The sequence below is a fragment of the Acinetobacter sp. ANC 5600 genome, assembly GCF_002018395.1.
GTDB classification, from domain to species: domain Bacteria; phylum Pseudomonadota; class Gammaproteobacteria; order Pseudomonadales; family Moraxellaceae; genus Acinetobacter; species Acinetobacter amyesii.
In genome coordinates this window covers 228870-286540 of the sequence record NZ_MVKW01000004.1, presented here as the reverse complement: position 1 = coordinate 286540, position 57671 = coordinate 228870, and the positions used below count along the sequence as shown (strand labels likewise).

53 protein-coding genes, 1 other RNA gene and 1 pseudogene (1 of these 55 only partly in view) are annotated in these 57671 nt (G+C 39.8%); 26 read left to right on the top strand and 29 right to left on the bottom strand.

All coding sequences use genetic code 11. The features are described from left to right. From B1201_RS10975 to B1201_RS10940, 8 genes are all read right to left on the bottom strand, one after another. Window positions 1-642: the 5' portion of an ABUW_2363 family tetratricopeptide repeat lipoprotein gene (locus B1201_RS10975; protein ID WP_078193555.1), read on the bottom strand. It extends 273 nt beyond the left edge of the window; the window shows 642 of its 915 coding nt (coding positions 1-642); the start codon lies at window positions 640-642; the stop codon falls past the left edge of the window. 106 nt (window positions 643-748) lie between these two features. Next, entirely contained in the window at window positions 749-1558 is an 810-nt protein-coding gene (gene cysE / locus B1201_RS10970; RefSeq protein ID WP_078193554.1) for a serine O-acetyltransferase, read from the bottom strand. Then, window positions 1551-2393 (bottom strand): RNA methyltransferase, encoded by an 843-nt coding sequence (locus B1201_RS10965; RefSeq protein WP_078193553.1) that lies wholly within the window; start codon window positions 2391-2393, stop codon window positions 1551-1553. Before B1201_RS10965 ends, cysE begins: the two co-directional genes overlap by 8 nt. A 51-nt stretch (window positions 2394-2444) precedes the next feature. Beyond that, the gene (gene dnaE / locus B1201_RS10960; RefSeq protein ID WP_078193552.1) at window positions 2445-6017 is read right to left on the bottom strand and encodes a DNA polymerase III subunit alpha; all 3573 of its coding nucleotides are present in this window, start codon (window positions 6015-6017) and stop codon (window positions 2445-2447) included. 129 nt (window positions 6018-6146) lie between these two features. After that, the gene (locus B1201_RS10955; protein WP_218956207.1) at window positions 6147-6740 is read right to left on the bottom strand and encodes a hypothetical protein; all 594 of its coding nucleotides are present in this window, start codon (window positions 6738-6740) and stop codon (window positions 6147-6149) included. 280 nt (window positions 6741-7020) lie between these two features. Next, on the bottom strand, window positions 7021-7716 hold the full coding sequence (locus B1201_RS10950) for a methionine ABC transporter permease (protein ID WP_078193550.1): 696 nt from the start codon (window positions 7714-7716) through the stop codon (window positions 7021-7023). Continuing rightward, window positions 7713-8738 carry a methionine ABC transporter ATP-binding protein gene (locus B1201_RS10945; RefSeq protein WP_078193549.1) on the bottom strand — a complete coding sequence of 342 codons (1026 nt, stop codon included), beginning with the start codon at window positions 8736-8738 and terminating at the stop codon, window positions 7713-7715. Before B1201_RS10945 ends, B1201_RS10950 begins: the two co-directional genes overlap by 4 nt. A 74-nt stretch (window positions 8739-8812) precedes the next feature. Further along, the gene (locus B1201_RS10940) at window positions 8813-9685 is read right to left on the bottom strand and encodes a MetQ/NlpA family ABC transporter substrate-binding protein (RefSeq protein ID WP_078193548.1); all 873 of its coding nucleotides are present in this window, start codon (window positions 9683-9685) and stop codon (window positions 8813-8815) included. Window positions 9686-10341: 656 nt separating this feature from the next. On the opposite strand from B1201_RS10940, the gene B1201_RS10935 reads away from it, so the two are divergent. Further along, on the top strand, window positions 10342-10662 hold the full coding sequence (locus tag B1201_RS10935) for a pyrimidine/purine nucleoside phosphorylase (RefSeq protein WP_078193547.1): 321 nt from the start codon (window positions 10342-10344) through the stop codon (window positions 10660-10662). Between the two features lie 245 nt (window positions 10663-10907). On the opposite strand, the gene B1201_RS10930 is transcribed toward B1201_RS10935, so the two are convergent. The 10 genes from B1201_RS10930 to B1201_RS10885 all read right to left on the bottom strand — a co-directional run bounded on the left by B1201_RS10930 (window position 10908) and on the right by B1201_RS10885 (window position 20417). Beyond that, complete coding sequence (locus tag B1201_RS10930) at window positions 10908-11465, bottom strand: GNAT family N-acetyltransferase (protein ID WP_078193546.1); 558 nt, start codon at window positions 11463-11465, stop codon at window positions 10908-10910. Between the two features lie 19 nt (window positions 11466-11484). Next, window positions 11485-12312: a hypothetical protein gene (locus B1201_RS10925; protein ID WP_078193545.1), complete on the bottom strand. Its 828-nt coding sequence runs from the start codon at window positions 12310-12312 to the stop codon at window positions 11485-11487. 88 nt (window positions 12313-12400) lie between these two features. Continuing rightward, window positions 12401-13684 (bottom strand): phosphoribosylamine--glycine ligase, encoded by a 1284-nt coding sequence (gene purD / locus B1201_RS10920; RefSeq protein ID WP_078193712.1) that lies wholly within the window; start codon window positions 13682-13684, stop codon window positions 12401-12403. A 130-nt stretch (window positions 13685-13814) separates the two neighbouring features. Further along, window positions 13815-15389 carry a bifunctional phosphoribosylaminoimidazolecarboxamide formyltransferase/IMP cyclohydrolase gene (purH, locus tag B1201_RS10915; protein ID WP_078193711.1) on the bottom strand — a complete coding sequence of 525 codons (1575 nt, stop codon included), beginning with the start codon at window positions 15387-15389 and terminating at the stop codon, window positions 13815-13817. A 95-nt stretch (window positions 15390-15484) separates the two neighbouring features. Continuing rightward, window positions 15485-15754: a DNA-binding transcriptional regulator Fis gene (fis, locus tag B1201_RS10910; RefSeq protein ID WP_001086304.1), complete on the bottom strand. Its 270-nt coding sequence runs from the start codon at window positions 15752-15754 to the stop codon at window positions 15485-15487. A 392-nt stretch (window positions 15755-16146) separates the two neighbouring features. Then, on the bottom strand, window positions 16147-17031 hold the full coding sequence (locus B1201_RS10905; RefSeq protein ID WP_078193544.1) for a DUF3426 domain-containing protein: 885 nt from the start codon (window positions 17029-17031) through the stop codon (window positions 16147-16149). 18 nt (window positions 17032-17049) lie between these two features. Beyond that, window positions 17050-17952: a 50S ribosomal protein L11 methyltransferase gene (prmA, locus tag B1201_RS10900; RefSeq protein WP_078188734.1), complete on the bottom strand. Its 903-nt coding sequence runs from the start codon at window positions 17950-17952 to the stop codon at window positions 17050-17052. A gap of 126 nt (window positions 17953-18078) precedes the next feature. Further along, window positions 18079-18966, bottom strand: coding sequence for a bile acid:sodium symporter family protein (locus B1201_RS10895; RefSeq protein WP_078193543.1), 888 nt, complete (start codon window positions 18964-18966; stop codon window positions 18079-18081). 75 nt (window positions 18967-19041) lie between these two features. After that, window positions 19042-19920, bottom strand: coding sequence for a bile acid:sodium symporter family protein (locus tag B1201_RS10890; protein WP_078193542.1), 879 nt, complete (start codon window positions 19918-19920; stop codon window positions 19042-19044). Between the two features lie 146 nt (window positions 19921-20066). Then, on the bottom strand, window positions 20067-20417 hold the full coding sequence (locus B1201_RS10885) for a hypothetical protein (RefSeq protein WP_078193541.1): 351 nt from the start codon (window positions 20415-20417) through the stop codon (window positions 20067-20069). A 253-nt stretch (window positions 20418-20670) separates the two neighbouring features. Between B1201_RS10885 and mnmG the strand changes: the two genes are divergently transcribed. The 3 genes from mnmG (at window position 20671) to B1201_RS10870 (ending at window position 24541) form a co-directional block, all read left to right on the top strand. Next, entirely contained in the window at window positions 20671-22551 is a 1881-nt protein-coding gene (mnmG, locus tag B1201_RS10880; protein ID WP_078193540.1) for a tRNA uridine-5-carboxymethylaminomethyl(34) synthesis enzyme MnmG, read from the top strand. Window positions 22552-22894: 343 nt separating this feature from the next. Continuing rightward, a complete protein-coding gene (mhpT, locus tag B1201_RS10875; RefSeq protein WP_078193539.1) occupies window positions 22895-24100 on the top strand; it encodes a 3-(3-hydroxy-phenyl)propionate transporter MhpT in 1206 nt (401 codons plus the stop codon). A 114-nt stretch (window positions 24101-24214) separates the two neighbouring features. Further along, complete coding sequence (locus B1201_RS10870; RefSeq protein WP_078193710.1) at window positions 24215-24541, top strand: hypothetical protein; 327 nt, start codon at window positions 24215-24217, stop codon at window positions 24539-24541. Between the two features lie 71 nt (window positions 24542-24612). On the opposite strand, the gene glnG is transcribed toward B1201_RS10870, so the two are convergent. After that, entirely contained in the window at window positions 24613-26088 is a 1476-nt protein-coding gene (gene glnG, locus B1201_RS10865) for a nitrogen regulation protein NR(I) (protein ID WP_078193538.1), read from the bottom strand. Next, window positions 26078-27184 (bottom strand): nitrogen regulation protein NR(II), encoded by a 1107-nt coding sequence (gene glnL / locus B1201_RS10860; protein ID WP_078193537.1) that lies wholly within the window; start codon window positions 27182-27184, stop codon window positions 26078-26080. Before glnL ends, glnG begins: the two co-directional genes overlap by 11 nt. A gap of 352 nt (window positions 27185-27536) precedes the next feature. Between glnL and rimO the strand changes: the two genes are divergently transcribed. The 12 genes from rimO (at window position 27537) to lpxA (ending at window position 39871) form a co-directional block, all read left to right on the top strand. Beyond that, window positions 27537-28880 (top strand): 30S ribosomal protein S12 methylthiotransferase RimO, encoded by a 1344-nt coding sequence (rimO, locus tag B1201_RS10855; RefSeq protein WP_078193536.1) that lies wholly within the window; start codon window positions 27537-27539, stop codon window positions 28878-28880. A gap of 45 nt (window positions 28881-28925) precedes the next feature. Next, on the top strand, window positions 28926-29654 hold the full coding sequence (pyrH, locus tag B1201_RS10850) for a UMP kinase (RefSeq protein ID WP_078193535.1): 729 nt from the start codon (window positions 28926-28928) through the stop codon (window positions 29652-29654). Window positions 29655-29733: 79 nt separating this feature from the next. Beyond that, entirely contained in the window at window positions 29734-30288 is a 555-nt protein-coding gene (frr, locus tag B1201_RS10845; RefSeq protein WP_078188724.1) for a ribosome recycling factor, read from the top strand. A 6-nt stretch (window positions 30289-30294) separates the two neighbouring features. Then, a complete protein-coding gene (gene uppS, locus B1201_RS10840; protein WP_078193534.1) occupies window positions 30295-31050 on the top strand; it encodes a polyprenyl diphosphate synthase in 756 nt (251 codons plus the stop codon). Further along, window positions 31051-31875 (top strand): phosphatidate cytidylyltransferase, encoded by an 825-nt coding sequence (locus B1201_RS10835; RefSeq protein WP_078193533.1) that lies wholly within the window; start codon window positions 31051-31053, stop codon window positions 31873-31875. It begins immediately after the preceding gene. Continuing rightward, window positions 31876-33072 (top strand): 1-deoxy-D-xylulose-5-phosphate reductoisomerase, encoded by a 1197-nt coding sequence (gene ispC, locus B1201_RS10830; protein WP_078193532.1) that lies wholly within the window; start codon window positions 31876-31878, stop codon window positions 33070-33072. 3 nt (window positions 33073-33075) lie between these two features. Beyond that, on the top strand, window positions 33076-34431 hold the full coding sequence (gene rseP, locus B1201_RS10825; RefSeq protein WP_078193531.1) for an RIP metalloprotease RseP: 1356 nt from the start codon (window positions 33076-33078) through the stop codon (window positions 34429-34431). Next, entirely contained in the window at window positions 34412-36979 is a 2568-nt protein-coding gene (bamA, locus tag B1201_RS10820) for an outer membrane protein assembly factor BamA (RefSeq protein WP_416202468.1), read from the top strand. Before rseP ends, bamA begins: the two co-directional genes overlap by 20 nt. 41 nt (window positions 36980-37020) lie before the next feature. After that, window positions 37021-37521, top strand: a complete 501-nt coding sequence (locus tag B1201_RS10815) for an OmpH family outer membrane protein (RefSeq protein WP_078193529.1) — start codon at window positions 37021-37023, stop codon at window positions 37519-37521. Window positions 37522-37524: 3 nt separating this feature from the next. Continuing rightward, window positions 37525-38595: a UDP-3-O-(3-hydroxymyristoyl)glucosamine N-acyltransferase gene (gene lpxD / locus B1201_RS10810; RefSeq protein ID WP_078193528.1), complete on the top strand. Its 1071-nt coding sequence runs from the start codon at window positions 37525-37527 to the stop codon at window positions 38593-38595. Between the two features lie 5 nt (window positions 38596-38600). After that, the gene (gene fabZ, locus B1201_RS10805; RefSeq protein WP_171263789.1) at window positions 38601-39086 is read left to right on the top strand and encodes a 3-hydroxyacyl-ACP dehydratase FabZ; all 486 of its coding nucleotides are present in this window, start codon (window positions 38601-38603) and stop codon (window positions 39084-39086) included. Further along, window positions 39083-39871, top strand: coding sequence for an acyl-ACP--UDP-N-acetylglucosamine O-acyltransferase (gene lpxA / locus B1201_RS10800; RefSeq protein ID WP_078193526.1), 789 nt, complete (start codon window positions 39083-39085; stop codon window positions 39869-39871). Before fabZ ends, lpxA begins: the two co-directional genes overlap by 4 nt. Before the next feature lie 59 nt (window positions 39872-39930). On the opposite strand, the pseudogene B1201_RS10795 reads toward lpxA, so the two are convergent. Next, window positions 39931-40792, bottom strand: a pseudogene (locus B1201_RS10795) (YbgF trimerization domain-containing protein). A 291-nt stretch (window positions 40793-41083) separates the two neighbouring features. On the opposite strand from B1201_RS10795, the gene ffs reads away from it, so the two are divergent. After that, window positions 41084-41180: signal recognition particle sRNA small type (gene ffs / locus B1201_RS10790), an RNA gene on the top strand. Window positions 41181-41287: 107 nt separating this feature from the next. Here the strand turns inward: ffs and B1201_RS10785 are convergent. From B1201_RS10785 to B1201_RS10770, 4 genes are all read right to left on the bottom strand, one after another. Continuing rightward, window positions 41288-41932: a regulatory protein RecX gene (locus tag B1201_RS10785; protein WP_078193525.1), complete on the bottom strand. Its 645-nt coding sequence runs from the start codon at window positions 41930-41932 to the stop codon at window positions 41288-41290. 80 nt (window positions 41933-42012) lie between these two features. Next, complete coding sequence (recA, locus tag B1201_RS10780; RefSeq protein WP_078193524.1) at window positions 42013-43056, bottom strand: recombinase RecA; 1044 nt, start codon at window positions 43054-43056, stop codon at window positions 42013-42015. 145 nt (window positions 43057-43201) lie between these two features. Further along, a complete protein-coding gene (locus B1201_RS10775; RefSeq protein ID WP_078193523.1) occupies window positions 43202-43642 on the bottom strand; it encodes an RNA-binding S4 domain-containing protein in 441 nt (146 codons plus the stop codon). Further along, entirely contained in the window at window positions 43635-44336 is a 702-nt protein-coding gene (locus tag B1201_RS10770) for an HAD-IA family hydrolase (RefSeq protein ID WP_078193522.1), read from the bottom strand. The genes B1201_RS10775 and B1201_RS10770 overlap by 8 nt, the downstream gene beginning before the upstream one ends. 13 nt (window positions 44337-44349) lie before the next feature. Here B1201_RS10770 and B1201_RS10765 point away from each other — a divergent pair, with 13 nt between their 5' ends. Next, a complete protein-coding gene (locus tag B1201_RS10765) occupies window positions 44350-45201 on the top strand; it encodes a 3'(2'),5'-bisphosphate nucleotidase CysQ family protein (protein WP_078193521.1) in 852 nt (283 codons plus the stop codon). Window positions 45202-45270: 69 nt separating this feature from the next. Further along, entirely contained in the window at window positions 45271-46014 is a 744-nt protein-coding gene (locus B1201_RS10760) for a histidine phosphatase family protein (RefSeq protein ID WP_078188709.1), read from the top strand. A gap of 90 nt (window positions 46015-46104) precedes the next feature. Here the strand turns inward: B1201_RS10760 and B1201_RS10755 are convergent, their stop codons facing one another. After that, window positions 46105-46548, bottom strand: a complete 444-nt coding sequence (locus B1201_RS10755; RefSeq protein ID WP_078193520.1) for a hypothetical protein — start codon at window positions 46546-46548, stop codon at window positions 46105-46107. A gap of 443 nt (window positions 46549-46991) precedes the next feature. Here B1201_RS10755 and B1201_RS10750 point away from each other — a divergent pair, with 443 nt between their 5' ends. Next, entirely contained in the window at window positions 46992-49586 is a 2595-nt protein-coding gene (locus tag B1201_RS10750) for a M66 family metalloprotease (RefSeq protein ID WP_171263788.1), read from the top strand. Between the two features lie 105 nt (window positions 49587-49691). Here the strand turns inward: B1201_RS10750 and rpsT are convergent, their stop codons facing one another. Next, window positions 49692-49958 carry a 30S ribosomal protein S20 gene (rpsT, locus tag B1201_RS10745; protein ID WP_078188707.1) on the bottom strand — a complete coding sequence of 89 codons (267 nt, stop codon included), beginning with the start codon at window positions 49956-49958 and terminating at the stop codon, window positions 49692-49694. Between the two features lie 215 nt (window positions 49959-50173). Between rpsT and B1201_RS10740 the strand changes: the two genes are divergently transcribed. The 6 genes from B1201_RS10740 to B1201_RS10715 all read left to right on the top strand — a co-directional run bounded on the left by B1201_RS10740 (window position 50174) and on the right by B1201_RS10715 (window position 55807). Next, the gene (locus B1201_RS10740) at window positions 50174-50839 is read left to right on the top strand and encodes an NAD(P)H-binding protein (RefSeq protein WP_078193518.1); all 666 of its coding nucleotides are present in this window, start codon (window positions 50174-50176) and stop codon (window positions 50837-50839) included. A gap of 10 nt (window positions 50840-50849) precedes the next feature. Further along, complete coding sequence (rraA, locus tag B1201_RS10735; RefSeq protein WP_078193517.1) at window positions 50850-51362, top strand: ribonuclease E activity regulator RraA; 513 nt, start codon at window positions 50850-50852, stop codon at window positions 51360-51362. Between the two features lie 145 nt (window positions 51363-51507). Next, window positions 51508-52287, top strand: coding sequence for a glutathione S-transferase N-terminal domain-containing protein (locus tag B1201_RS10730; RefSeq protein ID WP_078193516.1), 780 nt, complete (start codon window positions 51508-51510; stop codon window positions 52285-52287). Between the two features lie 225 nt (window positions 52288-52512). Continuing rightward, complete coding sequence (locus B1201_RS10725; RefSeq protein WP_078188703.1) at window positions 52513-53196, top strand: response regulator transcription factor; 684 nt, start codon at window positions 52513-52515, stop codon at window positions 53194-53196. A 53-nt stretch (window positions 53197-53249) separates the two neighbouring features. After that, window positions 53250-55088 (top strand): ATP-binding protein, encoded by a 1839-nt coding sequence (locus B1201_RS10720; RefSeq protein WP_306670022.1) that lies wholly within the window; start codon window positions 53250-53252, stop codon window positions 55086-55088. 23 nt (window positions 55089-55111) lie between these two features. Then, window positions 55112-55807, top strand: coding sequence for a hypothetical protein (locus B1201_RS10715; RefSeq protein WP_078193514.1), 696 nt, complete (start codon window positions 55112-55114; stop codon window positions 55805-55807). A 51-nt stretch (window positions 55808-55858) separates the two neighbouring features. On the opposite strand, the gene B1201_RS10710 is transcribed toward B1201_RS10715, so the two are convergent. After that, entirely contained in the window at window positions 55859-57025 is a 1167-nt protein-coding gene (locus tag B1201_RS10710) for a cupin domain-containing protein (protein WP_078193709.1), read from the bottom strand. A gap of 96 nt (window positions 57026-57121) precedes the next feature. Next, on the bottom strand, window positions 57122-57667 hold the full coding sequence (locus B1201_RS10705; protein WP_143221692.1) for a hypothetical protein: 546 nt from the start codon (window positions 57665-57667) through the stop codon (window positions 57122-57124). Window positions 57668-57671: the final 4 nt, after the last annotated feature.

The following is a 57671-nucleotide window of genomic DNA, read 5'->3' as shown; positions in this document are numbered from 1 at the left end:
CCAGAAGTTTGCTTCTGCATCATCTTGGTTGATTTTTAAAATACGTTGTGCGTAAGTTAATGATTTAGTTGTGTACACAGAACCCAAATCAAGGTTACGTGCCATCACACTGGCTTTAAATGCACGAACTAAAATATCAAAAGAAGCGTTGTCTTTAGACGCAAGCGTATCTAATTTTTGCGTAACTTCCTTGAGTTTAAGCTCAAACCCTTTGCGTTCTTGGCGTTGAACAAAACGTGGTGGATAGTGACGTGCTTTACCTTCAACAAGCTGTAAGAAATCATCAATTTCAGTAATGTCGATTTCATTGTCACCTGCTAAAGCAGCAAATTTCATCGAACGTTCTTTGCTGTCAACAGTGGGGATAATCAGGCGGTTTTCTTCAAGAGTTAATTGCTTAGATGGGTCGGTTGGGCTAGTTACCACCATCTTAGTCACAGGCTGTGCTGCAGCTTTTTGTAAATTTAATTCAAAAGGAGGTGGTGCATCGTAGTTAAATGGGTTGAGTGCGTAGAAAGGTGGAGTCAGTTCAGGCTCTACAAAAATCATGGCATCTTTAGGTGCATTATTCTTAGTTGGGGCGCTTCCACAAGCGGCAAGGGTTAAAGCAATACAAGCAACTGCCAAGGGCTTAAGCGTCATATGATTCATCCATTAAATTTATTTTATAAAAAAAAGCATGTTGGTCAGTCTAAAAAAACTCTGAACAACATGCAAGTTAAAGGCAATTTATTCTGATTGCTTTTGGTTAAGCTTTAGATTGAGTACTTTGAGCTTCGCATTCGCGGCGCACATCTTCAATGATTTTAAGTTCTTCCTGACTAAAAGGTTGTTCATTAAGCTGTTGCTTTTTGAACGTTGGGTCAAGGAGAGACAAACGCTGACACAAATTATTCATACGTTTTTCATTGTGCTGAATACGATCTAACAATACACGCATACCTTCTAACATCGGGTCAGTTTGGTCTTGGGTTGCAGCATAAGGCTGGAAACCAATACTTTCTGCATAGTCGCGACGACGTGTTTCCGCTTCATCTTTTGGTTTATCTTTGGTGATAAAGCGTGCTGGATTGCCCACAGCAGTAGTATTTGCAGGAACTTCTTTAGTCACGACGGCATTTGAACCGACTTTGGCATTTTTACCCACCGTAAATGGGCCCAAGATCTTTGCACCAGCGCCAACCACTACACCATCTTCCAAAGTTGGGTGACGTTTGCCTTTGTTCCAAGTCGTGCCACCTAAGGTCACACCATGGTAGAGGGTGACATCATCACCAATTTCAGCTGTTTCACCAATCACCACACCCATACCGTGGTCAATAAAGAAACGACGACCGATTTTCGCACCCGGATGAATCTCAATGCCTGTGGCAAAGCGGCTAAAAGAAGACAATAGACGAGCTGAGCCTTTACACTCTTTTTTCCAAAGTTCATGTGCCATACGATGCATGATTAAGGCATGAATTCCTGGATAAGTCGTTAAGACTTCGAGTGTATTTCGTGCAGCAGGATCGCGCGCGAATACAGCCTGTATATCTTCTTTGAGCTGCTTAAGCATTAGATTGATCCTCATTGTCTGTAGATTTTTTCCATGTTCCGTTATTTAATGCCTGTACTCGGCTAAAGATGCCACGTAATAAGTGGTATTCCATACGATCTAATTGTATACGTCCAAATAGGCGACGCAAGCGTAAAGGTAATAATCTTGGATTTTTTGGATCCATAAATTCAATCTCTGCCAGCATTTTTTCAATATGCGGGTAGAACTGTTCCATCATTTCATGGGTCACCAAAGGTTCATCCCATTCCATATCGATGTCATCGGTAACATGCATGTTGGCATCAGGATTTGCAGTTAACTCAGTATGTGCAAGGGCGGCCATGCGCATTTCATAGCAAATGACTTGAATCGCTTGAGCAACGTTTAAGACGCCATATTCAGTATTTACTGGAATAGTGACGTGGTAGTTAGCCATTGCCAATTCTTCATTGGTCAAACCACGGTCTTCACGGCCAAACACCACGGCAATTTCTTGCTGTTGTTCACAGACCGCTTTGAGAGACATTTCGGCAGCAGGGCGAGCATCAAGTAATGGCCATGGGATGGTACGACTACGCGCACTAGTACCAAAGACAATATGACAATCTTTAATGGCATCTTCTAATGATTCAACGATTTCAATTTGATCAATTAAATCGACAGCACCGGCAGCTAAGGCATTAATGTCCGGATGCGGGTAAGTCTTCGGTGCAACTAAGACTAACTTTGAAAGTCCCATGGTTTTCATGGCACGTAATGCACTACCAATATTTGCGGGTAATGTTGTGTTCACCATGACAATACGCACATGGGAGAGATGTGCTGAAACCGCAGCATTGTCAGTTTGATTCATGATATTTCCAATATGTTTATTTAAAAAAGCAGTTCAAACAGCGTTTAAACTTTAAGAAAATTGATTGGCTTCTGCTTGGTATAAATCCATGGCATCATCCATGCTCATCCCATCTGGCGGTGGCGGAACCTGCGCAGGAATAGAGGCTTGTTCATAACTTACCGCTTTGGCAGCTTTGGATTTGACATGATATTCGATATGCAAAGATTCTTTGCCGAAGTAGTCACGCAGCTTAGACAGTAATTCATCTAGTGGGGCAACTTTCCAGTTTAAGCCCAAATGAATGTCGGCCGTCGCATATGGATAGTCAATATATAACTGCACAGGGATATGCGTACACATATCGACATTGCAAAAAGGCAGTAAAATATCTTGGATGTCGCGTGATAGCGTTTTACTAAAATGTTCAGGTGTTAATTTAATTTGAATGGCATTGGCACGTTTTTGACGGATTTCATTCAAACTGAAGGCTTTAGTTAAGCGACCCATTGGCCGATCAAAACCTTCACGTTCGTAAATTTCACCTTCAATGACCACCACTTTTTCGTTTTGAATCACATCTTTGAAGCGGTTAAAACGTTCGTGATTCGCAGACACTTCTATACGCGCAGTACCATCATCGAGCGTCACCATCATGCGGTTCGGGAAGTTGGCAACATCGACGACTAGGCCTGCAAATACTGTAGTGACACCACGTCGTGTAGGCGTAAGCTCATTAATGCGCTGTGAAATAAAGGCTTTTAGCTCCGATCGATACACATCGATCGGATGACCTGTTAGATAAAGCCCAAGAGTATCTTTTTCGCCTTTAAGACGAACTTCATCAGACCACGGTTTAACAGGTTTAGAAGGTTTACGCTGAACTTCTTCAACTTCACCAAATAAATCCATCATCCCTGTTTCGCGGTTTGAACGGGCTTGCTCAGCCGCTTGTACAGCTTCTGGCAATTGTGCCATCAAGTCAGCGCGTTCTAATCCTAAACAATCTAATGCACCACCACGAATCAATGCTTCAAGCGTGCGCTTATTGATTTTTTTTAGGTCAATACGATGACAGAAGTCAAACAGATCTTTATATGGGCCATCTTGGATACGTGAGTCAATCACAGACTGCATGGCAGCTTCACCGACACCCTTGATCGCACCTAAACCATAGACGATGGTTTTTGGGTCACTGGCATGGAAATTATATAAAGACATATTGACCGAAGGTGGTAAGACTTCAAGACCATTAATACGACAGTCATCGATCAAGAACACCACGTTGTCCGTGTTCTGCATTTCCGAGGTCATCACTGCTGACATAAATTCAGCTGGGAAATGTGCTTTTAACCAAGCGGTTTGATATGCAACAAGGGCATAGGCTGCGGCATGGGATTTGTTAAAACCATAGCCTGCGAATTTTTCCATATAATCGAAGATATGGTTGGCCGTATCTGCATCAATACCTTTGGTTGCAGCACCTTCAGTAAAGATCTGACGGTGCTTAATCATTTCTTCGACTTTCTTTTTACCCATGGCACGACGAAGTAAATCCGCGCCACCCAAGCTATAGCCAGCACAGAACTGCGCTGCCTGCATTACCTGTTCCTGATAAACCATAATGCCGTATGTCGGTTCAAGGACACTTTCTAGTAATGGATGTAAGTATTCAAACTCGCCACCATGCATACGGTAAATAAAGTCAGGAATTAGATCCATCGGGCCTGGACGGTATAAAGACACGAAAGCAATAATTTCTTCGAACTTACTTGGACGTGCCTCTTTCAGCATTTTTTTCATGCCGACGGATTCAAACTGGAAGACCGCTGTGGTGTTTGCATCTGCGAACACAGCATAGGCAGGTTTGTCATCCAAAGGAATTAAGGAAATATCGACAGGTGTAGTGATATCTGGACGGGCATTAATGTGCTTAATGGCATCTTCGATTACCGTTAAGTTACGTAAGCCCAAGAAGTCGAATTTAACTAGACCTGCAGCTTCCACATCGTCTTTATCGAATTGGGCTACACGGTTAGTTCCATCTGCATCACATAGGACAGCCGAATAGTCAGTTAACTTAGTTGGTGCAATAACCACACCACCGGCATGTTTACCTGTATTACGGGTAATACCTTCAAGTTTGAGTGCCATTTCCCAAATTTCGGCTGCATCGTCGTTATCTGGGTTAGATGGATTGGTGACAATGTCTTTGAGTTGTGGTTCGGCCTCAATGGATTCTTCCAAACTTAAACCTAAAGGCTTGGTCGGAATCATTTTAGAAATACGGTCAGCCAAACCATAAGATTTACCCAAGACACGGGCTACGTCACGAATTGCACCTTTTGCCGCCATGGTACCGAAAGTTGCAATCTGAGAGACCGCATCTCGACCATAAGTGCGTGCAACATAGTCAATAACACGGTCACGACCTGCAATACAGAAATCGACGTCAAAGTCGGGCATTGATACACGTTCAGGGTTTAAGAAACGTTCGAACAGTAGGTCATAACGTAGTGGGTCTAGGTCGGTAATTTTTAAACTATAGGCAACCAAGGAACCTGCACCCGAACCACGGCCTGGACCAACAGGGACGCCATTACCTTTAGACCATTGAATAAAGTCCATGACAATTAGGAAATAACCTGGGAATTGCATGGTCAGGATGATCCCGACTTCATAAGCTAAACGTTCATCATAAGGCTTACGAATTTCTGGCCAGTCGTCACCACGTTGTTCGACAGGGTACAAATGCGCTAAACGTTCTTCTAAACCTTCTTTTGATAAATGTTCAAAATAGGTGTCAATTGTATGACCTTCAGGAATTGGATAATCGGGAAGGTCATGGAAGCCTAAACGTAATGACACATTACAGCGTCGCGCAATGTGATAGGTATTTTCTATAGCCGTTGGAATGTCTGCAAACAGCTCCGTCATTTCCTCGGCAGTTTTAAAATACTGTTCAGGACTGTAATTTTTAGGGCGACGATTGTCACCGAGGACATAGCCATCGGCAATACAAACGCGTGCTTCATGTGCCTCGAAATCTTCTTTACGTATAAAATGCACATCGTTATGAGCAACCACGCCAATGTTAAATTTCTTCGCAAGTTTTACTGCTTCGTGAATAAAGTCTTCTTCACCCGAGCGCTCAGTTCGTGTAATCGCTAAATAAACACGATTGCCAAATTTTTCGACCCATTCAGCTAACAGGGGTTCAGCTTTTTGCGGGTTGGAAGAGCAAAGCATTTTGCCGACATCACTTTGTATACCCAGTAAAACAATCAAGTCTTGGTGTTGATTTAAAATCCAATCTTTTTTTACGCAAGGAATATCAAGCTGTTGACCTGAAATATAACCTTCAGAAACCAACTCTGTTAGACTGCGCCAACCTTTATTGGTCATCGCTAGAAGAGTAGCTTTGTGTTCAGCATCATTCAAACGAATGGTTGAACCAAATATGGGTTTAATGCCTTTATCTAAGCACTTTTTATAGAATTTTACAGCAGCATGTAGATTTGAAAGGTCAGTAATGGCCAGAGCGGGCATTTCATCTGCAGCTGCAGCTTTTACAAGATCAGGTATACGTACAATAGATTCAGTAATGGAAAATTCTGTAAAAATACCAAGATGTACAAAGTGCATAGATGAGTCCCTGCGAAAACAGCTGCTGATTTTAGCATGCTCTGAGATCAAACTTGCGTTTATTGCATGGCTTTATGCAGATTTATAAATTCACTGTTTAAGCAATAAACGCTGTATGACAATCACGGTTTAGCAAGCAATACCTTGATTAACTGAAAAAGCTATTAATTTGCTATTTTTAAAGTTGAAGGCTAGATTGCCAATATAGGGTAAATCATAGTTTTGCGGCTCTTTCAGCACGGATTTGGCATGAGCAGGTGAGAGTAAAATCACATAAGCAATTTCATTGGGATTGGCAGATTTTGCACTTTTGGGAAAGTCTTTTTTAAATTGTAGAAAGTTATATTGGCTTATCAGATGTTTTGACCCAATTTGAATTTTAACGCGTATTTGAGTGGATTTATCCCATTCCATCCAAACATCCCCTTTGGTTTGTCCAAGTTGGGCGAAGCTGCTTTTATTTTTATAGAATGAATCATTTTTAAATTGAGGATTGTCCTCAGCATAAATTTCAAATTTTAGAAATTTACCTTTTGATGTGACATGAAATTCAGTATTGCCGGTACATTCTGAATATTCATATTTAAGCTTTACTGGATTTTTGCTGATTAATGCATTTGCTTTTGATGCAGGCAAGGGTAAGGCTAAGTCAATATCATTTACTTTAATACTAGTCACATAGTCATAATCAGCAATGGATGCAGATGCTGCTGAAGTGATCAATATTGCTGTTGTGAAAAAAGTTAAGCGGAAAATTTTGCTGTCAGTTTAGTTTCCATAGGGAATATAAAATCCTGTTCTTTTGATATTTTGTACTCATTCAAGTTTTTGTAAACGTAATATTGAAGGTTATATTTTAAATTTTATGGTGTTGCTAATTTGCCGTCAAAATAATTTAAAACTAAAAAAATTTGGTTTAATTGCGGCATTAAAAACTAAATTTTAGAATCTAAGAAACTAAAAAGCCCTCCGAGGAGAGCTTAAATATATGAATTATGCAGGCTTAGCGCAGTTTCGATAACCAGTCCCCCAGACTTTGAACAATTTGTACCAAAATCAACAATACAATGACGGTCATGATGACCACGCTACTATCAAAACGTTGATAACCATAAGAAATGGCAAGATCACCGATACCGCCTGCACCTACTGCACCTGCCATGGCTGTTGCACCAATTAAACTAATTGTTGCTGTTGTTAAATTTAAAATGAGAGAACTGCGTGACTCAGGTAGTACAAATTTAGTGATGATCTGCATAGGAGATGCACCCATGGCCTGGGCAGACTCAATAATACCGTCATTTACTTCAAGCAGTGAAGTTTCAATTAAGCGGCCAATGTAAGGGCCAACATAGATTGTGAGAGGAACAATTGCAGCCCAAGTACCAATTGAAGTACCCACAATGACTTTGGTCAAAGGGATGACCGCAATCAGGAGGATAATAAATGGCAATGAACGCAGCGCATTCACAATCGGGTTCAAACCATGGTAGATGACACGGTTAGGCAAAATGCCTTGTGGACGTGAGACATATAAAATCACGGCCTGGATAAAACCCCAAATACAGCCAAAGAGCATGGCAAAGAACACCATGTGAAAAGTTTCTTGTAGGGCAGTGACGAACTGATCCATAGACAAAGAACTTTTCCAAAAGGGTGCTGTAATTTGAGTCAGCCATTGAACAATTAAATCTCTCATTGCTGAACTCCTGCTTGAGTGACTTCAACGCCATGTTGTTCTAAGAACGCCACTGCTTGTAGAATCAATGCTGCATCACCTAATAGCTGAACGAACATTTGTCCAATCACCGCACCATTAATTTCAGTCATATTGGCAAACAAAATATTCAGGCTAATATCAAACTGTTTAATTACCGCTTGAATGACGGTTTCCTGTGCCGAACTGCCCAGAAATTTTAAACAATAAATACTGTTATGGTTTTGATTTTCTAGATTATTTAAAATATTAACAGGGAGCTGTTGCTGCAATACAGTTTGAATAAAATTTTTGGTTGTATTGTGTTTTGGCTGACTAAAAATCTCTAAGGTTGAGCCATGTTCGATGATTTTCCCTTGTTCCATCACCGCAACATAATCACAAACAGATTCAATCACATCCATTTCATGGGTGACCATGACAATAGTAATGCCTTGTTCTTGATTGATTTTCTTTAATAACGCCAATACCGACTTGGTGGTTTGCGGATCGAGAGCAGATGTTGCTTCATCACACAGTAAAATTTTAGGATGATTGGCAAGCGCACGGGCAATCCCGACACGTTGTTTTTGGCCACCAGAGAGCTCATCTGGATAGGCATTTTTCTTATGTTTTAGGTCAATAAATTCGAGCAACTCTTCTAAACGTTTTTGGCGTTCAGCTTTAGACACACCTAAAAGTTTAAGCGGCATTTCAATATTTTCTGCAACTGTTTTGGTTTGCAGTAAATTGAAGTGCTGGAAGATCATGCCAATATTGGTTCTTTCTTGACGTAGCTCTGCCGAATTTAAAGCAGTAAAGTCTTTATCATGAATAATAATTTGCCCTTCACTAGGGCGTTCTAGCAAATTAATTAAACGGATTAAGGTACTTTTGCCTGCACCACTGTAGCCAATTAGACCGAAAATACAGCCATCTGGAATGTCCAGATTAATCTGATCCAGTGCTGTAACGGTTTGGCCTTTTAGCTCAAAATGCTTGGAGATATTTTTAAATTGGATCATAGCGTCAAAAAAGGTTCAGAAATGAAAAAACAGGCAAAGTAAACTTTGCCTGTTTATTTGAAGAAATTATATTACTATTTTGCTTCAGTGAGGTAGCTAGTTGGTTTGTTTACATCAATTTTAGTACCACCAAAATGTTCATCGATGTAAGCTTTAACTGCTGGAGTGTGGTAAAGCGCGCCGACTTTTTGTAGAACTGGGTCATTTTGACGGTCAACAGCAACAGCAAGAATGTTCACGTTCATTTTTGTACTTTGGTCGATTGGCTCATAGTAAACCGCATCTTTCAGTACGTTTAAACCACCTTCCATCGCAAGGGTATTACCCAAAACAATCGCATCAACTTCGTCTTTAACACGAACAGCAGTCGCCATTTGAATTGGTTTGATTACGATTTTTTTCGCATTTTCAGTGACGTCAGCAGGTGTACCTTTTACATCGTCAAAATCAGCTTTAAGTTTGATTAAGCCTGCAGATTGAAGTAGCAACAATGCACGTGATTCGTTTGCGCCATCATTTGGAATCGCAATTGTTGCACCAGTTTTGAACTCTTCAAGTTTTTTGACTTTGCTTGAATAGATACCCATTGGTTCTAAATAAGTTGTCGAAAGCGGTGCGATTTTATCTTTATTGTTGTCATTAAACGCAACCATATAGGCATATGACTGGAATGCATTAACATCAATTTCTTTGTTCGCTACAGCAGTGTTCATAGACACATAGTCAGTAAAGTTTTTCACTTCAAGTTTAATGCCAGCTTCTTTGGTTTCAGGAAGCGTAGCAATATAGCGCCAAATATCAGCATCTGAACCAGTCGAAGCCATGGTAACAGTTTGCACTTCTGCAGTGTCTTTTTGTTGTGCGGCGTCAGTTGCAGGAGCTTCTTGTTTACCACAGCCTGAAAGGCCCACAGATAAACCGAGAACTAATCCTAGGAGCTTTTTCATATATTCACCCGAGTAAATTTATAAAATTAATAAATTCACAAATCATATTATGGAGAGATTTACTTAAGTCTTTTATCAGACAGGCTGATAGATGCTTAATAATTTAAAATGCTACACAGACTTATACAATTAGATCTGAGTCTATTTCCAAATGGGAAAAGATAGCCATTGCAAGCTGCTGTAAACAAAAGATTTAATAAAGCAAATCTCTATATTTCGCTAGGCATCATATCAATTTTTTATTATTCAATATAGTGATTTAAAAAGTTATGCTTAGCACCAAAAATGTATATGGAATATGTTTAATTAAATAATTTAATAAGTAAAAACAATATATTATTTATAATTAAACTATTTAAGTGCGTCATTTGTATAAGTTTAGGTCTATATAACAAATTTTAAAATGTATTGCTGAAAAAATGATAAAAATGAAATAAGTCCTGTCATACACAAAATTTGTAACATTCATATGTGAAAATAACGAAGTGCTTCAATCTAATTTGCATTGAAATCTTTATTGATACATTTACAGTTCAACTCTGATTCATGGTTTTTCAAAATCTTAGATCTAAATCTGAGGAAGATTGAATCCGCTACAGCGTTTAAGATAAACTGCTTAATAATTGATCATAATAAAATGCTATGTGCGGCACGCTATGTTAAATCAGTTTGATTTCGTCTCATTTGTAAAAAAGCCTACGGTTCATTATGGCGGCAGATCGGTGAGCCATGTTTTAAAAATGGAAGATGGTAGTCAAAAAACCTTCGGTGTATTTTTGCCATCAGAGCAACCCATGACGTTTGAGGCGCATGTGAAAGAACGTGTTGAAATCACATCGGGGCAGTGTGTTGTGCAAATTGGGGAGCAGGGAGAGTTTGTTCAATATACGTCTGGCGAAAGCTTTATTGTTCCACAAGATTCTATTTTTAAAGTGCAATGTACTGATGTCGTAGATTATGTATGCCATTTTGATTAAGCATGCTTAAACAGGTTGGAGTTGCTTTAGCATTGTGACTTATGATTTTTACTTCCAAGGCCATAGTAATTGATATGTTTAGAGCTTAACCCCGCACTTAGCGGGGTATTTTATATGATTCAATGAATGATTTAGCTTTCTTATACGAAATCCTACGGTAACTATATTTAAAGTTTTTAACATCACCTATAGTCACTGTTTGGCAGAGTTAATGTGCTTTGGTTTTGCCGTGAATAATTATTGAATTAGCAAAAGGGGATGTGCAAATAATCACTACGCTGTATTTCATACAGCACATGACGGTTTAATGGATGATCCGCTGGTACATGCGGATGATTAAATTCACGGACTTTTTGCATACCAATGCGTTGCATGACATGTTCTGATGGTGTGTTCAAACTTGCTGTAAAGGAAATAACTTTATCTAATCTTAAGTTTCGAAAAGCATGTTTAAGTACAGCTTTTGCCCCTTCGGTGGCATAACCTTGATGCCAATATTGCGGCAGTAAGCGCCAACCAATTTCTGGTGCATCGGCTATTTCAAACTCAGGGGGATGTATATGTAAGCCGATAAAACCAATAAATTCTCCTGTAGCTTTAAGCTCGACAGCATATAAACCCCAACCGCGTATTTCTATTGCATCGTGTAGGCGTTGCATAAATGCAGTGGCTTCGGAAGCATCAAGTTTGTTAGGGAAATAGCGCATGACGTCATCATCTGCACACATTTGGATAAATGGGGCAGTGTCGGAGTCTTTCCATTGGCGGAGGATGAGGCGAGGCGTTGCGATAAACTGATTCATGCTAATTCATCTTTATCTTTTAATTGCTTTCTAATAAATATAGTTCATTAATCAATAAAAATTCACGTATTTGTTGTGAATAAGACTTATCAACTTCACTATGTGCACGTTCATTTCTATAAGCAGTAAATATATTGGTAAATAGACAACCTAGGGCATTTGAAACCTTTTCATTGTTTGTATCCCATGAATAAATTGATTTGCGTTGTTTATCTGAAATGAATGCGGTTTTTAAAAGACTGTTAGAAAACAGACTATGATCATTAATTTTATCTTTGACAATATCTTCTAATCTTGTATATGCCGTTAAGATTGAGTAATTGGGATCATCATTAAATTTAAGAGCAAGATCGAAAATTCGAGAATCAACCAAGTGGAAAGGTAATTCTGTTGGATAGAAACGGTCATTATTGATTTGGTATTCCGTAGTTTTGTAAATTGCATAGATGTATTCGTATATGTTAATTGGCCGTACAACTCTAGCTGTGAACATTGTTTCAAGATCTGCATCTGATAATGAACTATGATTTACTTTCTTCATTAATTTTTCAGAAATATTAATTTCTTCAACTTCTATATTGTGCTTTAAAAGAAGTTGCAGTGATGATGCTAATCCTTTAGGTCCTTCACCAGAATAGCCTGAACTAAAGCCTGATCTGATAATGTAAGTATTTCTATTAGATTTGATTAAATATGCATGTATTTGATTGCAAGATAAAAGTAATGCTTTTTCAATATATGTTTGAGTTTGGAGAATGACACCAATAGCGTCTAAACAATCTTGAGTATAAGGTGTCCCTAAATATTGTATTTCTTCAGATGGTCGATTAAATAAATTAAAGATCATTTTAATAAAGTATTTGTTTGATATTTAATTGAATATATCAAAAAAAAAACCCGCACTCGGCGGGTTGTTTATTTAATTTAAATTAAGATCAAGCATTTTCACGCGCAATTGCGCGGTAACCAATATCTTTACGGTATTGAACACCATCAAAAGTCACTTTTTCGCATAGTTCAAGCGCTTTGGCTTGTGCTTCACCAATCGTGTTGCCTAGAGCAGTCACACAAAGTACACGACCACCAGCAGTCACAATGTCACCATTCTCAAGCGCTTTAGTGCCTGCATGGAAAACTTTTGCATCAGCCATTTCTGTGTCTAAACCAGAAATCACATCACCATTGCTAGAAGTTTCAGGGTAGCCCTTAGATGCAAGTACGATACCTACAGTCTTACGCTCATCCCATTCAGCTTCTGCAGGTAAGTTACCCGCAATACCTGCTTCAACCAAATCAACCAAAGATGATTTTAAACGCATCATAATGGGTTGAGTTTCAGGGTCGCCAAAACGGCAGTTGAACTCGATCACTTTCGGTTGACCTTGTTCATCAATCATTAAGCCTGCGTATAAGAAACCTGTATAAACGTGACCGTCTTTTTTCATACCTTCAACGGTAGGACGCATCACTTCATTCATGGTTTTTTCAAATACATCTGCAGTCACAACAGGCGCAGGAGAGTATGCGCCCATACCACCTGTATTTGGACCTTGATCGCCTTCAAAGATACGTTTGTGATCTTGAGATGTTGCCATTGGTAAAATGTTATCGCCATCAATCATGCAAATGAAAGATGCTTCTTCACCTGCAAGAAATTCTTCGATGACAACACGTGAGCCTGCATCACCAAATTTGTTGCCTGCAAGCATGTCATCAATTGCATCGAATGCTTCTTGATTGGTCATGGCAACGATCACGCCTTTACCAGCAGCAAGACCATCAGCTTTGATAACGATTGGTGCACCATTTTTTTCAACAAATGCTTTTGCTGCATCTACTTCTGTAAATACATCATAGAAAGCAGTTGGGATGTTATGGCGTTTTAAGAAGTGCTTCGCAAATGCTTTAGAGCCTTCAAGCTGTGCAGCAAATTGAGTTGGGCCCCAAATTTTTACACCCGCTTCACGGCAAGCATCCACCACACCATTGACTAGTGGTGCTTCGGGGCCAACCACGATCAAATCAACTGCATTATTTTTTGCAAAGTCGATAATCGCAGCATTGTCTAAAATATTTAGTGCAACATTTTCGCATTTATTTTCAGTTGCAGAACCCGCATTACCCGGTGCTACAAATACTTTTGCGACTTTGTCATCTTGTGCGATTTTCCATGCTAATGCATGTTCACGACCGCCATTACCCAAAACTAAAATATTCATCGGTTCATACTCCATGAATCGAAAATGACATAAAGTCCTCAGCCTAAAAATAGGAGAGGACTTTATGCAAGATTAGAAATCTGTTTTAAACCACATGTATGACTTTGTCATTACATTCTAAGCGCTGTGCTTAGTGACGGAAGTGACGCATGCCAGTGAAGACCATTGCAATACCCGCTTCATCAGCAGCAGCAATTGTTTCTTCATCACGCATAGAACCACCCGGTTGGATAATGCATTTGATACCCGCTTTCGCAGCGTTATCAATGCCATCACGGAATGGGAAGAATGCGTCAGATGCCATTACCGCACCTTCAACCACTAAACCAGCATGTTCAGCTTTAATTGCAGCAATACGAGCAGAGTTAACGCGGCTCATTTGACCTGCGCCAACACCAATGGTTTGACGACCTTTTGCATAAACAATAGCGTTAGACTTAACGTATTTCGCAACTTTCCAAGCAAAAATCAAGTCATCAATTTCTGCTTCAGTTGGCGCACGTTTAGTCACAACTTTAAGGTCATCTTTCGTGATCATGCCTAAGTCTTGGTCTTGAACCAACAAACCGCCATTTACACGTTTGTAATCTAACTGTGCTTTACGTTCAGTGATTGCAGGAAGTTCGCCACATACGAGTACACGTACGTTTTTCTTCGCGCCAGTCACTTCAAGCACGCCTTCAGCAACGCTCGGAGCAATGATTACTTCAACGAATTGACGGTCAACAATGGCTTGTGCAGTTGCAACATCTAATTCGCGGTTAAATGCAATGATGCCGCCGAATGCAGATTCAGGGTCAGTTGCATAAGCTAGGTCATAAGCCGCTTGGATGCCGTCTAAAGATACTGCTACGCCACATGGGTTTGCGTGTTTTACGATCACACAAGCAGGTTTCGCGAATGATTTCACGCATTCAAGCGCAGCATCAGTGTCGGCGATGTTGTTATAAGAAAGTTCTTTACCTTGCAGCTGTTTAGCTGTTGAAACAGATGCTTCAGTTGCCGCTGGGTCTACATAGAATGCAGCCGATTGATGCGGGTTTTCACCGTAACGTAAATCTTGTGCTTTGTTCAATTGTGTATTGAACGTACGCGCAAATTTGTCTGCTTCGCCTTGTTCTTTACCTACGCGAGCGCCTAAGTAAGATGCAATCATGCCGTCATACTGTGCAGTATGTTCAAATGCTTTAACCGCAAGGTCAAAACGAGTTGCATGTGATAATGCGCCTTCAGCTTTTAACTCTTCAACAACAGTTCCATAGTCAGATGCATTTACTACGATACCTACAGATGCATGGTTTTTCGCAGCAGCACGAACCATAGTCGGACCACCGATGTCGATATTTTCAATCGCATCAGCAAGTGAGCAGTTCGGTTTAGCCACAGTCGCAGCGAAAGGATAAAGGTTAACAACAACTAAATCGATTGCATCGATGTTGTGTTCAGCCATCACAGCTTCGTCTAGACCGCGACGAGCTAAGATACCACCATGAATTTTCGGATGTAGCGTTTTTACACGGCCGTCCATCATCTCTGGGAAACCTGTGTGCTCTGAAACTTCAACTACGGCAACATTATTGTCTTTCAACAATTTGTATGTTCCGCCAGTAGATAAAATTTCTACCCCTAGAGCAGCAAGTTCTTGTGCAAATTCAACAATTCCAGTCTTGTCAGACACAGAGATTAAAGCGCGTTTAATAGTCATGATCTTCGTCACAGTTTTCAAGGAACAGATTAAAACAAAATTAGCAAAATGCAGGTTAAAAAAAATGCCTGCGGAAGCCGCAAGCATTTTATCATTTATTCACTCATTAAACCGTGAGCTTTCAACTTTTTACGTAAAGTACCACGGTTTAAGCCGAGAATCTCAGCAGCGCGGGTTTGATTACCACGTGTATATTCAAGAACTACAGATAGAAGAGGCTTCTCCATTTCCGCCAGCACCATATCGTATACCTGAGATGGTTGCTCGCCTTGCAATTGTGCAAAGTAATGGCGAACTGCGCGATCTACGTGAATACGAAGAGCGACATCAGATTGTGCAGTAAAAATAGGAGATTTGCTATTCATGCGAATTAATCCGAAAAATCAAATATCACTTGGGTAAAGTGATTTGTTAAAAGTGGTCTATAAACTTGAATGAACTCCGTTTTAGTTCCTAATGCGGAGTTCTAAAACTTGTACATTACTTGTAGCTTGACACAACTCGCAAAATTGTTCGAAAAATAAGCGTAACAATAGATTAATAATTGTTACAGCCTAAAAAACAAACAAAAAATCTACTCAATACGCAATAAATATTAAAGCGCACGGTTGGGATTGTATTTGTTGTGAAAAATTAGCGAGGAGTTTGCAGCACAAAGCTTTCGTGGCGCGTATCATACCATTGTCTAGGAAAAAGTGAGCAAGAAAACTGCATTTTTTTTATGTTTTTTTTACTTTTTTAATAGGTTTTTCCAATATTAGGGGCGAATCAACTCAATTGAATAATTATCGAAGCTTTTGCGTGCAATTGGTAGGCTAAATTGGAATTTAAAAGGACTACTTTTTGGGATCCGTTGGATGCCATGCAGACTTTTGTCCAAATACTCTTCAGGTAAAAGCGTATAGTTTGCTATTTCAGTACCATTTTCTTTTAGTGAAATTTTCATATTGGGTAAGGCTAGGCTACGGTCATGAAAATTGATCATTTCACCTGTAAAAAGTGTTTCATTATTTCCAATGCTACGAATTTTGACTTTTTTGGTACTAATTAAACTGTAATGTTCCTCTAGGCGTGAACAATTGAATACATCACAGACCGCAGTAAATGCAGCACCCATCACTGGACTGTTTTTTAAATATTGTGGATTGAACCAGAAAAATTGGAATATAAGTGCACCAAATAAGAAGGCATTAATACAGAACCACATAAAATAGTTAAGTGGTGTACGCTTTTTATCTTTTTCAGCTTGTTCTGCCCAATTTACAGCAGGAAGGTTGCTGATCGGTTCGGTGCTGAAATAATTTAAGTTATTTAAATAGGTTTTTAGATCGATATTAGAGTTTTCGACTTTTTGATCAAATAGTTTTAATAAATGGTGGGTTGGTGTTTCTTCAACAGTCACTGGTGTAAGCGTATTATTAAATTCGCTGACATTAATAATAGTATTGGAGTTTTTTTGCGGTGCATTTTCTTGCTCAGGGGTAGAAAAAGACAACGCTTTATCTACCACCAAATGAGACAGTGCATTAAAAGATGTAGAGCACTTTGGGCAACAAACCATGCCCTGAGCGACAGTAAGCTGCGGAACAGTTACTTTATATGTTGTAAAACAAGTTGGGCAGTTAGTTAATTTGTCGCTCATAAGTACACATTTTAAATTTTAATACTGTTGGCGTTTACCCGAAATTCGGCACCATGTTTCGTCACGTTTTTCTACGTCTAATATATCAAAAAATTCAGAATAAACACTAGAAACATCAGAAACTTGCTCTTCAATTACACCTGCAAGTGCGAACTCGCCCTCAGATTTAATTAAAGTTGAGAATTCTGCAGCCAAGGCCATTAGAGGGCCTGCAAGAATATTAGCAACAAACACATCGGCTTTTTGTCCAGCGAGTTCTTGGTTGAACTCTTCAGGTAGGCCTACATACAAATTTTCCAGTACACCATTCAATTCGGCATTTTGTTGTGTTGCTAAAACGGCTTGTGGGTCAATATCAGTGGCATAAACTTTTTTGGCACCCAAAAGTAAAGCGGCAACACCTAAAATACCAGAACCACAACCGTAGTCGATTACGATTTTATCTTTAAGGTCAACTTTACCTAACCATTGTAGGCATAAGAATGTTGATGCATGGTTACCAGTACCAAATGCCAGACCTGGGTCTAGTTTGATGTTTACGGCGTCTGCTTCTGGCGCTTCCATCCATTCTGGTACGATCCAGTATTTTTCACCAATTTGAATAGGCTCATAAGCATCCATCCATGTGCGTTCCCATTCTTGGTCTTCAATGAATTCGCTACGCATTGGTGCTTCAGGAAGTTGAGCTTTAATAAATGTTTCTAATGCAGCAACATCAATTTCTTCATCATCTTCTTGTGCATAGATACCAGTAACGATCACTTTATTCCAAAGTGGTGTTTCACCTGGAAGTGGTTCAAGTAAATCCTGATTTTCTGCATCATCTAGCGTGACACTGACTGCACCTAAAGAACTGAGCAGCGTTTCAGTGTAATCAACTTGAGCTTTTTCAACAGTAATATGAATTTGTAACCACTTCACGGACATAACCTAAATGAGTTTTATAAAAAGCTATTGTAACGGAACTCGGCAACTTGCAGCTAGCGATTATCAAAATTGACAAAAAATAAAAGGATGCACGTGGCATCCTTTTAACTTTTCAGCGACTTAACTTTTAATTGTTTCTGTTGTCGTTGTCGAGATCGGTGCGAAACGTGTAATTAGGAAGCCAAATACAGCGGCAAAGATATACATAAAGATTGAATAAACCGCTGTAGGCATTGCAACGGCCGAGCTGGCCATCACTGTTAAGGCGATGGTCATGGCTAACGTACTGTTATGAATGCCGATTTCAAATGCACATGCACGTGCCTGAGCACTATTGATGCCGAAAAGTCGCGGAACAAAATAACCGATACATAAGCTAAAGATGCAGAATAGAACAGTTGCTAAGCCAACTTGAGTTAGATAAGCCGCAATATTTTGTCGTTCAGAGTAAATAGCACCGATAATAATTAAGATGAGAAAGACCACAGCAAAGATACGGAGTGGTTTATGCAGTTTCTCAGTTAGTTTAGGTGCATAGTGACGAAGTAACATACCTATACAGACGGGGATGATAATGATGCCGAAAACTTGGAGGATTTTTCCAAATTGCAGACTGATTTGTTGGCCTTCTTGCATGAAGTGCATGATCGAAAAATTCACGATCAATGGAAGGGTTAATGCTGCAATGACTGAATTGATGGCGGTCAGGGTTATATTTAAAGCCAAGTCACCTTTAAATAGATAACTAAATAAGTTAGCTGTGCTACCACCAGGTGAGGCTGCGAGTAGCATCAAGCCGACAGCAAGCAGTGGTGGTAATGCTAACAGTTTACATAGTAGAAAGGCGATACCGACAAGCAACACGAGTTGGCAAAATAATGCGATCAACACGGCTTTAGGATGTTTGGTGACACGTGCGAAATCTTTGGGGGTAAGTTCTAGCCCAAGCCCGATCATAATAAAGGCCAGTGCTAATGGCAAAAGAACCGTAATAATTCCAGAATCCATCGTATTTATTCTCCTTGAGCATATTTAATGGTTTTTCACCAAAGTCCTTATGGTGATTGCGTTAGAAAAAATAGTTTAGGTTTTCACTTGTTGAATTAGGTGACTGCCACGGCGCGTCAAAATAAAACCAAATAAGGTCGCCAATAAATACATAAAAATAGAATAAACACCGGCAGGTATTGCGACTGTGGTGTTTTCAAGCACACTCAGTGCGATGGTTAGCGCGATACTGGTGTTATGAATACCAATCTCAAAGGTACACGCACGAGCCTGCTTTTCAGGCACATCCGAGAGGAATGGAATTAAGTAACCCAAAAATAGTCCACTGAAACAGAGTAAACAGGTCGCAATGCCGACGCTGGCAAAATACGTAATAATGTTGGATTGTTCACGCAAAACTGCGAGTGTAAAGATAAGAATTAATAAGAAAATAGACAACATTCGCATCGGCTTGTTGACGTGATATGCAATGGTCGGAAAGGAGTTTCGAATAAACATACCGAAACATACCGGTATCAAAATAATCAGAAATACATGGGTGATCTTGTCGATAGGCATGCGAATACTTGTACTTTCACCAACAAAATGCAAAATGGATAGATTGACGATAAAAGGCAATGTAAAGCACGAAACAACTGAGTTGATGGCTGTTAAGCTAATGTTTAATGCAACGTCACCTTTATATAGGTAGCTAAAAAGGTTAGCAGTGGGGCCGCCGGGTGAAGCCGCAAGCAACATGAGCCCGACCGCGAGTAAAGGGGGTAACTCCAGCAACTTACACAGGAAAAAAGCAATACTGGTCAGTAGAATAAGCTGAGTAAATAAAGCGATGAAAATAACTTTTGGATAGCGTCCAACGCGTAAAAAGTCTTTGACTGAAAGTTCAAGCCCCAACCCCATCATCATAATGGCTAAAGCAATGGGTAGAAAAAAAGCAAATAATCCCGAATCCATGGAATTTCCTGATATTTTTATCCTTATAGTTTTTTGAGTTTATCTAAGTTTGATAAATAAGCAATAAATAAAAGCGAGTAAAAACTGATGTTTTACCCGCTTTATTTTTGATCTGTTAATTGGTCGATATTTTCATCGATAACTGTTTATTTAGGACGAGGAGGAGTGAACCCTAAAGCACATTTTCCTTTGATTTCTTGTCCATTGATCGTTGCTGTAGTGGCTTTGGCATCTGCGCTACATGTGCTTAATAATTCGGCTTCTTCGCCATGAATATTTACATTTTTGGAAGAGCTAAAAAATTGTGGTTCGCAGGTACCATTCCAAATAATACCGCGATAGGCAAATGAAACTTGAGCGCCTTGGCTTTTACCTTTACAGACTTGTTGATATCGCTGTGCATCATACACTTTCTCAACTTTATCATTGGCTGAGGCAGCAAGTGGTGATAAACATAAACCGCATAAAACCGTGGATAGCAAAATATTCTTATTCATGCTTATAGTCCTTATGATTCTCATGGGATCTATAACAGAATAAAAAATCATCAGAATAAAACAACTATCTTCGAGTAACATTTGCTTGAGAAATGTATATTTTTATGTGGAATTTGCAAAGTATGTATGTTCATAAAGAAATATATAGGCATAAAACAGTAGCCAATAACAATAAAATCGAGTTAATCAGTCAACTTATCGGTGAATTTTTGCTATAATCTTCCGTCATCCTTTTTTAATCTCCTTTACCACTATGCATTATCCTAAAGTTTACGATGTCATTGTTATCGGCGGCGGTCACGCGGGTACTGAGGCAGCTCTTGCTGCGGCACGTATGGGTCGACAGACTTTACTCTTAACTCATAATATTGAGACTTTAGGGCAGATGAGCTGTAACCCAGCCATTGGTGGTATTGGTAAATCACATTTAGTACGTGAAATTGATGCGCTTGGCGGTGCTATGGCATTGGCTGCCGACAAAGGTGGTATTCAATTCCGTATTTTGAACTCACGTAAAGGTGCGGCTGTTCGTGCGACACGCGCACAGGCTGACCGTATTCGTTATAAAGCTGCGATTCGTGAAACCCTCGAAAATCAAGCGAACTTGGATATTTTCCAACAAGCAGCTGATGACCTTATTGTTGAAGGCGATACCGTTAAAGGTGTAGTCACCCAAATGGGTATTCGCTTTGATGCGAAAACTGTTGTATTGACTACAGGTACATTCTTGGGTGGTGTGATCCACGTAGGTCTAAATAATGCTTCAGGCGGTCGTGCGGGCGATCCTCCTTCAATTTCATTGGCTGCGCGCCTTCGTGAATTGAACTTACCTGTAGGTCGTTTAAAAACAGGTACACCGCCACGTATCGATGCACGATCAGTTGATTTCTCTGTGATGACGCCACAGCCGGGTGATTTCCCATCTCCGACTATGTCGTTCATGGGTGATGCATCGATGCACCCTGAACAAATCAACTGTTACATCACGCATACCAATGAAAAAACTCACGATATTATTCGTGGTGGTTTAGATCGTTCACCAATGTATACCGGTGTGATTGAAGGTGTAGGTCCACGTTACTGCCCATCAATTGAAGACAAAATTCATAAATTTGCTGATAAAGACTCACACCAAGTATTCCTAGAGCCTGAAGGTTTGGATACACATGAGTTATATCCAAACGGTATTTCAACGTCTCTACCATTTGATGTGCAGTTTGAATTGGTACGTTCAATCCGTGGTATGGAGAATGCACATATTCTTCGTCCGGGTTATGCAATTGAGTACGATTATTTCAATCCACAATCATTGAAATTCTCTTTAGAAACCAAATCGATTAATAACCTGTATTTTGCAGGTCAAATTAACGGTACAACAGGTTATGAAGAAGCGGGTGCGCAAGGTTTGCTTGCAGGCTTAAACGCAGCACGTCGTGCATGGGATCAAGAGCAATGGACACCAAAACGTGATGAAGCGTACATGGGCGTGTTGGTTGATGACTTGATTACTCTCGGTACTAAAGAACCATACCGTATGTTCACGTCACGTGCGGAATACCGTTTGATGTTGCGTGAAGACAATGCGGATCAGCGTTTAACTGCCATTGGTCGTGAAATGGGTCTGGTAGATGATGCGCGTTGGGATTCGTTCTGCCAAAAAATGGAAGCTGTAGAAACGGAGAAAGGTCGTTTACAACACCTTTGGGCAGCGCCAAACAATCCACTAGGCAAAAAATTCGTTGAAATGACTGGCGATGACCTGTCAAAAGAAACCAATGCAATTGATTTGCTCAAACGTCCAAATATCAACTTTGCGCAAATTGCTGAATTGACGGGTTCTGAAGTTTCGGCATTTGTGGGTGAGCAAATTGAAATTGCTGTGAAATATGCAGGTTATATTAACCGTCAGCAAGAAGACGTTGCGCAAATGAAGCGTTTGGAAGATACGCGTATTCCAGCTGATTTTGATTATGATGTCGTTTCTGGTCTTTCACGTGAAATCACCATGAAGCTGAAAAATGTATTGCCTGAAACATTGGCACAAGCAAGTCGTATTCCGGGTGTTACACCTGCGGCTGTTCAATTGGTGATGATTACCATCCGTAAGAATAATGCAGCAAAAAAATCTGCATAAGATTTAGAGTTAAATAAAAAACCCGCTCAGTTGCGGGTTTTTTATTGCCAATAAATTATTGGCTGTTGGTATTTGATCGGATTAAATGAATATTTTGATCATCATTAGTTTTAGCTATGGTTTGATTATTAAAATCTTTCATAAACCTAAGTGATTGATAATTAATTATAAATACAAAAAATAAGATCTAAAAACTATTGATATACAAAGTTTCAAGTCTTAATGGTGGGCTTTTGGTCGTGTGAATTCCGACCTTTGTAGTGGTATTTATTCTACCCAATAAAGCCGAAACTTCAGGGCATGGCGTACAAGTGGGTTTACGCTACATGAATGGAGTTCGATTATGGCAAATCAACAATCGGGAAAAATGCAAAAATTTCTAACAGTATTTTTGTGTTTCTGGGTGGCATTTTTTGAAGGTTTTGACCTACAAGCACCCGGTATCGCAGCAAAAGGAATCGCAGCGACATTTTCCTTAGATCAAGTGCAAATGGGCTATGTGTTTAGCTTAGGTGTATTTGGTATGTTATTTGGCGCGTTCTTTGGGGGGCGTGTCGCTGACTATTTGGGACAGAAGAAAGTCCTGATGCTGTCGATTTTTATCTTCGGTGTATTTATGTCGATTACGGCAGTTGCACCAAGTATTGAAATTTTATATATCGCACGATTCTTTACAGGTTTAGGTTTGGGTGCTGCGATGCCAACGATGATCTCGGTGGTGGGTGATGAAGCGACGGATGCTAACCGTGGGCGCTTAAATAGTTTGATGTACTGTGGCTTACCCGTAGGTGCAATCTTTGTTGCTGGCTTGGGTATTGTCTTTAAAGATATCTCATGGCATACACTATTTTTAATTGGTGGTTTAACGCCTTTAATCTTGATTCCATTCATGGCAATTATCTTAAAAGATAAGCGTACAGAAAAAGTTCAGGCAGAAACTAAAGAAGCCGTTCCAGCGATGGGGCAAATCCTGTTTGCTGAGCAGCGTTATAAATATACATTGCCGCTTTGGTTAAGCTTCTTCTTTACCTTAATGGTGAACTATATTCTGATCAGTTGGTTGCCTAACTTGCTTATGGAACAAGGGCTGGAAAAGCAACAAGCTTTCATGATCATGTTGATGTTCCAAGTGGGCGCAGTGATTGGTACGCTGGGTTTGGGCTACTTGCTGGATCGCCTAAAATTATGGCAAATGGCAGTGATTATCTATTCAGGTTTGTTTGTGGCATTGTTTGTGCTGTTTACAACAAATTCCATTCCTGTACTCATTGCTGCAGGCATCATGGGCGGAATTTTCTCTACAGGTGGTCAATCGATTTTGTATGGGATCTCTCCAATTTTCTATACACCAGCTGGGAAAGTGACAGGTGTGGGAAGTGCAATTTCATGGGGACGTTTGGGTGCAATGACAGGTCCATTACTTACAGGCAAGATTTTGGCGCTAGGTCTAGGAACGACAGGTATTTTAATTGCAAGTGCGCCGGGTATTGCTTTGTCGGCTATCGCGGTGGCTGCATTATCTGCCTATAAGTCATCCCTTAAAAAATAGTCAAAACCAGTCATATTTAAAGGAGCTACGGCTCCTTTTTTATTGAATAAATATCTTTAGCTGAAACTAAGTTTTGTTAGAATAAATCTAATATTTATGAATAAATTTACTTTTATGTCTTATCAATTGATCGAACTTGATATTTCTCCCTCAGATAACATTCAGTGTCCACATTGCCAGCAGCAAGTGATTGATTGGTCAGAAGAGCAGTATGTGCAGCCATGTGAGCATGTGCTGTTTATTGCAATGGATATTGGTTTTGAGTTTATTACCGATGAATTTGAGCAAACCATGCAGCATACAGTCGATGACTTGCATGCTAATGATGATCAGTATCATATGTTTACTGAAATTACCGCCTCGAGCTTCCCTGAGTTTCTGATTTATAAGTCTGATTTAGGGGTGGAAGGTTATTCACGTTATGTCGGCTTTACGGCATAAAATATTGCTAAAAAATCTCTAAATTAAAAAAGCCAGTCAAGTGACTGGCTTTTTTAATGTAAATCAGAAAATTAACTTTCTAATTCTTCTTCGACATCATCTTCGGCACTGTCCATGCCAAGTTCTTTGAGTTTACGGGTTAAGGTGTTGCGACCCCAACCTAAAAGTTCTGCAGCATGACGCTTACGCCCACGTGTTTGTTGTAGTGCAGCATTGATGAGGGTGCGTTCAAACATTGGTGTGGCAATGTCGAGAATTTTCATCTCACCATTTTTAAGTTTTTGTACTGCCCATTGACCAAGTAGCTCATCCCAATGATGCACACCAATACGATCAATCCCTTGAGTAGCAGGATTGCCATCTGTGCCTTGAATTGGAATCTGTTTTAATTCAGATGGTAAATCTTCTGGATAAACTTCACGGCCTGTGATCATAACCGTTAACCAACGACAGGTATTTTCAAGCTGACGCACATTACCTTGCCATGGCAGTTTTTGCATGTATTCTTGCGTTTCAGGACGCAGAATCTTCGGACTTACCCCAAGTTCTTTACCTGCACTTGCTAGGAAGTGTTGTGCAAGCATCGGAATATCTTCACTACGATGTGCAAGTTTTGGAATATGAATACGAATCACGTTTAGACGGTGGTACAAGTCTTCACGAAAGCGACCTTCATGTACTAACTTTTCTAAGTCTTGGTGTGTTGCCGCAACGATACGGACATCCACCTTGACTGGGATGTGACCACCGACTCGGTAGAATTCGCCATCCGCTAAAACACGCAGTAAACGTGTTTGGGTTTCAAATGGCATGTCGCCAATTTCATCAAGGAAAAGAGTCCCGCCATTGGCTTGTTCGAAACGCCCTTGACGCTGTGTGTTGGCACCGGTGAACGCGCCTTTTTCATGACCAAATAATTCAGTTTCGATCAAATCCTTTGGAATTGCCGCCATGTTGAGCGCAATAAAAGGCTTGTTGCCACGTGGTGAATGCTTATGCAGCGCATGCGCAACCAATTCTTTCCCTGTGCCTGATTCACCATTAATTAATACAGTAATGTGTGATTGAGAAAGACGACCAATGGCACGGAAGACTTCCTGCATAGCAGGTGATTCACCAATAATCTCTGTAGATTGAATCGGTTGAATGGTTTTAGCAGATTCTTGTTGTTGTAATTTGGCAATATGCAAAATTGCACGGTTTACAAGTGCTAAAGCTTCATCAATATCAAAAGGTTTTGGTAGATATTCAAAAGCACCCGTTTGATAGCTCGACACAGCAGATTCTAAATCTGAATGTGCGGTCATGATAATTACAGGTAAGTCAGGGTAGTTGCCTTTGACTTTACCTAAAAAGGTCAGTCCATCAATACCCGGCATACGGATGTCTGTCAAAATAACATCTGGCGCATCGACACTTAACTGATCTAAAGCGGATTGTGCTTCTTCAAAACTGGTAACATCAAAACCTTCTTCTTTGAATGTTTTTTCCAGCACCCAACGCATGGCGCGATCATCATCGATGACCCAAATCTTATTACGCGACATGATCTGACTCCCAAGGTAAATATAGGCTAAATACTGTTTTTCCAGGAACTGATTGGCATTCAATCATTCCGTTATGTTGATGCATAATATTTTGTGCAATGCTTAGACCGAGACCTGTGCCTTTCGCTCGTCCTGTCACTAATGGGTAAAATACGGATTCTAATATTTCTTGTGGGACACCTGGTCCATTGTCCTCGATATCAATGCGTACCGCAGAGCGTTTTAATACACCGTTGATGGTGACTAAACGTTGAATACGTGTGCGCAAAGTGAGTTCTGGTTGGTGCTCAACAAAGAACTCTTTGTTTTCCGTCATTGCCTGAACGGCATTAACACTGATATTCAGCATGACCTGAATCAATTGATCACGATCTGCGAAAACATCCGGTAAAGAAAGGTCGTAATCACGGGTGATCTTAATTTTCTTCTTGGTTTGGTTGACGATCAGTGAACGAACACGTTCAAGGGGTTCATGCACATTGACTGGCTCGTAACTTGGCAATTGTCTTGAACCCAGCATGGTGTCAGCAAGATTTCTTAATCGATCCACTTCACTAATAATAATGTCGGTGAATTCACTGTACTTCGGATCATTTAAGCTACGAGCTAAAAGTTGTGTCGCCCCACGGATACCACCAAGTGGATTTTTAATTTCATGGGCAACACCACGAATCAGTTGTCGTGCGACTTGATGCTGTTGAATCAGGTTTTCTTCTTTAGAGATTTTCAACATCCGGTCGATTTGATTGAGTTCAATCAATAGCAACGGGTGGTAGGGTTTGCCAGAGTTGAGTTGTGACACGGTGTAATCAACATGAATGTCTTTAAAGTTGACATTAATCGTTGCTTCTCGGCGCGTATAGTGCTGGCCAGAAGTTAATGTATTCATTAATGCATCATGCGTATTGAATTCATCATCGGGCATATGGAGTAAATTTAATACAGGCTGACCTGATGCACGAAGTAAGCTGATGTCAAAAAGCGCTTCACATGATGAATTTAAATAAAAAATATTCAGGTTGCTATCGACCAATAAAATGGCAGTGGTTAAATTATCCACTAAAAGCCGGTAATCAATCGTCATAGTCTGATCCATTAGCGAGAGGTTCCTGTCTTAAAATGGCGCAATGGCATCTTCATAAAGCAAATCGTTCAATCTAATAAGGTTCGAATTGATGCAAGTTATGCAAGATATAAGCCAACTATTTCAGAAATACGCTAAGTTTTAATGCTTATTTGAATAAATGCGCTTATTTAAGACTTTAAATAAAGTGTATAGCTGATTAAAAACAGGCTGTAAATCTAAAATGCATTAAAATGGTGCAAATGAAATTATATGGATGAATTTATAGCATTATTTTGGTGCGTGATATAAAGAGTGGCCTTTTCACCTGTTTTTATGTTTTGAAAAGACATACAATACGCGGATTATAGTGGAGCGCAGATTCATGAAATCCCCCAAAGTCGGTTTTGTTTCTTTAGGTTGTCCTAAGGCATTGGTAGATTCCGAACGAATTTTAACTCAGTTAAAGACTGAAGGTTATGATGTAGCATCAGATTATGATGGTGCCGATTTAGTAGTTGTAAATACCTGTGGTTTTATTGAATCTGCAGTACAAGAGTCGCTAGATGCCATTGGCGAAGCGATGAGTTCAAACGGTCGCGTAATTGTGACTGGTTGTTTAGGTAAAGACGAAGACAAAATTCGCCAAATGCACCCAAATGTCTTAAAAGTGACAGGTGCTGCGGCATATCAAGAAGTGATGGAAGCTGTGCACGAATACGTGCCTGAGCCACCGAAACACAATCCGTTTATTGATCTAGTACCTGAACAAGGTATTCGATTAACACCAAAACATTATGCTTATTTGAAGATTTCAGAAGGTTGTAACCATCGTTGCACATTCTGCATTATTCCGAGCATGCGTGGTGATTTGGTTTCTCGTCCAGTAGGTTCAGTATTGACTGAAGCTCAAGCGCTGAAAAAAGCAGGCGTAAAAGAAGTCCTTGTGATTTCTCAAGATACATCGGCTTATGGCGTAGACACCAAATACAAATTGGACTTCTGGAACGGTCAGCCCGTTAAAACCAAATTCTATGACATGTGTGAAGCATTGGGTCAATTGGGTATCTGGGTGCGTCTGCACTATGTATATCCATATCCACATGTGGATGCTGTGATTGACTTAATGGCACAAGGCAAAATCCTGCCGTATTTGGATATTCCATTCCAACATGCAAGTCCTAAGATTTTAAAACTCATGAAACGTCCTGCGCACAGTGAAAATACACTAGAGCGTTTAAAAGTTTGGCGTGAGAAATGTCCTGATCTTGTGATTCGTTCTACATTTGTTGTGGGCTTCCCGGGTGAAACTGAAGAAGACTTCCAAATGTTGCTTGATTGGTTAAAAGAAGCGCAGCTTGATCGTGTGGGTTGTTTTACTTACTCACCAGTTGAAGGCGCGACTGCAAATGATTTACCAGATCATGTGTCTGAGGAAATCAAACAAGAGCGTTATGAACGTTTCATGCAAGTTCAGCAAGAAATCTCTGCTGCGAAATTGCAAAGCCGTATCGGTCAGAAAATGACAGTACTGGTGGATGATCTTGAAGAAGAGTTCCCAGTTGCTGTTGCACGTTCTTATGCAGATGCACCTGAAATTGACGGTAATGTATTTGTTGAAGATATCGATAAGTCAGTGATTAAAGCAGGTGATTTACTTGAAGTAGAAATCACAGATGCAGATGAATATGACTTATTTGCAAAACTAATCTCGGTTAAGTCTGCTTAAACGATTAATTAAAAATAATTGAAATTAAATAATTCGGAGTTGATGATGCTTGATTCTAAAAAACCACGTTTTGGTCGCATCCTGCTTAAGCTTTCAGGTGAAGCTTTAGCGGGCAATAAAGAGATGGGGATCGATGCACAAGTGCTCGATCAAATGTCACTCGCAATTGCGCACCTTGTTGGTTTGGGTGTTCAAGTGGGTATCGTTGTCGGTGGTGGTAACCTTTACCGTGGCAGCCAATTACAAAAAGATGGTTTGGTTGGCCGTGTAACAGGTGATCAAATGGGTATGTTGGCCACTGTAATGAACGGTTTAGCACTGCGTGATGCTTTGGTACGTCGTAATATCAAAACTCGTCTAATGTCAGCTTTACCTATTGGTGCTGTAGTTGAATCATATTCTAGCCGTGATGCAATTCGTCATTTAACACGTGGCGAAGTTTGTGTATTTGTTGCAGGTACGGGTAACCCATTCTTTACGACAGATACAGCAGCATGCTTACGCGGTATCGAGATTGAAGCCAATCTTATTCTTAAAGCGACGAAAGTTGATGGCGTATACAACAAAGATCCAAGCAAATATGAAGATGCAGTGAAATATGATGCATTAACATTTGACCAAGTTTTAGATGAAAAACTGGGTGTGATGGATTTAACAGCGATCTGCTTATGCCGTGACCACAACGTTCCACTTCAAGTATTTGATATGAACAAATCAGGTTCATTACTTTCAGTGGTAATGGGTGAAAAAGAGGGTACTCACGTTACGAACTAATGTACGTGGGCCCTAAAGCTCTTTATACTACAAGCTATTTTAGAATTTACATCTTTTCGAATTAAGTAAGGAAGATCACATGATTAACGATCTTAAAAAAGACGCAGAAGACCGTATGAACAAATCTCTAGATTCTCTAGAGCATGGTTTTGCTAAAGTTCGTACAGGGCGCGCGCACCCATCAATTTTAAATGGTGTTATGGTTCCTTACTATGGCTCTGATGTGCCATTAAACCAAGTAGCGAACGTGGGTGTAGAAGATTCTCGTACTTTACTTGTTCAGCCTTTTGAACGTTCAATGGTTGCTGCAATTGATAAAGCAATCCGTGAATCTGACTTGGGCTTAAACCCGATTACTGCTGATGCCATCCGTGTTCCTATGGCCGCATTGACAGAAGAAACACGTAAAGACATGCAGAAAGTTGCACGTAACGAAGCTGAAAATGCAAAAGTTGCCATCCGTAACATCCGTCGTGATGTTTTGGGTGATATCAAAGCATTGTTGAAAGAAAAAGAAATTTCTGAAGATGATGAGCGTCGTGCGGGTGATGATATTCAAAAAATCACAGACAAATTCGTTGCTGAAGTTGAAAAACGTCTGGCTGCAAAAGAAGCTGAATTGATGAAGGTCTAAGTTTTAATGACCTCATCTGAAGAAACTTCCCGTCTTCCAAAACATGTTGCCATCATTATGGATGGCAACAATCGTTTTGCCAAAAAGAATCAAATGCAAAAAGGTGAAGGGCATCGTTCTGGAAAGGACATCCTAGATCCCATCGTTGAACATTGTCGTAAAAGAAATATCCAAGCACTGACGGTTTTTGCTTTTTCGAGTGAAAATTGGAATCGTCCTCAGTTTGAGGTTGATTTGTTGATGGCTCTTCTTGAAGAAACCATTCATGAACAGTTGCCACGCATGGAAAAATTTAACATTTCCCTACGTTTTATTGGTGATCGTTCTCGTTTATCTCCTAACTTACGTGACTTAATGTTGCAAGCTGAACAAAGGACTGCTAATTTCGACAGCATGACTTTAACTATTGCAATTAGTTACGGTGGTATGTGGGATATGACACAGGCTGCAAAACAAATCGCAGCAGATGTTTTAACTAACAAAATAAATCTTGAAGCAGTGGATGCTGAAGTCTTTGGTCAATATGTCAGTTTAAGTGATCTACCTCCGGTAGATTTGTTAATTCGTACAGGTGGTGATTTCCGTCTCTCGAACTTCTTGCTTTGGCAAGCTGCGTATGCAGAACTTTATTTTACCCAGACATTATGGCCTGAATTTACCATTGAAGAATTTGACGACGCACTAGCGGTATTTGGTGGTCGTGAACGTCGTTTTGGTAAGACTTCAGAGCAGATTCAACAAGAGCAGTTTGAGAATAAATAAATGTTAGAGCGGATAATAACCGCATTGGTACTGGTTTCAGTTGTACTGAGTTGCATGTTTGCAACCGAGTCTAAATACCCAATGCTTGTGCTGATGATTATTGCATCAGCTGTCGCGGGTTATGAGTGGTTCAAACTCATGCCGCGGAATACACAAAATGTGATTAAACCTTTCGCTTGGGGCTATGGTCTAGTCACTGCTATTCTTTCAGCACTAGCATTGCATTTTACAGATGTTGCATTACTGCTTTGGGCGGCTTCGATCTTTACTTGGATCTTAAGTGTCTATTGGGTGAAGTCTTATCCTGATTACGATAACTGGTATAACCCGAGTCTGAGTGGTATTGGTTTAGTCTTAGTTCCTGCTGCGGTAACTGCTATTTTTTCTGTGTGGATGAACTCACCTTGGTGGCTCATGTATCTGTTCCTGTTGGTATGGGGTGCAGACAGTGGTGCATACTTCGTGGGACGTAAATTTGGTAAGAAAAAACTTGCACCAGATGTGAGCCCAAATAAATCGATCGAAGGTTTATATGGCGGTCTATTCACTGCAATGCTAATTGTTATTGTTGTTGAAATTATTTATCTTGATTTAAGCATCGCTGAACATATTTTATTTTTAATACTTTCAGTAATAACAGTATTTAGTTCAGTACTTGGTGATTTATTTGAATCGATGATCAAGCGTCGTGCAGGGATCAAAGATTCTGGTCGTATTCTTCCCGGACATGGTGGTGTGCTGGATCGTATTGACTCGTTGCTTGCTGCAGCACCTATCTTTGCGGCAGGTATGTATGTTTTAAAATTAATTGGCGTAGATTTATAGATGTCACAATCTGTTTGTATATTGGGTGTAACAGGATCCATTGGTCAAAGTACTTTAAAGATTCTGCAACAGCACCCCGAAGAGTATTCAGTTTTTGCAGTCACTGCACATAGCCGAATTGTAGAACTTGTCGAAATATGCAAACAATATCGACCGAAAATCGCAGTTGTTCCATACAATAAAGTGGATGAACTGCGCCAATTACTCGTAGCTGAAAAATTAACTGATATTGAAATCTTGCATGATGAAGCAGGATTGATTGCAGTAGCAGAACATCCACAGGTTGATGTGGTCATGGCAGCTATTGTGGGTGCGGCAGGGTTGCTACCTACATTGGCTGCTGCGAAAGCAGGTAAACGCGTGTTGCTTGCAAATAAAGAAGCGCTGGTGATGTCGGGTGACATCATGATTCAGACCGCACGTGAAAATAATGCTTTGTTGCTGCCGGTCGATTCTGAACACAATGCAATCTTCCAATGCTTACCTGAAACTTATCTACAAGGTGAGCGTCATGGTCAGCCAAAGCTAGGTGTAAAACAAATCTTACTCACCGCTTCAGGTGGTCCATTTTTACATCATAGTTTGGAACAATTACAAAGTGTAACGCCGGCCCAAGCCTGTAAGCATCCAAATTGGTCGATGGGGCAAAAAATTTCAGTTGATTCTGCAACGCTGATGAATAAAGGCTTGGAATTGATCGAAGCCTGTCATCTTTTTGCAGTTGAAGAACAATTTGTAACAGTTGTTGTCCATCCACAGAGTATCATTCATTCAATGGTTCAATATGTAGATGGTTCGACTTTGGCACAAATGGGAAATCCTGATATGTGTACGCCTATCGCTCATGCTTTAGCGTGGCCAAAGCGTATTCAAACACATGTGCCTCCATTAGATTTATTTGTTCATTCACAGTTAAACTTTGAACAGCCTGATATACAGCGATTCCCAGCACTAAAATTAGCACGTCAAGCCATGAAGGCTGGGGGCTTAGCTCCAACGATTTTAAATGCAGCCAATGAAATCGCCGTTGCAGCATTTTTGCATGAGAAAATTGGCTTTACTCAAATCCCGCAAATTGTGGAACATGTGTTGGGGCAAGTTGAAAACTCAGCTGCAAATAATATTGATGTTATTTTGCATGCAGATAAATCGGCACGTATGGTTGCTGAAAAAGCAGTATTGAATTCAGGAAGTTAAGACATGAATGCCTTGTTTATGATTATTGCAGCAATATTGCTACTTGGACCGTTGATAGCGATTCATGAATTTGGGCACTATTTCGTTGCACGTAAACTGGGCGTAAAGGTTTTGGTTTATTCGATTGGTTTTGGCCCAACACTGCTCAAGTGGACGTCAAAGAAGTCGGGTATTCAATATCAACTGTCTGCATTACCACTGGGTGGTTATGTCAAAATGTTGGATGAACGCGAAGGTGATGTCGCAGCAGAAGACTTACCAAAAGCATTTAACCGACAACACCCTTGGAAACGTATTGCAATTGTTGCGGCAGGGCCACTCATTAACTTGGCTTTTGCAGTAGTGTTGTTTTGGATTTTATTTTTACCAGCTCAGGAACAGCTCAATACACGCGTAGGTAAAATTTTACCGAATACGCCAGCAGCGGCTGCGCAAATGCAGTCTGGTGATAAAATTACTGCCGTAGATGGCACTCAAGTATCCACTTGGGAGCGCTTGAATTATGCCTTGGTTGATCGTGTAGGTGAAACTGGCAATATTCAAATTCAAGCTGAACGAGCAGGGCAAATTCAAAACTTCAGTTTACCTATTCAAAGTTTCTTACGTGATCAAACTCAGTCACCACTCGATGTTCTTGGTTTTACACCGTATCGTCCTGAAATTCCTGCAGTGGTTTCAAAACTCAGTGAAGATGGCGCAGCGATTCGCCAAGGGATGCAAGTGGGTGATCGAATTGTTTCGATCGATGGCGTAAAAATGAAAGACTGGTTTGATGTTGTACAAGTTGTACAAGCTTCTCCAGAAAAGTTACTTAAAATTGATGTTTTACGACAAAATAAAATTGTGCATTTAAGCGTGATGCCGCAAGGTAAGCGTGACCAAATGGGTAAAGTCACAGGGCTTTTAGGTGTACAAAGTGATCCGGGTAAAGTCAATATTCCAGCCGAATACAAACAAACCATTCAATACACGCCTGTAGAGGCGATGGGCAAAGCGGTAGAAAAAACAGGTCAGATATCTAGTATGATCCTGAATTCTATTGTAAAAATGGTGCGTGGTTTGGTTGGTTTAGATAATTTATCTGGTCCGATTACTATTGCGAAAGTGGCTGGACAAAGTGCTGAGATGGGGTGGCAAACCTTCATTTCATTTATGGCACTGATGAGTGTAAGTTTGGGTATTTTAAATTTACTACCGATTCCTATGCTCGATGGCGGTCATTTAATTTACTATTTTATTGAATTAATTCGTGGTAAACCTGTTTCTGAACAAATACAATTGGTTGGATTAAAAATTGGTATGGTATTGCTGGGTAGCATGATGCTACTGGCTCTATTCAATGACATTATGCGTTTATAAGAACGTTATACGAAATAAATTAACAGCGGAAAAGACTGGCATGCAGCACAAACATTTATTTATGCCATTGGCACTGGTTAGTGCTATGGCCGTAGCACAACAAGTATATGCAGCAGATGATTTTGTAGTACAAGATATTCGTGTTGATGGCTTAGTGCGTTTAACTCCTGACAATGTAGCCGGAATGATCCCATTCTCCGCTGGTGATCGTGTCAATGATCAAATCATTTCAAACTCAATTCGTAGCATGTTTGCGTCGGGTTTGTTTGATGATGTGAAGTCTTCACAAGTCGGTAATACCCTTGTATATACAGTGGTTGAACGCCCAGTAATTTCTAAAGTTGAGCTAAAAGGCAATAAACTTATTCCTAAAGAAGCCTTGGAAGAAGGCTTAAAGAAAATGGGTCTGTCCGAAGGTGAAGTTTTAAAGAAATCATCTTTGCAAACGGTTGAAACTGAATTAGAACAACAGTACATGCAGCAAGGTCGCTACGATGCTGATGTCAAAGTGATTACAACCGCTCAACCGAATAACCGTGTCAATGTCTTAATTGAGTTTGAAGAAGGCCAATCTGCCAAAGTATTTGATATCAATATCATTGGTAATACGGTTTTTAAAGAAAGCGAAATTAAACAAATTTTTGCATTAAAAGAAAGTGGTTGGAACTCGATCATTTCTCGTAATGACCGCTATGCACGTGAAAAGATGGCTGCGAGTTTAGAAGCGTTACGTGCGATGTATCTCAACAAAGGTTACATCAACTTCAACATTACCAATTCAAGTCTGAATTTGAGTGAAGATAAAAAACACGTCTTTATCGAAGTTTCGGTGGATGAAGGTGAACAATTTAAGTTTGGTGAAACCCATTTCTTAGGTGATACGCTTTATACGCAAACAGATTTAAACGCTTTAAAACTCTATAAAGATGGCGATTTATATTCACAAGAAAAAGTGAATGGTGTGAAACAGCTTTTACTTCGTAAATATGGTAATGCAGGTTACTACTTTGCAGAAGTGAACATTGTTCCTGAAATCAATAAAGACACCAAATTGGTTGATTTAAATTACTATGTGAATCCGGGCCAGCAAGTCACTGTTCGCCGTATTAATTTCACAGGTAACTCGAAAACAGCTGATGAAGTTCTACGTCGTGAAATGCGTCAAATGGAAGGCGCCTTAGCAAGTAACGAAAAAATTGATTTGTCTAAAGTGCGTTTAGAACGTACTGGTTTCTTTAAAACCGTTGATGTTAAGCCTGCACGTATTCCGGGCACGCCAGATCAAATTGATTTAAATGTAAATGTTGAAGAGCAGCATTCGGGGACAAGTACTTTAGCTGTTGGTTTCTCACAAAGTGGCGGTGTAACTTTCCAAGCAGGTTTGAGTCAAACCAACTTCTTGGGTACAGGTAATGCAGTTTCTATCGATTTGTCTCGTTCAGAGACTCAAGATTATTACAACCTCAGTGTAACTGACCCATACTTCACTATTGATGGTGTACGCCGTGGTTATAACTTGTACTACCGTAAAACCAAGTTAGATAACGACTATAACGTTAACAACTACGTCACTGATAGTTTTGGTGGTGGTATCAACTTTGGTTATCCGATCGATGAAAACCAAAGTATCAGTATGGGTTTGAATATTGATCAAACTGATGTAACTACAGGCCCATATGTATCTACGTATGTCCGTGACTACTTACTTGCTAACGGTGGTAAAGCTACAGGGAAAGGTTCTTACTGCCCAAAAGATGCTAATGGTGAGTCTCAAAATACTGTACCTGTTTATAATGATAAAAACGAAATAATTGGTTATAAATGTGCTGTTGAAGAAATTACTTATGACAATGAATTTAAAGGTGATTTCTTAACTTATAACCTTAACTTAGGTTGGTCGTACAACACCTTGAATCGCCCGGTATTCCCTACATCGGGTATGTCACACCGCGTCAATGCCGAAATTGCATTACCAGGTAGTGATGTTGAATATCAAAAAATCACTTATGATGCACAAGCTTATTTCCCACTCGGTAAAGACTTTGTGTTACGTGGTTACGGTAAGTTAGGCTATGGTAATGATTTACCGTTCTATAAAAATTTCTATGCAGGTGGTTTTGGTTCGGTACGTGGCTATGACAACAGTACTCTAGGGCCGAAATATCCTGGTGTGTATTATGATGCGCAAAATCAGGTTGACTACGATCCAGAAGAAGTCGGTGGTAATGCTTTAATTCAATTTGGTACTGAATTGGCTTTACCTGTGCCATTTAAAGGCGATTGGGCGCGTCAAGTTCGTCCAGTATTGTTTGCTGAAGGCGCACAAGTATTTGACACCCAATGTGACGTTCCTAAATCTAGTGAAGACCGTCAATACTGTAAAGATAATTACGGCTTTGATATGAATAACATGCGTTATAGCGTTGGTGCAGGTTTTACTTGGATCACGATGATTGGTCCAATTTCACTGAGTTATGCATTCCCACTGAATGACAAAGCTGGCGATGAAACAAAAGAAATCCAATTCGAGATTGGTCGTACGTTCTAAGTACGACCCTTCTGGGAATAACAAAATTACAGGTTGATAAGATGAATAAATTATTTGCTGGTTTGGCGGTATTGGGTATGTCATGTTCTGCTGTGGTACATGCAGCAGGTTACGGTGTGGTAGATTTAGAAAAGGTGGTTGATCAAAGCGCTTATCTAAAACAACAAAATGCTCAAATTCAACAGCAGTTGAAACCACAAACCACTAAAATTGAATCACTGGCTAAAGAGCTGGAAGCAATGCAACAGAAAGCTCAGCAAGGTGGTGATAAGTTGACTGCTGCGCAAAAGCAGCAAATGGGTCAACAGTATCAAACTAAACTCAAAGAGCTGACTGATTTACAGCAAAAAGTTCAAGCTTCGGTTCAAGGTAATATCCAGTCCTTAAATCGCACGATGGATACTCGAATCAAGCAAGTTGCAGAACAATTGCGCACAGAAAATAAGTTAGATGTTATTTTGAATAAAAATTCAGCACTTGCGTATGACCCTAAGTTTGATTTAACTGATAAAATGATTCAAAAGGTTAATGCAATTAAATAATCAATGAGTTCTCAAAAATTCAGTTTAGAAAAGCTTGCTCAACTTGTTCAAGGTCAATGTATTGGTCAGCTAGACTTGCAATTCAGTGGAATGGCAAGTCTAGAGAGTGCTCAACCGCATCAGCTTGCATTTTTAAACGCAGATAAATATCTGAATGAAGCTCAACAGTCTAAGGCTGGTGCGCTGATTGTGACTGCAGACATGCAGTCACAAATCCCTTCACAGCAAAACTTCATTGTTGTACCCAATCCTTATCTGGCTTTCGCTATTCTAACGCATGTTTTTGAAAAAAAATCTGTAGAAATAGGAATTGAAAGTACTGCTCAAATTCATCCTTCCGCAATCATTTCTGATACTGCTTATATTGGGCATTATGTGGTGATTGGTGCGAATAGTGTGGTGGGTGAAGGAACGCGCATTGAATCACAAGTGAAGATTGATCATGGTGTTGAAATTGGTAAAGATTGTTTTATCGATTCGCATGTGACGATTACTGGTGAAGCCAAGTTAGGTGATCGTGTACGTATCCATGCAAATACGGTGATCGGTGGTGAAGGATTTGGTTTTGCGCCTTATCAAGGGAAATGGCATCGTATTGCTCAATTAGGTTCTGTACGTATCGGGAATGATGTGCGTATTGGTTCAAATTGTAGTATTGACCGTGGTGCTTTAGATGACACAATTTTGGAAGATGGTGTCATTATTGATAACCTTGTGCAAATCGCGCATAACGTCAAAGTTGGTGCAAATACCGCAATGGCTGCGAAATGTGGCATTGCCGGTAGTACAACTATTGGCAAAAATTGTGTGCTAGCAGGGGCTGTTGGTATCGTAGGTCACATTAATATTGTAGATAATGTGACAATTACCGGTATGTCAATGGTCACAAAAAGTATTTCCGTTGCTGGAAGTTATTCTTCAGGTACGCCGATGCTTGAAAGTGGTTCTTGGAAAAAGGCAGCAATCCGCTTTAAACAATTAGCAGATGTGCCATTGACCCAATTGGTCAAACGACTTGATCATATGCAGTCTCAAATTGAGTCCCTTGAATCAACATTTAAATTGCGTAAATAATTATGATGACAGAGTCGAATACCCCAGCTTTCACAAAACCTGAATTACCAATGACTATTCAGACTATTCGTGAATATTTGCCACATCGTTATCCGTTTTTATTGGTTGATCGTGTTGTTGAAGTGACTGACAACGGGATTGTAGGCTATAAAAATGTAACGATTAATGAAGAATTTTTACAAGGCCATTTCCCTGAATACCCAATTATGCCGGGTGTGCTGATTGTTGAAGCATTGGCGCAAGTATCGGGTATTTTAGGCTTCATCATGAATAATGAGAAACCTTCAGCGGGTTCGCTGTTCTTATTTGCTGGTGCAGAGAAGGTTCGATTTAAAAAACAAGTCGTTGCAGGCGATCAACTTGTATTAAAATCGGAATTAGTGATGCAAAAGCGTGGCATTTACAAATATAATTGTGTTGCCACTGTAGATGGCGTAGTCGCAGCAACCGCGGAAATTATGGTTTCGCATCAGAAAACAGAGACAGCATGAGCAATAACGAATTAATTCATCCTACCGCCATTATTGACTCATCAGCAGTAATTGCTCCGGATGTGCAAATTGGACCATATTGTATTATTGGTCCTAAAGTCACAATTGGAGCGGGCACTAAACTGCATTCACATGTTGTGGTGGGTGGTTATACCCGTATTGGTCAACATAACGAAATTTTTCAATTTGCCAGTGTTGGTGAAGTCTGCCAAGACTTAAAATATGCTGGTGAAGAAACCTGGTTAGAAATCGGTGATTATAACTCGATTCGTGAACACTGTAGTTTACACCGTGGTACTGTTCAAGATCAGGGTCTAACTAAAGTTGGTAGTCACAATTTATTGATGGTGAATACACATATTGCACATGACTGTGTGGTAGGTGATCACAATATCTTTGCCAATAATGTCGGCGTTGCCGGCCATGTCCATATCGGTGATTATGTCATCGTAGGTGGTAACTCTGGTATTCACCAATTCTGTAAAATCGATTCATTCAGTATGATTGGTGGTGCATCGCTTATTTTGAAAGATGTACCTGCTTATGTCATGGTATCTGGTAATCCAGCCCATGCTTTTGCAATGAACATTGAAGGAATGCGTCGTAAAGGTTGGTCTAAAAATGTGATTCAAGGTTTACGTGAATCTTTTAAATTGATCTATAAAGATGGTTTAACGACGAATGAAGCGATTGAGCGTATTCGTACTGAAATTTTGCCTGATGTGGCAGAAGCGCAATTGTTGATTGACTCACTTGAGCAGTCTAAGCGCGGTATCGTTCGTTAAATACTGCGAATAAAAATAGACACCTTATAAGGTGTCTTTTTTTTGCGTTAAAAATAGGACTATTTTTTAACAAAGCCTGCTTCTTCAGATTTTGGATACTTTTGGATAAGCTTGCTTTTGAGCTGCGTTGCTAAACTACTATTTCGATCGACGTCTTTTGCAATGCTATACAGTTGATATAACGCTCTAGGCGCGCGGGTCGATTCAGGGTATTGATCTACCACGATACTATAGTTCTTTTTCGCTTCCGCATAGTTGGTCGGTTCAACAGCAAGGTTGAACTCAGCTAGCCAAAAATATGCGTTGCTAATATAGACACTGTTAGGATTATTCTTAATAAAGTTTTTCATTGGTGCAATGGCTTTCTTTGCACCACCTTGTTTGTATGCGTCTAAAGCAACGGTATACGCTGCTTTCTCAAGCTCAAGTGAGTCACCACCTGCATTTACAGGTTGGTTTGCAGATGAGCTTAATGTTGATTGGGTCGTAGGTTGTTTAACAGGTGTAGGCGCTGTATTAGCTGTTACTGGGTACAGTACCTTGTTGGTTATCCTCCGCGGCCTCTGTGTCTTCACTTGGATCTACTTTTTGTTGGAGTAGTTCTAAACGTTGATCTAAATCTGCATAGCGGTTTGTAAGTTCACTTTTTAATTGTTCGATAATATTGTCTTGCTCTTCCATTTTACCGCGTAAGCTACGCAATTCATTTTCAAGCTGTTGGTTCTTCTGCATAAGCTGCCAATTCAAATTGGTTGGAATAGGGGTAGAGCCAGCACCTGTTTGAATGGCCGTATTATTTGCTGTATACACAGTACCATTATTAGCGCCACTCAAACCACGAGATTCAATTGGAATATTGGCAAATAATGCACCTGAGCAAGTCAATGTAAGGGCACACAATACATGCTGTTTAAACATCATAAAAATTCCATGTAGTTACAAGCATGTCCGTATAGAATAGTTTTATTACAGACAGCTTTAGATAAAACGATAAGCACATTAAAAACGCCAAAGATCTGAATTGCAATAAGCTTTTACAATCTTGCTGTGTATTAAAGTAAAAATATAGTGATGAAGTTTCACGTTTTCTACATCATCGACCATCATATTGATTTATAAATAATCAAACAGTGTTTTCTACTCAGGAATTCTTGGTTTTAGGCTTGCATGTTTATTAAAAATCTCTATACTCTGTTCTTGCAATGGTAGCCCTGCTGGTTACTTCGCAATTGTACTCTATAAACCCCGCCAGGACCGGAAGGTAGCAACGGTAGTAGAAATATGATGTGCCGAAGTCTTGCTGGTAGGGTTGCCACCAGTTTCAATAATAATAAATTAAACGTCCTTTCATTTTTTCAATCCTATATTCTTCTTTATTTTAGTTTTATTAATTTTTCATTTAGATTTATATCTTTTTTATTCGTCATCAAATTCTTTACGTGCAATCACTTTAAAAATCGTATTGAGATCAAAGCCTCGATATTGCAAAAAACGTATTTGTTTGGCTTTTTGTTTTGGATCACGTTCAACAGCTTTGCCAAATTTTTTTATTTTGAGCTGGTAGGCTTCAGTGACCCAATCTGTTTCTTTTAATTCATCCAGAATTAATTCACTGTCTACTTTTTTATTTTTTAACGCGAGCTTTATGCGATTAGGGCCTTTACCTTTACGTTTTTGACTCGATAGCACCATCTCTGCTACACGCTGATCGCTTTGATAGTTCTCACGTGCGAGTTCTTCCACCAAGTGTATGACTTCTTCACGACTATCCGCATACAGTGCTAATTTTTCGATTAAATCCGCTTTTGAGTATTCTTTACGTGTGAGTACTGCAAAAGCGTACGAGCGTAGACGAGAGCCGCGCAGTCCCGATTTTTTTTCAGCATGAACATCTTTACCATTGGTGTCAAAATGCAACGCAGTGTGATCGATCACCGAAGTATTGTCATGTGAAATGTCAGTTTGTGCAGCATGATTTACGCAGGTAGTTTCTTCAGCTTCTGCAAACTGTTGTTTCAGTGCTTCATAATCAAGCAAGAATGGAAAATGGTCTTTAGTCATGGGGTCATTTTAATACAAATTTTGAGTGCAAAACAAAACGCCCCGTAGGGCGTTTCGTCTGCTATTAAAGTATGCTGTAATTAAGCATCTAAAAAGTCTGGTTCTTCTTCGTCTTTGTCTTCTACAGGTGCTGTACCCGTAGTCAGAAGTTGTTCACGAATCAGTTTTTCGATAGTTTGCACAAGTTCAGGGTGTTCTTCTAAGTGGCGAATGGTATTGTTTTTACCTTGCCCAATCTTGTCACCTTGGTATGAATACCAAGCACCTGCTTTTTGAACAATTTCTTGTTGTACTGCGAGGTCAACAAGCTCACCTAAATGGTTCACGCCTTTACCATAAAGAATTTGGAAAATCGCTTCACGGAATGGAGGAGCCATTTTGTTTTTCACAACTTTCACTTTAGTTTCTGAACCAATGATTTCGTCGCCTTCTTTCACTTGACCAATACGGCGGATATCTAAACGTACAGATGCATAGAATTTAAGTGCATTACCACCAGTTGTGGTTTCTGGGCTACCAAACATTACACCAATCTTCATACGGATTTGGTTAATGAAGATCACCATACAGTTCGAACGTTTCGCATTACCGGTAATTTTACGCAGTGCTTGGCTCATCAGGCGAGCTTGTAAGCCCATGTGTGAGTCACCCATTTCGCCTTCAATTTCGGCGCGAGGGGTCAGTGCAGCTACAGAGTCGACAACGATCAGGTCAATGGCACCTGAACGTACCAGCATATCTGCAATTTCAAGTGCTTGTTCACCATTGTCTGGCTGTGAAACAAGTAAGTTATCAATATCTACGCCAAGTTTACGTGCGTATTGAGGGTCTAATGCATGTTCAGCATCGATGAATGCACAAGTACCGCCAGCTTTCTGACATTGTGCAATAGCTTGTAATGTCATAGTCGTTTTACCAGAAGATTCAGGACCGTAGATTTCTACGATACGACCTTTAGGCAAACCACCAATACCTAGTGCGATATCTAATGTTAAAGAACCTGTAGAGACAGCTTCAACTGCCTGTACGGTATTATCACCAAGACGCATAACGGTGTTTTTACCAAACTGCTTTTCAATTTGGCTTAAGGCCGCATTTAACGCCTTGCTTTTATTATCATCCATCTTACAACCTCAATACGATGTCACGAAACAATATACTCAAGTGGATGTATTCAGTTTAAATCTGTTCCACGAGTGTATAGTGACAGAAATCATCCTTTTGTTCTATGAAAATCACAACAGGTGCGACATGTTGTGACGCTTTAACTTAATCATCATTATAAGACCATTGCTGGTCAAACTGTTGATCATTTTCTCTTTTAAATTTACCAATATCTCGACGATCTTTTTTACTTGGTCGATGATCTGGCCGAGCTAGATTATGCAACTTTCTTTGGGATGCGAGCAATTCCCGTTTTGCAATACTGACCTCAGTTTCATCATAAAGCAGCTGAGCGGTTGGGGCAGGCCCACGAACATCCGACAGTGCTTTTACCACCACGGTTTTTTTCTCAAGGCCTTGGGCAATGGTTAATTCCATGCCTACACGAACTTCACGAGAGACTTTAACGCGTTCGCCATTATGATGAACTTTACCGCCTTCAATCGCATTTTTGGCAATAGAGCGTGTTTTAAAAAAACGTGCAGCCCACAACCATTTGTCTATACGCATACTAACCGCATCTTCGGCTAGATTTGATTTACGCATATTTTTTCTGTTCCTCGGCTTGCTCAATCATTTGAGCTTCTAAAATAGGGATTAAATCTGTTAATGCGGACAGCATTGGGTAATTGCAAGTCTCGCGAGGCGCTTTGGCAGATGAAGGCTGCTGAATCGAATAGAGCTGTTCAATCCCAAAAAGTTTTGCACCATTGAGCACTTTTTCTGTGTCATCAATGAAATAACAGTTTTTTGCATCGAAGAGATGTTTGCTTGCTAATATTTGCCAAAACTCAATAAACTCTTTGGCATGACCGAGAGTTTCTGAACTGACGATAACATCGAAAAAATCACGAAGACCGGTTTCTTCAAGTTTGAATTGTAAACCTGCAAAGTCGGCATTAGTTGCAAGCCAAATAGGATAGCCATTTTCTTTCAGATAGGTGAGCAGCTCAATGCAGCCTTCGCGTTTAGACACTTTGGCTTTTTGTTCTATTTGCATCTCCAGAACATCAACGCCAACTTGTGACGTCCAAAAGCGAGAGGAGTACCATTTTAGGGTATGATTATGCTGTTGATAAAAACTAAATAGCGTTTGCTTGCTTTGTTCGAGTGAGCACTGATGCTGTTCAGCATAGCGAATTGGCAGCAACTCATTCCAAATGAAATCATCATAAGCAAGATCGAGTAAAGTACCGTCCATATCAAAAATGATCGTCGGCTTTTCTGAGTAATTTGGCATATAAAGGTATTCTATGTTTAAAACAACAACAGCACCGCAAGACCCACTGATTTTGCAGTTGGTTCCCATTGTGACACAAGCTTGCGAAATTTTGCGAGAAGAATATCGGCGTTATTGCTCAGGTGCGGATTTTGATGTGGAACGTAAAAGTGATGATTCACCTGTAACGCAAGCTGACTATCGTGCAAATAGCTATATTACTCAAGCATTATCCAAAGTTTCTAACTTGCCTGTATTGTCAGAAGAAGGTGACAAGTCTGAACGTATGCAATGGCAAAAATTTTGGCTGCTTGATCCTTTAGATGGTACCAAAGAGTTTTTACATAAAAGACCTGAATTTACCATTAATCTGAGTTTGGTTGAGGGTGCTAATACTACCTTTGCCATATTGGCAATTCCGGGGGAATATAGTGTATATATTTGTCCTTTTGCAGGATTTCCATTGAAATATGATAGCCAGTCAACCACATGGTATGAATATGTTCAAACTTCTGTAGAGAATGTCGTACACGTTGGCTTGAGTCAAAGTGCCAAAAATAAGCCGATTTATAAGCACTATCTAGACGCTTTAGAAAAACTTAGTCCTTATCAGGCATACCATGCTGGTAGTGCATATAAGTTTTGTATGATGTTAGAAGATCGAGTTGATATTTACCCGCGTTTTCATCCCACCTGTGAATGGGATACGAGCGCTGGACAATGTTTAATCGAGCGTATTGGTGGGGGGGTGGTTGATTTTAAAGGTCGCGCATTTTTATATAACCAACGCACGACTTTATTAAATGGTGGATTTATTGCATTTAAAAATGCCGAAATGAAAGAATTGGCCTTAAATGCTTTGGCAAACATGCCTGACAAAACTTGAGCTAAATTGGGTTCATGCTATAGTGTCAGCACACTCCGTTAAATCTCCTGCATATAAGAACTGTCAATTATGGCCCTAGATTTGCTCCCTCCTAGTATGCTGAAAGCAATAGACTTATTGCCGGATGAAAAGACGCCTGTAACATTGTTTACGCGTCATTCCATTCGTGAAGTTGTACAAGGACAAGGCTTGGCCGGTTATGACTTGCAACTGACGCATCAAGGACGTGATTTAGCCGAAGCGTGGGGCAGCTATTTGGTTGAAAATACCGATCGTGTTATTCAACACTGTATTTCTAGTCCAATTCAGCGCTGTGTGGATACGGCAGCATTGATGATTCAAGGTGCAGATAACGTCACGATTGAACCGAATACCCACCATATCGAGATCATTGAACAAGGATTATTGGTCGAGCCGGGAAGTTTTGTGCTCGATATTAAAAAAGCAGGACCATATTTTCAAAAGCAAGGTGCCTTGGGCTTTATCAATAGTTTTGTGAATAATGCTTTGCCGGGTATGAAACAGCCCATTCATGGGGTGGTAGATGTTTTGGAGTTGATTTACAACACTCATCCAACCAATGATTATGGTCTGAGTCTAGCGGTGAGTCATGATACGATTTTGGCTGCAATTCTTGCCATTATTTCAGGTAAAAATATCGTGACACGCGAAGATTGGCCTAAAATGATGGAAGGTTTATTTGTTTGGTTTGAAGGAGATGTATTCCTTGAGTCAAAACTGAAATGGATTTGGCGTGGTGAACTAAATGAATTAAATATTCGTGAATTTCAGCAAGCTGAACAGCAACTTTAAGAAATTTTGCTAATAATAAAAAATTTATAAAAGGCATCCATGTGCGTGGATGCCTTTTTTATCTGTTTCAGTATTTCATTAAATAAAAGATTAAATATTGGCTTTAATTCGTGCAGGGTACTGATTTAAATCAATACTTGAACCATCGTCACTATAAGGCCAGCGGCTAGTATTAACTGGGAGGTGCTGTTGGTGGATTCGACTATATTTGTCAGCGGCAATCAAAGTCGCAATGTCATGATCTTTAATGCTATACGCTTGCACGAGTTCAGCTGGATATTGTGTGCGTTCAAAAAATTCAGCTTCTGTTTCCCCTTGATGCAGTGCAAAGATACGTTCTACAGCTGGTAAGTACACGCCATATGCTAACCATGAGTCTACACCTTGAGAGGCTTGAATCTCAGCGGTCGATTTCATATTTGAAATGACTTTACCTAAAATGTCTTTTTCACCTTTAGATGTAAAATATTCAATATATTGATTTTCTGCTTCTGCAAATTTTTCTAATGATGGCAAAAATTGGTTAATCGACATTTTTATCCCTCTTTTCATTTGTACAGCAATGGCTGCCTAGGATGAAAATTAAAATACCATAAAAAATATATGGGATTAAACCATTTCTTAAAATTTTATTTACAAAGTTTCTAAAAATATCCTGACAATTTCTGTCGGGAATATACGATTGTATTAACAGGTCTACATCTTAATTTTAGTTGAAAAGTGAAATACCTGTCACACCAATCGTGATTCAGCCAATACTAAATATTTAGATTTTATTTGAATTGTTAAAAAGTGACAAAACACGGCAATTGAATGATTTAAAAAAAGAAAATAGCATTAACTTTGTTATAAATTATTGATTTATATATTTTATGTAAGTCTCTTTATTGGATTCTTTTGTGGCTAATTGGGGAATAGTAGTGAAAAGTGTGATAGGTTTTTCATATAACAAGTTATCAATTTGTATTGTGTCATTGATGTTAGTTGCTTGTGGTGGCGGAGGTGGTGGTGATAGTTCAGGTGGCTCTGCATCAACTGCCAGTTATCCAGAACCGACCCAAGACATAGTCGATGATACCAGTATTGGCTTTTATGACTACGATGCAAATGATGCTGTTCGTGAAATACGAAATGATTTAGTCGGCAACTTTTCAGCGCAAGTTCAATTTGGTCAAAGTCATGTCGTCGATCCGAATGCGAACGAATCCAAGAAAATGCCACGGTTAACCAGTGAAAAAGAAGCGCTGCTTATCGTGACGCCAACACTTGATATGCAAAACATCAAGCAACTCAAAGTAGAAATCTATCAAAACAATCGCTTAGTGCGCACTGCGACATTGGATGATCCAACGCAGATGCCTGTTTCAGACCAGAGTGGGCAAAGAGGTCGTCCAGATGTTTGGTACAGTAAACGTGCGTGGACCACGAAACTCAATTGGGATGAAGTTAAACCCGGTCTAAGATTAAAATTTATTGACGCAAATAAAGTCAGCGGTGAATTGGCTGAGGATAAAATCGATTTTGCTGCACCAGGGGAATTGGTTTTAAATAATATCCGTGTTGGTATGTTGGCAGATAAGCCAAATTCTACCGGCCACTATATGTTACTAGAGCCTGAAAAAGCGGGCACAGATTATTTCCAAACCATTCCTGCAGCAGAAATGACGGTTGCACAATATGATGATATTCAGTTAACACGTGCAATGGTATCTTCAGGTGTTATTTATGACAGTAAAAGTGCCGGAGATGGGGGTGTCTATGCAGGAGACATGCGTGAGGATGTCGGTAAATCAACCTTTAGTGTTGGTATAAACCTTGCCAACTGGGGCATTACCAGTGCATCTATGGCCAACCAGAGCCAGCCACAATTAACCCAAACAGTGGTTGTCCATCATACGAAGGGGAACTACGCCAATGGTGTGCATACCCATGGCCTGAGTGGCGGTAATGGTATGTTGACACTCTATGATTCTGTAGGGAATGAATTTAGCCATGAAATCGGTCATCACTATGGTTTAGGACATTACCCTGGTCAGGTAGGTGATAATCTATTTTGGGCTGCACATCATGCGGATAGTGGATGGGGCTATATTGCCAACCGTCATATGATGCGCGGAAATCTATCATGGACGGCGACATGGAAGTGGGATGGAGCGAATGGTATCCCAAATTTTAAAAATTTGTTTCCGTACGGAAAAGATGCCATGTCCGGCGGGTATCCTGATAGTAATGTATCACGCTACACACACTATACGGGTTACAGCACATTCCTGAAAATTCAACCACACTTTGACCGTTATGTCTGGGATGAAACTTCGCCTACCGGCTACAAAAAGTGGAACAAAACCACTCGTGAAATGGAAGTCGCTCAACCGAAGATGCCAAATTCTACGGCTCCGGTTTGGTATAACGCAGATCAAAATTATCCACGACCACGGGTCTTTGGTCAGCCTGTCATTACAATTTTAGGTGGTTATGATCCTGTCAATCAAGTCGGTTTGTTATATCCTGCGGCACGTTCAAACTGGGGTAATGTATATGACTTAAATGCTGCCAATACCGCTTTGGATCAAGCGGCATGTTGGTTGAATGTGCAATACACGAATAAAGTCAACAATATTGCTTTAGCACCTGCACGATTAGGCAGTAATGCCAATAAATTGCATGTCAATTTAGCTTTGGCAGATCAACCACAGAAAGTTGATTTGTATTGTAAAAAAGCAGGTGAAGAAGCCAAGTTATTAGCAAATATTGATATTCCAGTCTACAGCACAGCGATCAAGCCGGCTGTCAAAATTGGGCGTCAGCATGGTTATAGTGCATTGCGTGCTATCGAACTTCCTCAATTAGAAAGTGCTTTGGAAGCGCAAGCTGTAAATGCTGTTGTTGCACTAAATCCAACTGAAAAAATGCTGTATGAGTCATATAAAAATGACAAGTCATTGATGAATAGTGTGGCGCGTCAGCAATTAACCCGTTATGAATCGCAACAAAACACAGCATACCGACTAAATCGTTGGATGAATGTGTATGCACAAGACCTAACCAATCAAGTTCCTGAGGCACAAAGTGCACTCGACGCATTTATGACAAAGCTTTCAGTATCTCAGGAAGGTTTGTTTGATCAGGCAACATTGATCAAAAATGGTAACAACTGTTTGAAAGCAGAAACATTAACCGATGGAAAATTAAACTTATATATTAGTGGTCCAAGCGGATGTACTGCGGACGAATCGGAACAGTGGGTATATGATGCCATTGGTCGTATACACAGTAAGTCAAATCCCGATCAATGCATTACAGGCAATGGTGGTTCAGCTAAAGTGACGCTAGAACGTTGTGTGTTAAACCAAACCAACCAAATTTGGACCATGGACCCTGCGACTACAACGATTCGTCAAAGTGGTCAATGTATGGATTTAAATACGGGACGTTTGCAGAATAACCGTGCGGATTTAATTCGATATAGCTGTACCAATGGTGGCAATCAACGTTGGACAAATTTGACAGCAAGCCAAAACTTATTATGGATATATTTATCAGCGACGAATATGAGGCTGATCAATAAATAATCTGTAAATAGAAAATAAGGTCCTTATTGGACCTTATTTTTTTTGCCTTTAAAAATCGATAGGCACAAAAAAAGCCCTAAAAAGGGCTTTTTTCATCGCAACAAATTAGTTAGCTAAAGCTTTAACTTGTGCATTTAAACGGCTCTTATGACGAGCAGCTTTGTTTTTATGGATGATGCCTTTATCAGCCATACGATCGATAACAGGAACAGCTTTTTTGTAAGCTTCTGTAGCGACAGCATAATCACCAGCAGCAATAGCAGCTACTGTGCGTTTAAGATAAGTACGAACCATAGAACGTAAGCTTGCGTTGTGTTGACGTGCTTTAACGTTTTGACGAGCACGTTTTTTTGCTTGAGCAGAGTTTGCCACTCGTGCACTCCTTGAAATAGATTGGTCTGGGCGGGCTGAAATTACATCTGAAAACCAACATCAGAAGAACTATCACCAGCCCGTAAACAAGTGCCATATTGTGATTAAACTAAGCGCTTAAGTCAAGTCTTGACATGCTTTGACAACATTTTAGATGCAGAAAAATTTTAAAGAAAACGTTAGATTAGTCTAAAGTGATTGAGATTGTATGAAAAATGACTAAAAGTATAGAGAATGCGATTGTCATCGGAGCAACAGGATTGGTCGGGCGGGAATTGGTTCGTCAGCTCAGTCAAAATGCAAGATGTAAGAATATTACGGCTGTGGTACGTCAGCGTGACCATGAACTGAATGGACTGGCAAAAGTTCAACAAATGGTGATCAGTGACTTTCTTTCTCTGACTCAGGATGATGTGAGAGATTATAGTCATGCCTTTAGTTGTTTAGGCTCGACCATTAAAAAAGCAGGGTCTAAAGATAATTTTTATCAAATTGATTTTAGCATCAATGCGCATTTTGCTGAATTATTAGAATATACAGATACACAATTGATCATTGTCAGTGCAATGGGCGCAAAAGCCAATTCCGCGTTTTTTTATAATCGAGTCAAAGGTGAATTGGAATATTATTTAAAAACCTTAAAGTTAAATCAACTTTCGATTTTAAAACCTTCGCTGTTACTTGGTGAGCGTCATGAATCTCGACGTTTAGAAGATGCGACACAGAAACTTTATATGCGCTTTTCGCATTTTGTACCTGATCGTTTCAAATTTAAGCCAGTGACAGCACAGCAAGTGGCTCATACTATGGTCGAGGCGGCACAAACTCAGACTGAAAAGTTCGAGATTTATGATAATTTACGCATACTAACAATTAAATGAGGGAAATACCGTGTCTACAGTTCCATTCGTCACTTGTGATTTACTTGATGATCATCCAGACAAAGAATTACAAGTGGTGATCCCATCAATGGATGGTAAATTCTTTCAAAGTTATGGTGCACGAAAAAGTTTTGGCGGTCAGGTGGTGACGGTCAAATGTTTTGAAGATAACTCTCGTGTTAAAGAATTATTGGCAACCGATGGTACTGGTAAAGTATTGGTTGTGGATGGTGGCGCTTCGATGCGCTGTGCCTTGATGGGCGATATGATTGCTGAATCTGCAGTCAACAATCATTGGAATGGTGTCATTATTTACGGCTGCGTGCGTGATGTTGATGCGATTGCAGAACTTGATTTAGGTGTGCATGCTTTGGCTGCGATTCCACAAAAAAGTAACCGCAAAGGCGTGGGTGAAACAGATATTCCATTAAGTTTTGGTGGTGTAAACATTCAGTCCGGTGATTTCATCTATGCTGACAATAACGGCATTGTTGTTTCAAAAGAGCAATTGGTTGCTTTATAAGCGTATTTGAATTTTTAGTCGTGGAATGAAAGCGTAATTCTTGCTCATACACGACGATATAAATGTGAAAAAGAAAATACAAACATCAGCTGAGGACTCTCGGCTGTTGTATAAAAATACCAAATAAAAAAAGAAAGGAAAAAGTATGTTGTTGCATCAATTAAAAGTGGCGCAAGCGTTGCTCTCAGGCGTAGCAGAAGGCGGACGAGGTACAAATGGGACGCCTTATCCGAAACAACCTGAAAAAGCCCTTAAACTGTACGAATTTGAAGGGTCTCCCTATTGTCGTCGTGTACGAGAAGTACTAACCACACTCAATTTGGATTATGATGTCTACCCATGTCCCAAAGGGGCTAAAAAGTACCGTTTAGACGTGCAAAAATTGGGTGGAAAACAGCAATTCCCTTTCTTGGTGGATGACAATACTGGGGATCGTTTGTACGAATCTCAGCAAATTATTCATCATTTATTTAAACATTATGGCAAAACAGGTCAGACTCCTAAGAAATATGCCAGTTATCCTAAAATTCCGTATGTTGCTTATGTTGGAACCTTAATTAATGGGGCTCAAGGCGTGTGGGTGCAGCGTAAAGTTATCCATCGTGATGCTCCAAGTCAACTCTTAGAACTATGGGGTTTTGAAGCGAGTCCATATACACGCATCGTACGTTGCGCATTGTCTGAAATGGAATTGGCATATACCTTTCATAATGTGGCTAAGGAACGTTGGCAAGATCAGGGATTAGCAGTAATGCGCTTAAAACCTGGTAAATATGTACCCATGAAAGGTGGTAAGCGTGAACAAGTGTTAAAAATCATGGGGAACAATATTCAAGTGCCATACTTCAAAGATCCTAATACTGGTGTTGAACTTTTCGAATCTGAAAAAATTGTGCAATATCTGAAAAAGCAATATTTGAGCTAATCTTACTCAAGTTTAAGCTAAGTGCAGTGTATAGTCAGACAGATGGCTATACACATATTGTAATGATAAATGGGTCTAAAATTAGAAGAAAAATGCATCATAGCTGCATCAATTGAATTAGAATAAATTATTAAAAATAAGAAATTTACTTAATTATAGGGATATCCTAAAAGGATTAAACTCATTAATGTAAAAGACATTTCATTTTTTCGGGGGAAGTAAATCATGTCACCACAAGAAGTCATACTACCCGTACCGGTGCTTGTCGTTGAAGATGAGGAAATTATTCAATTACGTTTACGTCAAATTTTGACGGAGCTGGGTTATAAGCGTGAAGAGCTTATCTTCACCAAAAATGTTAAAGAATCTATTCAAGCCGTAGAGACACAACCGATATCATTAGCCTTAGTTGACTTAGGTTTGCCTGATGGCAGTGGTATCGAAATTATTGAAAAAATACGTTCCCTCGAAAGTAATACTATGATCTTGGTTGTCTCTGCATGGAGTACACAAGAAAGCTTATTTGCTGCGATTAAAGCAGGTGCAACAGGCTATGTATTAAAAGAACGTGATGATGCTGAAGTACTTTTATCTATTCGGAGTATTTTACGTGGTGGGGCGCCGATTGACCCATTTATTGCACGAGAAATCCTAAAACAAATATCCGAAGCTGAAGCACCAAGTCCAGAACAAACAGTCGCCGATGAAGCAGACTTAAACCTGCTGACCAGTCGTGAAAAAGAAATTTTATGTTTGGTTGCTCAAGGTTTGAGTAACCGTGAGATTGCTGAACAGCTTTTTGTATCACGCTATACCGTAGAAAGCCATATTAAACATATTTACCGAAAATTAGCCGTAACGAAACGAACCAAAGCCGTGAGTACAGCAAGATCTATGGGTATTCTATAATGCGTAAAGGAGGATATTTTTTCTTATTTATCCTCTGTTTAGTATGGGGGAGCTTGAGTCATGCAGAGCAAGTATTCCCTGTAAATGATCAATGTAATGTAACTGTGAATAGCATTTCAAGGGTGAAGACACCATCCAATCAAGAATTACCCAGAACGGGATGGAAAACCACACAATTACCTGATCGTTGGAAAGAAGATAAAGACTGGGAAGGTTATCAAGGTGGTGCTTGGTATAAACTAGACTGGTCTTGGTACTGTAAAAATAATGCCCGTTTGGCAGAACCCATCGTACTATATATTGATTATATCATTAATACGGGTTCAGTCTTTCTGAATGGCGACTTGCTGTGGACTAATAAAAATCTTCAAGAACCGATTTCTAAAAGTTGGAATGTTGCGCGCTATTGGATTTTACCGATAAGTGGAATCAAACATGATCATAATGAAACTTTGATCTATGTGTATGGTTACTCGAGTTTAAATGCTGGCTTGGGCCCCGTAATATTTAACAATGTAATGGCAACGGTTGAGCAAGCTGAAAAAACAACGTTTACACGTCGGACCATTTTACAGTTAAATATTTTTCTTTCTGGGGTCTTGGGTCTAATTTGCTTTATTATTTGGTTGATGCGTCCTCGTGATACCAGTTTTGGCTGGTTTGCGCTTTCAACAGTGCTGTGGATTTTATTTCTCAGTAATGCCCTGACTACTGAAACCTTTCCATACCCAGATTCGGTTTTTTCTGCCAAAGCTAATCTGATATTTGTAATGCTGTACTTTCAGTGCTTTAGCATTTATATCTTACGCTTTCTTGGGCGTAAGTTTCCACGAATAGAACTGTCATTTACAATGTTGACTGCTGCACTGATTGGTGTGGTGTGTATTTGGCCATTCGAACAAAATGCAGATATTTCGAGCCTTATTTTCTTTTTGTATTGTGCATTCTTTTTTATCACTTACCTCTATCTGTGTAAAATTTGTTTCAAAGAACGAAGAAAGGACTATATTTTATTAGCAATCTGTTTGACTGCGATAATTGTGATAGTCATAGCTGACATCATGGTCTTGGTACTCTTTCCAAAAGAAAATTTTACACCTTTATCACCCTTTACTTCACCGATTATAACCTTATTTATAGTGGTGATCTTGGGGGCGAGACTCAATCGAAATATACAGAAAATTGAAAAATATAATGATGATTTGGCATTTGAAGTTCAGAAAGTCAGTGATGAACTATGTAGTAGCTTGAATGATAAACATCAGCTTGAACTGAGTAATGTACGCCTGCAGGAACGGATTAAATTATCGCATGATCTGCATGATGGTCTGGGCGCATCCATTGTGCGCTCGATGATCTTGGTTGATCAGTGTGAAAGTAATATTCCAAACAGACAGTTCTTGTCGATGTTGAAATTATTGCGCGATGATTTAAGGCAAATTATTGATAGTGGATCATCTTTAGACAGTAAAGTGCCAGATTCACCTTTGCTCTGGATCGCACCTGTTCGACATCGCTTTAGTCAGTTGATGGATGAAGTGGAAATGAATGCCAAATGGTGTATTCCTTCGCAGTGGGCGATCAAACCAACGGCAATTCAGTGTCTGACTTTAATACGAGTGATTGAAGAAAGCCTGACCAATATTGTGAAACATAGCCAAGCAAATCATGTCAATGTCACGCTGTCACAGTTCGAAAATGGCGCATTGTTATTAACTATTGAAGATGATGGCGTCGGTTTTGATGTTGAGAGTGTTTCTAATCATGGCATGAGTATTGGGATGCGAAGTATGAAAATGCGTGTCGAGCGGATAGGTGGGAATTTCAAAATTCATTCTCAGCAAGGCTGTACCATTATTCAAACAGAAATTAATTTAAAATCAGCTGCGTAAAATAATATGTTGAAATAATAAAAATGATGATCAATTCGATATTAAGTCATCTAAAGCGCATTGCATTCTTCTGCTGTGTCACTTTTATAGCAGCTTGTGGTTCGCAGGATCATGCGCCTAAACCAGGTGAGTATGGGCAGATTTTGTTCCAGCATGCGGTGTTAAGTACTGGAGAAATTCAACAATTACTCAGTGAAAGTCAAAGCGATACAAATACATTAAACACTAAAAATTTTGCAGTGGATTACACGGCGACATCCAATCAAAACCCATATCGTGCAGTCTTGTTGGTCAAAGGTAGGGCAATGACCAGTGGTGAGGTATCTGTAAAATTTCAAATTGATAACTACAATGCCGCTATTCAACAAACCTCAAGCAATCTTATGCAAATGGATGCAGGTATTGATCAGGTTGAACGATTAGAGACATTGGATGCAGGACAAGAATTTATTTTTGTTATGGACGGTGCGCCTTTTTCAGTCAATGCTGCCATTGATCCAAATAGTATGACCAGTCAACTAAGTTTGTTAGAGTCGAGGAATGTGGAGTTTCAAAGTATTGAATTACAAATTTGGCAAGGCAAAGGTAGTCAATACGGTGTAATGCGCTATCTTTGGTTTATTGGATTGGTGTTATTGATTGTATGGGTTTATCGTTTGATCGTGGAGAAAAAAGCCGATCAAGTCGAAGATTTTTTAAATCGGAGAAAGCGAAAATAATGCTATTCAGTAGCATAAAAAGGGAGCATGACGCTCCCTTTTTTATTGATTTTATTCAACTTCTGTTGGGACGAGCATGAGCACAGATTCATTTAATAGCATGGCAATATCTTCTAAAATATCAGCATCATATAAAGATTCGTCTAGCGCTAGACTTTGACCATCGGCAATGGTTTTTAAATGCAATGCAAATTCGTCTGAGATACAGATTCCTTCGCCATTTGCCCAAAACAAAATATCACCGTCTTGCTCTGTATATAGTAAGCGTGAAGCCGGTTCTAACATGAGTTGATAGCCTTGATCTAAGGCCTCTTCAAGATCACCAGTGCCGATTTCTTCGGCTTCAGGAATATTGTCAGGATATTTAGGTTCTGACATTAAGCTCATGATTGCATCTTCAAGTACGGTTGAATTTTGCAATTGTTCAAATAACTTTTCTTTTAAATACTCAAGTTCATTTTCAGTCACTTGGCCGATCGCACTGATTTGGTCACGTAAAATGTCAGTTAATGGATTTTTAAGTAGGGGATTGTCTGTGAATTTGTCTGTCACTCGATCCATCATTTCAGTGACATTTGGCATGCGGAAGCCAAATGAATACGTCAGACATTCATCTTCAGCTACGCCATAGTGTGATAGGCCTGGTGGCACATAAAGTAAGTCGCCGGGAGCAAGTACTTCATCAAAATGAACGTCCATTTCTGGCAGTAAGCGAAGCGGTTGACCTTCGACAAATGAAGTATCTGCATCACACATCTGACCCAATTGCCAACGGCGGTGACCATAGCCTTGTACGAGGAAGACATCGTAAAAATCAAAATGTTGCCCGACAGAGCCACCTTTTTGTGCATACGACACCATGATGTCATCACGACGCCATTGCGGAATAAATGAAAACTGCTTCCATAGCTCGGCTAGGTCAAAAGAATAATGATCGACAGCTTGAACCAATAAAGTCCACAGTTTCGGCATTTTTTGAAAATCGGCTTTAAGTAGTGGAGAAGATTTTACTGTCCATTGGTTAGGATCACGATCTTTTTGTTTGATGAGACGTGCAGTGACGTTATCTTCTAAAGCCAATTCAAGAACATCTTTCGGTTCAAGTATTTGGGTAATTTCAGGGAGTGCATTACGAACCAATAATGGTTTTTTTTGCCAATATTCGGCAAGGAATTGTTCAGCGCTGATGCCGCCGAGGATGTCAAGAGAATGAGCCATAGCTAAATACATACAATTTCAATGGATATATTGTCCCTTGAGATTCCTGTTTTTAGCAAGGCTCTATTTCATTAAATTATTTCGATTAGCTTGAGACTATTTTAAAGGATTGTCTTTGAGATATTGCATGACTAATTTTTCAACTTCCAAATCATAGCTATTGGCAGCAGCCGTGGTCGCTGAAAATTTCATGAATTGCTCAAAATGTGCATTGGTGTCAATTTTAGTATTTTCTTTATCAGACATTAATTTGAAATGATTCGGCATGACTTTTGCCATCATTTCAACATTTTCGCTTTGTAGTTTTAGAAGTTTTTTTACTTCAACTGTTTGTGGTTGAATGCTTTCAAATTTTTGTTTGCCTAGAGCAACCAGTTTATTGATTTGTTGTTCTGGCGTGTTACTACCACCGGTTTTGGTCTTAGTGCCTAGCTGTTGAATGATTTGCTCCTGCATTGCAGCGCCTTGTTGTTCTAATTCAGCATAGATAAATTTATATTGAACCCATTCATTGACTAAGTTTTTGTTGTATTGCTGAGAGTTGGTTACAGTTTGATTCACTGTATTGGTATGACCGTTTGTCGAACAAAATAGAAGGCTAATGCTAATGAGGCTAGATGAAATTAAATTAAACGTTTTCATGTTT

Excerpts from the sequence above, each read along its gene's own strand:
- B1201_RS10905 (WP_078193544.1), bottom strand. The coding sequence starts at position 17,031 with ATGAGCGACAAATTAACTAACTGCCCAACTTGTTTTACAACATATAAA.
- B1201_RS10760 (WP_078188709.1), top strand. The coding sequence starts at position 45,271 with ATGGCCCTAGATTTGCTCCCTCCTAGTATGCTGAAAGCAATAGACTTA.
- bamA (WP_416202468.1), top strand. The coding sequence starts at position 34,412 with ATGACATTATGCGTTTATAAGAACGTTATACGAAATAAATTAACAGCG.
- B1201_RS10940 (WP_078193548.1), bottom strand. The coding sequence starts at position 9,685 with ATGAAAAAGCTCCTAGGATTAGTTCTCGGTTTATCTGTGGGCCTTTCA.
- rseP (WP_078193531.1), top strand. The coding sequence starts at position 33,076 with ATGAATGCCTTGTTTATGATTATTGCAGCAATATTGCTACTTGGACCG.
- B1201_RS10705 (WP_143221692.1), bottom strand. The coding sequence starts at position 57,667 with ATGAAAACGTTTAATTTAATTTCATCTAGCCTCATTAGCATTAGCCTT.
- fis (WP_001086304.1), bottom strand. The coding sequence starts at position 15,754 with ATGAATAGCAAATCTCCTATTTTTACTGCACAATCTGATGTCGCTCTT.
- B1201_RS10740 (WP_078193518.1), top strand. The coding sequence starts at position 50,174 with ATGACTAAAAGTATAGAGAATGCGATTGTCATCGGAGCAACAGGATTG.
- fabZ (WP_171263789.1), top strand. The coding sequence starts at position 38,601 with ATGACAGAGTCGAATACCCCAGCTTTCACAAAACCTGAATTACCAATG.
- B1201_RS10870 (WP_078193710.1), top strand. The coding sequence starts at position 24,215 with ATGTCTTATCAATTGATCGAACTTGATATTTCTCCCTCAGATAACATT.
- glnL (WP_078193537.1), bottom strand. The coding sequence starts at position 27,184 with ATGGATCAGACTATGACGATTGATTACCGGCTTTTAGTGGATAATTTA.
- B1201_RS10765 (WP_078193521.1), top strand. The coding sequence starts at position 44,350 with ATGTTTAAAACAACAACAGCACCGCAAGACCCACTGATTTTGCAGTTG.
- B1201_RS10730 (WP_078193516.1), top strand. The coding sequence starts at position 51,508 with ATGTTGTTGCATCAATTAAAAGTGGCGCAAGCGTTGCTCTCAGGCGTA.
- B1201_RS10725 (WP_078188703.1), top strand. The coding sequence starts at position 52,513 with ATGTCACCACAAGAAGTCATACTACCCGTACCGGTGCTTGTCGTTGAA.
- B1201_RS10710 (WP_078193709.1), bottom strand. The coding sequence starts at position 57,025 with ATGGCTCATTCTCTTGACATCCTCGGCGGCATCAGCGCTGAACAATTC.
- lpxA (WP_078193526.1), top strand. The coding sequence starts at position 39,083 with ATGAGCAATAACGAATTAATTCATCCTACCGCCATTATTGACTCATCA.
- purD (WP_078193712.1), bottom strand. The coding sequence starts at position 13,684 with ATGAATATTTTAGTTTTGGGTAATGGCGGTCGTGAACATGCATTAGCA.
- B1201_RS10895 (WP_078193543.1), bottom strand. The coding sequence starts at position 18,966 with ATGGATTCTGGAATTATTACGGTTCTTTTGCCATTAGCACTGGCCTTT.
- B1201_RS10925 (WP_078193545.1), bottom strand. The coding sequence starts at position 12,312 with ATGATCTTTAATTTATTTAATCGACCATCTGAAGAAATACAATATTTA.
- mnmG (WP_078193540.1), top strand. The coding sequence starts at position 20,671 with ATGCATTATCCTAAAGTTTACGATGTCATTGTTATCGGCGGCGGTCAC.
- B1201_RS10950 (WP_078193550.1), bottom strand. The coding sequence starts at position 7,716 with ATGAGAGATTTAATTGTTCAATGGCTGACTCAAATTACAGCACCCTTT.
- B1201_RS10755 (WP_078193520.1), bottom strand. The coding sequence starts at position 46,548 with ATGTCGATTAACCAATTTTTGCCATCATTAGAAAAATTTGCAGAAGCA.
- B1201_RS10945 (WP_078193549.1), bottom strand. The coding sequence starts at position 8,738 with ATGATCCAATTTAAAAATATCTCCAAGCATTTTGAGCTAAAAGGCCAA.
- B1201_RS10715 (WP_078193514.1), top strand. The coding sequence starts at position 55,112 with ATGATGATCAATTCGATATTAAGTCATCTAAAGCGCATTGCATTCTTC.
- recA (WP_078193524.1), bottom strand. The coding sequence starts at position 43,056 with ATGGATGATAATAAAAGCAAGGCGTTAAATGCGGCCTTAAGCCAAATT.
- B1201_RS10770 (WP_078193522.1), bottom strand. The coding sequence starts at position 44,336 with ATGCCAAATTACTCAGAAAAGCCGACGATCATTTTTGATATGGACGGT.
- B1201_RS10930 (WP_078193546.1), bottom strand. The coding sequence starts at position 11,465 with ATGAATCAGTTTATCGCAACGCCTCGCCTCATCCTCCGCCAATGGAAA.
- B1201_RS10775 (WP_078193523.1), bottom strand. The coding sequence starts at position 43,642 with ATGCGTAAATCAAATCTAGCCGAAGATGCGGTTAGTATGCGTATAGAC.
- B1201_RS10815 (WP_078193529.1), top strand. The coding sequence starts at position 37,021 with ATGAATAAATTATTTGCTGGTTTGGCGGTATTGGGTATGTCATGTTCT.
- B1201_RS10965 (WP_078193553.1), bottom strand. The coding sequence starts at position 2,393 with ATGAATCAAACTGACAATGCTGCGGTTTCAGCACATCTCTCCCATGTG.
- glnG (WP_078193538.1), bottom strand. The coding sequence starts at position 26,088 with ATGTCGCGTAATAAGATTTGGGTCATCGATGATGATCGCGCCATGCGT.
- ispC (WP_078193532.1), top strand. The coding sequence starts at position 31,876 with ATGTCACAATCTGTTTGTATATTGGGTGTAACAGGATCCATTGGTCAA.
- pyrH (WP_078193535.1), top strand. The coding sequence starts at position 28,926 with ATGCTTGATTCTAAAAAACCACGTTTTGGTCGCATCCTGCTTAAGCTT.
- mhpT (WP_078193539.1), top strand. The coding sequence starts at position 22,895 with ATGGCAAATCAACAATCGGGAAAAATGCAAAAATTTCTAACAGTATTT.
- B1201_RS10835 (WP_078193533.1), top strand. The coding sequence starts at position 31,051 with ATGTTAGAGCGGATAATAACCGCATTGGTACTGGTTTCAGTTGTACTG.
- rimO (WP_078193536.1), top strand. The coding sequence starts at position 27,537 with ATGAAATCCCCCAAAGTCGGTTTTGTTTCTTTAGGTTGTCCTAAGGCA.
- uppS (WP_078193534.1), top strand. The coding sequence starts at position 30,295 with ATGACCTCATCTGAAGAAACTTCCCGTCTTCCAAAACATGTTGCCATC.
- B1201_RS10785 (WP_078193525.1), bottom strand. The coding sequence starts at position 41,932 with ATGACTAAAGACCATTTTCCATTCTTGCTTGATTATGAAGCACTGAAA.
- B1201_RS10890 (WP_078193542.1), bottom strand. The coding sequence starts at position 19,920 with ATGGATTCGGGATTATTTGCTTTTTTTCTACCCATTGCTTTAGCCATT.
- purH (WP_078193711.1), bottom strand. The coding sequence starts at position 15,389 with ATGACTATTAAACGCGCTTTAATCTCTGTGTCTGACAAGACTGGAATT.
- B1201_RS10750 (WP_171263788.1), top strand. The coding sequence starts at position 46,992 with ATGTTAGTTGCTTGTGGTGGCGGAGGTGGTGGTGATAGTTCAGGTGGC.
- dnaE (WP_078193552.1), bottom strand. The coding sequence starts at position 6,017 with ATGCACTTTGTACATCTTGGTATTTTTACAGAATTTTCCATTACTGAA.
- frr (WP_078188724.1), top strand. The coding sequence starts at position 29,734 with ATGATTAACGATCTTAAAAAAGACGCAGAAGACCGTATGAACAAATCT.
- B1201_RS10885 (WP_078193541.1), bottom strand. The coding sequence starts at position 20,417 with ATGAATAAGAATATTTTGCTATCCACGGTTTTATGCGGTTTATGTTTA.
- lpxD (WP_078193528.1), top strand. The coding sequence starts at position 37,525 with ATGAGTTCTCAAAAATTCAGTTTAGAAAAGCTTGCTCAACTTGTTCAA.
- cysE (WP_078193554.1), bottom strand. The coding sequence starts at position 1,558 with ATGCTTAAGCAGCTCAAAGAAGATATACAGGCTGTATTCGCGCGCGAT.
- B1201_RS10935 (WP_078193547.1), top strand. The coding sequence starts at position 10,342 with ATGTTAAATCAGTTTGATTTCGTCTCATTTGTAAAAAAGCCTACGGTT.